Origin of the sequence: Pseudomonas sp. YY-1 (genome assembly GCF_002843095.1) — a bacterium.
GTDB lineage: Bacteria > Pseudomonadota > Gammaproteobacteria > Pseudomonadales > Pseudomonadaceae > Aquipseudomonas > Aquipseudomonas sediminis_A.
In genome coordinates this window covers 169,709-225,728 of sequence record NZ_PJLX01000001.1, presented here as the reverse complement: position 1 = coordinate 225,728, position 56,020 = coordinate 169,709, and the positions used below count along the sequence as shown (strand labels likewise).

Genomic DNA, 56,020 nt, shown 5'->3' with positions numbered 1-56,020 from the left:
AGTAGTCCTGCAGGTCCTGCGCCAGTTGACCGAGCTGGCGGGTCGACAGCCCCAGGCGGCTGATGGCCGGGCGCGAACTGGCCGCTTCGCCAGTGCCACGCACCTCATGCACCAGGGTGGCGTATTCGTTGATCCGCCAGATCAGCCCGTCGCGCACGGTGATGGCTTCACCGGTGCGGAACGACACCAGCCCTTCCCCGCCCTGCAAGCTGGCGCAGTACTGGATGAAGGCGGTATGACCGTCGATGCGGATGCGGTCGACGTGCTCCAGCAGTTCGCCCGGGCGGCGCGGCAGGTTGTTCTCGACGTACTCGCGCAGCTCACCCAGGCGCATGCAGCGCTGCTGGTAGAAGTCGTTGTACTCGATCTCCGGGTGATACAGCGCCATTACCGCATCAAGGTCGCGGTGCTTCCAACTCAGGTGGTAGCGCAGGATGGTCTCGCGGGTGCGCTCGGTCTGTGCGGCGTCGTCAGGAAAGAGATCGTCAGGCATGGTCAAGGTCGGTGGTCAGCGCTTGGGCAGATTGCCTGATTCGCCGCGGCCAGCCTAGCCCCTCATGCCGGCGCGTCGATTGCGGACTATGCTTGCAGGATCGACGGAGAGGTTGACCATGAGCGATCAGGACAAAGACCCCCAGCAGGCCCCGCTGACCCTGCGCGAAATGCTGCAGAGCGTGCTGGCCGCCGCCCTTGGCGTGCAGAGCGCGAAGAACCGTAGCCGCGACTTCAGTCGCGGCAAGCCCAGCCATTTCATTCTGCTCGGGGTGCTGTTCACCACCCTGTTCGTGATCGTATTGCTGGTGACGGTGAAACTGATCCTGCACCTGGCGACTGGTTGATCAGTCCAGCAGGGATGCTATCGAGCAGTCGTAGCGCTGCTGTTGGGGCTGAGTCAACGCGCTGAACTGGCCAAAGTCCATGTCGATGTCCGCCTGGCCAAGGCGTGCCAGCAGTTTCTGCGATTGCGCCCTGTCGAGCAGGCGCAGCAGCGATGCCACCTGGTCCTGGCCGCCGCGCTCGATAAAATCCAGATCACCGGCATGGTCACTGAGCATCACCAGGGCACAGGCACCCAGAATGAAGTGGCCGCTCGCCAGAACATCAATTCGTCCATCGATATGCGCCTGCAGCACCCGAGCCGAATTGTTCAGGGCTGCATAGCGCAGGTCTCTGCCCTGCTCATCAGCCGCACGCATCACGCCGAATGCCATTGCATCGTTCGCGGACCAGACCAGGCTCACATCCGGATGGCGCGGCAACAGACTCATCGCCTGCTCATAGGCGCGCTGTTCCTGCCACTCGCCGTGCACTGCCTGCACCAGACGCACATGCGGCGCCTCGTTCAGCGCACGTTGCAAACCGGCCAGACGCAAGATCGATGACGGCGTTTGCTTGACCCCGGAAAACGCCAGCAGCTCGGCCGGCTGCCCCTTAGCCAGCGCTATCAGTTCGCGCCCCATCAGGTAACCAGCCTCTTCATCATTGGGCACCAGGCTACCCAGCCAGTTGCGGTGACGCTCGCGGCTGCCACCGATCAGCGCCTGCTGCTCGTCGGTGAGCGTGCTGTGCAAAGCGAAAAGGCGAACCTGGCTGGCCTCGAACAGGCGCAGCAGCACAGGCCCCTGGAACTGCTCGTTGGTGAAAATCAGATAATCAGGGTGCTCACCATCGAGAACCTGGCGGGCATTGCTCAGCATGCGCGCTGGATCACGCTCGCCGTAAAGCACTTTCAGGTCGATGCCGAGGTCGCCTGCGGCGTCCTGCATATAGCGGGTGTAATCGGTCCAGAACGGCTCGTCGGAATAGCCGGGATTGAGGAAGATCACAGACGGCGCACGGGGTTGTGCTGACGCCAATGCGCAGCACAGTAATAGCCACAGGCCCAACACCCACCTGATCACTGCACCCCTCCCCAATTAACCGGGGCGCAGTATAGGGCGCAAATGACAAAAGGCCGACCGCTAATGCGTATCGGCCTTCGCCCTCACTGTCCGCTGACCCAGAAGACCGCCGTACCTACCGCAATCAGGATCAGGCAAAAGATCGCCCAGGCATCGATAACGCTGTCGGAATTTTCCACTTCAGTGTGCTCGGTCATGGTTCCCCCTCTTCTTGTGCTTTTGGGTGATGCACACTGCATTTAAGACCAGCCTTGGCCATCGCTCAAACCATATGGTTATGCTCTGGGGCAGTCTTATTCCTTAAACCAAGGTTTATATATTCAAACATCACTTTTACGCATAAACCTGAGCTGGTATCGTGCCCCGGCTCCTCGGGGAGTGCGCGGCCGTGCGCGCTGATTGGCAGTAAGTAGCCTGAAAACAGGACCCTTCATGTACGTATATGACCAGTACGATCAAAAGATCGTCGAGGATCGCGTCAAGCAGTTCCGCGATCAAACCCGCCGCTACCTCGCCGGAGAGCTGAGCGGCGAGGAATTCCGTCCGCTGCGCCTGCAGAACGGTCTGTATATCCAGCGCTACGCGCCCATGCTGCGCGTGGCCGTGCCTTATGGCCTGCTGTCGTCCACCCAGGTGCGCATGCTGGCCAAGATCGCCCGCGACTACGACAAGGGCTATGCCCATATCAGCACCCGGCAGAACGTACAGTTCAACTGGCCGGACCTGGAAGACGTGCCGGAGATTCTCGCCGAGCTGGCCACCGTGCAGATGCACGCCATCCAGACCAGCGGCAACTGCATCCGCAACACCACCACCGACCAGTTCGCTGGTGTGGCCAAGGACGAGATCGTCGATCCGCGCCCCTGGTGCGAGATCATTCGTCAGTGGTCGACCTTCCATCCCGAATTCAGCCACTTGCCGCGCAAGTTCAAGATCGCCGTCAACGGCGCCGTGAGCGACCGCGCCGCCATCGAAGTGCATGACATCGGCCTGGAAGCAGTGAAGAACGAGGCCGGCGAGCTGGGCTTCCGCGTTTCCGTCGGCGGCGGCCTGGGTCGTACCCCGATCGTCGGCAGCTTCATCAACGAATTCCTGCCCTGGCAGCACCTGATCAGTTATCTCGACGCCATCCTGCGCGTGTACAACCGCTATGGCCGTCGCGATAACAAGTACAAGGCGCGTATCAAGATTCTGGTCAAGGCGCTGACCCCCGAGGTGTTCGCCGAGCGCGTGAACGCCGAGTGGGCGCACCTCAAGGACGGCCCGACCACCCTGACCGAAGCCGAAGTCGCCCGCGTTGCCGCACACTTCGTTGATCCGGCCTATCTGACCCTGCAGGACGAAGACGCCCTGCTCGCCCAGCAGAACGCCGAACATCCGGGCTTCGCCCGTTGGCGCGAGCGCAACACTTTCGCCCACAAGAAGCCTGGCTACGTTGCCGTGACCCTGTCGCTCAAGCCCACCGGCGTGGCGCCGGGCGACGTCACCGACAAGCAGCTCGACGCCATCGCCGACCTGGCCGACCGTTACTCCTTCAGCGAAGTGCGCAACAGCCACAACCAGAACATCATCCTCGCCGACGTCGAGCAGCGTCAGTTGCTGGCTCTGTGGGGTGAACTGCGCGAACAAGGTTTCGCCACGCCGAACGTAGGCCTGCTGACCGACATCATCTGCTGCCCGGGCGGCGACTTCTGCTCGCTGGCCAACGCCAAGTCGATCCCGATCGCCGAAGCCATTCAGCGTCGTTTCGACGATCTCGACTATCTGTTCGACATCGGCAATATCGACCTGAACATCTCCGGCTGCATGAACGCCTGCGGTCACCACCACGTCGGCCATATCGGCATTCTCGGCGTCGACAAGAAAGGCCAGGAGTTCTATCAGGTATCACTCGGCGGCAGCGCCGGCCGTGACGCCAGCCTGGCGCAGATCCTCGGCCCATCCTTCGCCGAAGCGGACATGGCCGATGTGATCGACAAGATCATCAAGGTCTACGTCGAGCAACGCACCGAAGAAGAAAGCTTCCTCGATACCTACCGCCGCGTCGGTATCGATCCGTTCAAGGAGCGCGTCTATGCAGCGAATCATTAAGAACGGTCAGGTGGTCGACGAGACCTGGCACCTGCTGGCCAAGGACGTGACCCTGGACGTCATCCCCAACTGCGACGACATCATCGTCCCACTGGCCCTGTGGCGCGAGCATGCGCACGCCCTCAAGGCCCGCGACGGCGGTCTTGGCGTATGGCTGGAAGCCGGCGACGAGATCGAGGAAATCGTCGATGACCTGGCGCATTTTCAGGTCATCGCCCTGGAGTTCCCTGCCTTCACCGATGGCCGCCACTCCTCTACCGCCTACCTGCTGCGTACCCGCTACGGCTACAAGGGCGAAGTTCGCGCCATTGGCGACGTGCTGCGCGACCAGCTGTTTGCCCTCAAGCGTGTCGGTTTCGATGCCTTCGCCGTGCGCGCGGACAAGGATCCGTACGATGCGCTGAAAGCCTTCGAGGACTACAGCGAGGTTTACCAGGCTTCGGCCGATCAGCCGCAACCGCTGTTCCGTCGCCGCGCCTGATCACGGCAGCCGAAACACCCAGAACGCCCCGACTGGTTCGGGGCGTTTTGCTTTGTGTACTCCGCTCGCAGAATTCAGGTCGAACCGTAGTGCGTTGCTGAAGTCGGACTCTATAAGCCCATCGCATAGGGAGAGACCGCCATGAAGCACGACTGGGACCTGATCGAACGCCTGCTGCACGAGGCACAGAACTCCGCCGGCAAACCCTTCGCCCCGCGTCGCTACGCCGAAGACCTGGCCGAAGAGCATGAGAATGCCGGCGACCCCGTGGACAATCTCAACCATCTGCGCGCCGAGGCTGCACGCTACGAAGCGCGCCTGCTGCAAAACGGCTTTATCGAACCACGCCCGGAAGACGAAGGTGGCAACGGCGAAAATTTCATTCTCACCGCGCGCGGCGCGCAGCTGCTGAGCATGCTCGACAGTAGCATCCCCGGCAGTGAGCGACCACGCGAAGTGCTCGACGAAGCGGGTGAAGCGGCGTTGACGCCGGAGGTGTTCGATCGCCTGGCGCCCAAGGCCAATCTCAGCGAAACCGGCTGACAGGCTGCTGAAAAACTACCTGCGTTGCCATTGCTGCGTTAAAAACAGGCTCACAGTCGCAGACTGAACGCGCTTTAGCGCGGCCCCGAAGGGGTGAGCGAAGCGAATCAAGTGCTCATTTACAACTCGTAAACCCGAGTGCGGGCCCAGTGCTTTTTTCGCCTGTTTTTGCGGGGCCGCCATCGGTATTGCACTGGCTGCCTCGGCTCGGGCTTCCTGCTTCGCTCTACCTCCTGCATCCATGCAGTCGTCGCCTACGTTTTTCAACGGCCTGTTCATCTGCCCTTACACAAACAAAAACGCCGCGACCCGATAAGGGTTGCGGCGTTCGTTGATCCTGCCATGAGCCATCAGGCCCGCGGGATCAATCCTCGCGGTAGCGACGCAGCTTCAGAGCCTTGCCGGCCACGCGGGTATCTTTCAGCTTGCCCAGCAGGCGGTCCAGACCGTCTTCCGGCAGCTCGACCAGGCTGAAGGTTTCGCGGATCTGGATACGACCGATCGCTTCGCGAGCCAGGCCACCCTCATTGAGGATGGCACCGAGCAGGTTCTTCGCGGCGATACCGTCACGAGTACCCAGTGCAGTGCGGCAACGCACGCGACCTTCGGTCAGCGGCACCGGCGCGCGGCGCTCGCGGAATTCACCACGATCACCGCCACGCTCAGAACGCTCGCCGTCACGTTCACGACGCTCACGCGGAGCGCCGCCAGCGCCCGGCACCAGTGGCTGCTCGCGCTCGACAGTGGCCAGATCCAGGGCCTGGCCGTTGGTAGCCTTTTTCAGCAGCGCAGCGGCCAGGGCACGTGGGCTGCAGCCGATATCGGCAGTCAGACGGTCGAGCAGATCGCCGTGGCTGGCTTCGGCATCGGCCACCAGCGGCGCCAGGCTGTTGGTCAGTTTCTTGATGCGAGCATCGAGCACCTGCTGGGCGTTCGGCAGTTTGACTTCACCGACCTTCTGCCCGGTGACACGCTCGATCACCTGCAGCATGCGACGCTCACGCGGCGTCACCAGCAGCAGCGCACGGCCATCACGACCGGCACGGCCGGTACGACCGATGCGGTGCACGTAGGACTCCGGGTCGTACGGCATGTCGACGTTGAATACGTGGGTGATGCGCGGCACGTCGATGCCACGGGCAGCCACGTCGGTCGCCACGACGATGTCCAGGCGGCCATCCTTGAGCGATTCGATCACGCGCTCGCGCTGGTTCTGGGCGATGTCGCCGTTCAGCGCAGCCGCCTTGTAGCCTTTGGCTTCCAGGGCGCTGGCCAGGTCCAGGGTGGCTTGTTTGGTACGCACGAAGGCGATCAGCGCGTCGAAATCCTCGACTTCCAGCAGACGCAGCACGGCGTTGGTCTTCTGGTCGGCGTGGATCATCAGATGCGCCTGCTCGATACGCGAGACAGTCTGGGTCTTGGCAGCGATCTTGATGTGCTGCGGTTCGCGCAGGTGCTTCTCGGCAATGGCACGAATCGAGTGCGGCAGTGTCGCGGAGAACAGCACGCTCTGGCGGCTTTCCGGCATGGCTTCGAAGATCACTTCGAGGTCGTCCATGAAGCCCAGCTTGAGCATTTCGTCGGCTTCGTCGAGCACCAGGTGCTGGATGGTGGACAGCACTTTCTCGTCGCGACGCAGGTGGTCGACCAGGCGACCCGGCGTGGCGACGATGACCTGAGCGCCCTGGCGGATGGCCTTGAGCTGCGGGCCCATCGGCGCGCCGCCATATACGGCAACGACATTCAGGCCAGGCATCTGCTTGGAATAGGTTTCGAAGGCGGTAGCAACCTGCAGGGCCAGCTCGCGAGTCGGCGCCAGGATCAGTACCTGCGGCTCGCGCTTGGCCGGGTCGATCTTCGACAGCAGTGGCAGTGCGAAGGCGGCAGTTTTACCGGTGCCGGTCTGCGCCTGGCCGATCATGTCGTGGCCGGCGAGGATCACCGGAATGGCCTGCGACTGGATCGGAGACGGCTCTTCGTAACCAACGGCGGTCAGAGCGGCGAGAATATTGGAGTGAAGTCCGAGCGCGGCGAAGCCGCCGATTTCCTGGGTCATGGGTCTGCCTCAAGTGCATCCGCAAAGACCCATGTTCCAAAGCTGCGCATGCCGTGTAAGACCTTTTGGGTCACCCTGGCAGCCTGGTCGGCGGGGATTTGCGAAAACGTGATGAAAGTGAATCGTCAAGGATAGTCCGCTGGGGACTGGCTGCCGGGTGTTAATTTCCCGGGCGAGTTGCACTACCTGAACGTGGCCAGAAAATTGGCCGGCGCGCATCATACCGGAAAATTCCTGACCAAGGTGCTGTTTTTTATCCTTACATGTCCCCCGCAGGGGCTTTTCTAGAGCTTTGCGCAGTTTTTACGCCGGGCGGCGGGTAGCCGGGCGCAAGGCCGCGATCAGCCTTGTAGGGTGGGCTTTAGCCCACGCTGACCGTCGGTGGTGGGCTGAAGCCCACCCTACGGGCCTTTGCCCCCCAACACTTAACTCAGACATAGCCTTTAAATATCCGGAAGGCTGTTCGCCGCTGGTTTACGCCGGGCGGCGCATCAGGTCGCCGGGCGCAAGGCCGCGATTAGCGGCTGCAGCGAATAACCCAGACGGGGCGCCAGCTCGCCGGCACGCATCTGCAGGCGTCCCAGGTCCAGCCTCTGCTCGAGGTCGGCGGGGATCAGCAGCACCACGTTGCCCTCCTTCACCGGGCACTCCCAATAGTGTCGGTGATAGAGGCCACGCAGCAATGCCGCGCCAAGCGGCTTGCCGTCGTTGCCTGCCCATTGGTTGATGATCAGCCAGCCGCCCGGGTTGAGTTTTTCGCGGCAGCGCTCGAGAAAGCGCCAGGCCAGATGCCCGACACCAGGCCCCTGGTCGGTGTACAGATCGAGAAAGATCAGGTCAGCGGTTTCCGCGCTGTCGAGCAGCTCGGTGGCATCACCGATGCGAATGGTCAGCCGTGGATCGTCGTCGAGCCCGAGAAACTCCATGGCCAGGCGCGGCACGTCCGGTCGTAGCTCGATGGCCTCGACGTCCTCCAGCGGCAGGAATTTCAGGCAAGCCTGGGTCAGGTTGCCGGCACCCAGCCCCAGGAACAGCGCGGTTTCCGGCTCATCGTGGCACAGCGCGCCCAGCAGCATGGCGCGGGTGTAATCGTACTCCAGCCAGCTCGGATCGCCCTGGAACACGCAGCTCTGCTCGATGGCATCGCCGAACTCGAGAAAGCGGTAGGCGCCGATCTGCACCACACGGATAACCCCGAAGGCATCGCGCACTTCGGCCAGCAGAACCTCGTCCTGCAGCTGCAACTCGTCGTCCGGCGGCAACCCTGGCATCGAAACCTCCCCACAGTGACATCCCGTACCACAACAACCGGGCTAAAGGCGCCGATTGTCATTGAAGCAGCCGCCCCCGGTCACGCAATAATTCCAACACTTGCGCTGCACTCATAACAATAACGAGGTTCGCCATGTACGCCATCATAGGTGCCGGCCCCATGGGCCTGTGCACGGCACGGCAATTGAAGAAGTACGGCATCGATTTCGTCGGCTTCGAGCTGCACAGCGACGTTGGCGGCCTGTGGGATATCGATAACCCGCACAGCAGCATGTACCAATCGGCGCACCTGATCTCCTCCAAGGGCACCACCGAATTTCGTGAATTCCCCATGCGCGCCGAGGTGGCGCCCTACCCGCACCACAGCGAAATGCGCCGCTACTTTCGCGACTACGCCAGGCAGTTTCGTCTCTACGAGCATTACCAGTTCGACACCCGTGTGCTGCAGGTGCAGCGCCAGCAGCATGGCTGGAAGCTGATCAGCGAGCGCAACGGCGAGCAGCGCGAATGGCACTTCAAGGGCGTACTGATCGCCAATGGCACCCTGCATACGCCCAACCTGCCGCGCCTGCCCGGTGATTTCTCCGGTGAGTTACTGCACTCCAATGCCTACAAGAGCGCGGATATATTCGCTGGCAAACGGGTACTGGTGGTCGGCTGCGGCAACTCAGCCTGCGATATCGCCGTCGATGCCGTACACCGCGCCGCCTCGGTCGACCTCTCGGTACGCCGTGGCTATCACTTCCTGCCCAAATTCATCCTCGGCAAGCCCACCGACACCTTCGGCAGCGCGATCAAGCTACCGCGCCGCCTCAAACAGCTGGTCGACGGCCTGCTGGTGCGTGCCCTGGTCGGCAAACCCTCGCAGTACGGCCTGCCCGACCCGGACTACCGCCTGTACGAATCCCACCCGGTGATGAACTCGCTGGTGCTGCACCATATCGGCCACGGCGATATCCACCCTCGGGGCGACATCCAGTCGGTGAGCGGGCAAGGCGTGACCTTCGCCAATGGCGAACAGGCCGAGTACGACCTGATCCTCATGGCCACCGGCTACAAGCTCGACTACCCCTTCATCGACCGCAACGAGTTGAACTGGCCACAAGAGGCCGGTGCACCGCAGCTGTACCTCAATGTCTTCCACCCCGAGCACGACGACCTGTTCATGCTCGGCATGGTCGAAGCTTCCGGCCTGGGCTGGCAGGGGCGTGACGAGCAGGCGGAGTTGGTCGCGCTGTATATCCGTCAACTGCAGGCTGGCAGCGTCGCCGCTCAGGCCCTGCGCCAGACCATTCGTGCTCGAGCCAGCCAGCGCCTGGATGGCGGCTATCGCTACCTGCAGCTGGAGCGCATGGCCTATTACGTGCACAAGGACAGCTATCGTAGACGCATAGCCGAACACAGCGCGGCCCTGCGCCGTGAGCTGGCCAACGATGGCGCACTCGCCGCGCAGGGAGCATGAGCATGGAACAGGTGAATATCGCCTTCGACCCCAGCAGCCTGGTGCTGATCAATCTGATCGTCGCGTTGATGATGTTCGGCGTTTCCCTGGATCTGCGTGCCGAAGACTTCCGGCGCATCGCCCGCGCCCCCAAAGCCCCGGTGATTGGCATGCTGGCGCAATTTCTGCTGCTGCCGGCGCTGACCTGCCTGGCCTGCTGGGCCCTGGCCATCGAGCCACAACTGGCGCTGGGCATGACCCTGATCGCCGCCTGCCCAGGCGGCAGCTTCTCCAACATCATGACCTGGATGGCGCGCGGCAACGTCGCGCTGTCGGTGAGCATGACCGCCGTTTCCAGCGTTGTCGCCAGCGTGCTGACACCACTCAACTTCGCCCTTTATGCCTGGCTCAATCCGCATACGCGGCCGTTGCTGACGCAGATCGAACTGGACCCGCTGAGCTTGCTGCTGCTCGTACTGCTGGTACTCGGCCTACCTCTGCTGGCAGGCATGTGGATCGGCCGGCGCTTCCCGCAACTGACGCTGAAAGTGGAAAAGCCCCTGCGCCCGTTCGCCTTGCTGGTAATGCTCGGTTTCGTCGCGCTAGCGTTCAGCCGCAACCTTGAGCAGTTCACTCGGCATTTCCATCTGTTCTTCTGGCTTGTGGTGGCGCACAACGCCCTGGCGCTGAGCATTGGCTACCTCAGCGCACGCCTGAGCGGGCTACCGGTGGCAGACCGCCGCGCACTGACGCTGGAAGTGGGCATCCAGAACTCGGCGCTGGGCCTGGTAATCATCTTCACCTTCTTCCCGCAGGCTAGCGGCATGTTGCTGATCGCTGCGTTCTGGGGTTGCTGGCATCTGGTGTCCGGCCTGAGCCTGGCCTGGCTCTGGTCACGCAGACCGCCTAAAACCAGCGCAGTGCTGACGCCTTTGTCCAGCGCGGGAGAGCGATGATGCGCGTGGTCCTGATCACTGGCGCCGCCAGCGGCCTCGGCTGGCAACTGGCGCGAGCGTGTTACGCACGTGGCGATGCCCTGCTGCTCACCGATATCGACGCCAGCGGTCTCGCGACTCGCGCCGATGAACTGGGCAGCGAGCGCGTGCAGGCCCTTGCTGGCGACATCACCGACCCCGAGTTGCATGCACGCCTGCTCGACGGCTGCCGGCAGCGCTTCGGCCGGCTGGACGTGCTGATCAACAACGCCGGCATCACCCACCGCTCGCCCACGCTGCGCACCGATCCCGCGGTATTTCGCAAGGTCATGGCGGTGGATTATCACGCACCGCTGGAACTGACCCTGGCCGCCCTGCCGCTGCTGCGTGAAAGCCGCGGCCAGGTGATCGCCATCGGCTCCATGGCCGGCTGGATGCCGGTACTCGGCCGCGCCGGTTACTGCGCCGCAAAAAGCGCCCTGGGCCAGGCCTTCGAGGTGCTGCGCGCAGAGATAGCCCGTGACGGCATCGGCCTGCTGATGGTCTATCCGAGCTTTCTCGATACGCCCATCGACCGCAACGCCCTGGGCGGCGACGGCAAACCGGCCGGCCATGCCCGCTCGACCATCGGCAGAATTTGCGGCGCCGACTGGATGGCAAGCCTGATTCTCGATGCACTGCAGCAGCGCCGCGAACGCCTGTTCCCTGATCGTGGCAGCTGGCTGGCGAGCCTGCTCTGGCGTCTGGCGCCGGCGCTGTACCACCGCAAGATGAGCCAGCGTTTCGCCGGGGAGCTCAACTGATGGCCATGGCGCCCTACGCCCTCGGCGGCTTCATTCTGCTGGCCTACACCCTGGAGGCCATCACCGGCTTTGGCAGCGTGGTCATCGCGCTGTCGCTAGGTGCATTGCTGCTGCCCATCGATCAATTGCTGCCGATCCTGGTGCCGTTGAACATCTGCATGACCGGCTACCTGGTGCATCGCCACTGGCAGCAGATCGACCGCCGCCTGCTGCTTGGTACCCTGTTGCCCGGCATGCTCATCGGCACGTTACTCGGCTATTGGCTGCTGCCTTATCTGGACACCCAGGCGCTGAAGGTCGGCTTCGGTGCGCTGATCATCTGGTTCGCCGGCCGCGAACTGTGGCGCCTGCGCCGGGCGAGCGCACTACCGCAACGCCCGGCCTGGCTGACTCGCGTCATTACCATCGCCGCCGGCCTCAGTCATGGCCTGTTCGCCTCGGGCGGCCCGCTGCTGGTCTACGGCCTGGCCGGCACCCAACTGGACAAGACGCGGCTGCGCGCCACCTTGGTCACTGTCTGGTTCACCCTCAACAGCCTGCTTACCCTCGCCTTTATGCTCGACGGCCGCCTGCTGCCGGCGCTGCCTCAGGTGCTCACCTACGCCCCGCTTCTGCTGCTCGGTGTATGGCTGGGCGAACGCCTGCACCGGCGCTTCGACGAGCGTCATTTCCGCCTCGCCATCTACATCCTGCTGTTGGTCACCGGCATCCTGCTGCTGGCGCCCTGGAGACTGCCATGAGCTACGACATCATCATCAACAACAGCCTGTACTTCGACGGCACGGGCGCGCCGGGGGCGATCCGCCATATCGGCATCCGTGACGGCAAGGTCGAGGTGCTCAGCCTCAGCCCACTGGATGAGGCCGGTTGCCCCGAGGTGATCGACGCCAAAGGCCAGTGGCTTACCCCCGGATTCCTGGAGATCCACTCGCACTACGATGCCGAGGTAATCGCCGCACCCGCACTGAAGGAGTCGGTGCGTCATGGCGTCACCAGTGTGACCATCGGCTCCTGCTCCATCAGCATGGTGCTGGCTGACGCCGAGGACTGCTCCGACCTGTTCACCCGCGTCGAAGCGGTGCCGCGCGAGTACGTGCTGCCGATCCTCAAGGAAAAGAAAACCTGGCGCGATGCCGCTGGTTATCGCGCCTTCTACGATCAGTTACCGCTAGGGCCGAACGTCAATTCCTTCCTCGGCCATTCCGAACTGCGCGTGGCGGTGATGGGACTGGAGCGCGCCACCAGCCGGGTGACGCCGAGCGACGCCGAACTCGCGCGCATGGAGCAACTGCTCGAAGAGGCGCTGGACGCTGGCTGTATCGGCCTGTCGGTGATGACCACGCGACTGGACAAGATGGACGGCGACCGCGCCTGGTCCAGCCCGCTGCCGTCGACCTTCGCCAGCTGGAAGGAATTCTCTCGCCTGTTCGCTGTGCTGCGGCGGCGCGGTGCGGTGCTACAGGGCGCGCCGAACGCGGTGACCAAGGTCAACGTGTTCGCCTTCCTCTGGCAGGCCCATGGCTGGTTCAGGAAACCGCTGAAATGCACCATGCTCACGGCGCTGGATCTCAAGTCGCAGCCGCTGCTGCACCGCTTCACCCGCCTTTCCGGCTGGTTGGCGAACAAGGTGCTGCGCGGCCATTTCCGCTGGCAGACCCTACCGGCGCCCTTCACCCTGCGCCTGGAAGGGCTCAACGTGAATGCCTTCGAGGAATTCGGTGCCGGCGAGATCCTGCGCAACATCAAGGACCCGGATGAGCTCTACGCCAAGGTCAAGGAGCCGGCGTTCCGCGCCCTGTTCAAGAAGCAGGTAAAGGCCGTACTGACCAAGGGCCTGTGGCACCGCGACTTCTCCGATTGCTGGGTGACCGAATGCCCGGATGCCAGCCTGGTCGGCAAGAACTTCAAGCAACTGGGCCAGACTCGCGGCCTGGATGCGGTGGACGCCTACTTCGAACTGGCCTGCCAGTACCGCGAGGCGCTGAAGTGGACGACCTGCTACGGCAACCAACGCGAGGCGATCATGCGCAAGCTGCTGGCCAGCCCCTGGACACACCCCGGCTTCGCCGACTCCGGCGCGCACCTGCGTTCCATCGCCCAGTACAACTTCCCGCTGCGTTTTCTCAAGTACGTGCGGGACGCCGAATTGGCCGGCGAGCCATTCATGGAACTGGGCAAGGCGGTGCGCCGCTGCAGCGGTGAGCTGGCCGACTTCATCGGCGTCGATGCCGGCTACCTGCGCGTCGGTGATCGTGCCGACCTGGTGCTGATCGATCCCGCCGGGCTCAACGATACGCTGGATGAACTGCACGAAGCGCCGATGGAAGTGCTCGGCCTGGTGCGGGTGGTCAAACGCAACGATGCAGCGGTCGCGCTAACGCTGATCAACGGCCGCATTGCCTACCGACGCGGCCAGGAATACCCGGATGACCTGGGCAAGGCGCAGCGCTACGGACGCTTCCTGCCAGCGCGTGATTTGTCGCCGCGCACGCTACCCAAGCGGGCATTCGAGCCTGCCCCGGCGTCATGAGCCAATACACGTAGGGGCCGCGGGGCTTATCGGTTACCATGCGCCTCCGCCTGATCAACCGCTAGAGACGCAGCATGTCCAACGCCTGGAGCCCCGAAAGCTGGAGGGCCAAGCCCATCCAGCAGCAACCTGAATACCCTGATGCCGCGCACCTGACTCGCGTCGAGCAAACCCTGGCCGGCTACCCGCCGCTGGTATTCGCTGGCGAGGCGCGCGAGCTGCGCCGCCAGTTCGCCGAGGTCACCCAGGGCCGCGCATTCCTGCTGCAGGGCGGCGACTGCGCCGAGAGCTTCGCCGAATTTTCCGCCGCGAAGATCCGCGACACCTTCAAGGTGCTGCTGCAGATGGCCATCGTCATGACTTTCGCCGCGGGCTGTCCGGTGGTCAAGGTCGGGCGCATGGCCGGCCAGTTCGCCAAGCCGCGCTCGTCTGGCAGCGAAACCATCGAGGGCGTCACCCTGCCCGCTTACCGTGGCGACATCGTCAACGGCATCGGTTTCGACGTCGCCAGTCGCGTACCCGATCCGGAACGCCTGATGCAGGCCTACCATCAGGCCACCGCCAGCCTCAACCTGCTGCGCGCCTTCGCCCAGGGCGGCTTCGCCGATCTGCACCAGGTGCACCAGTGGAACCTCGACTTCATCGCCAACTCGGCGCTGGCCGAGAAATACCACCAGCTCGCCGGTCGCATCGACGAAACCCTGGCCTTCATGCGCGCTGTGGGCATGGACAGCGCGCCGCAACTGCGCGAAACCAGCTTCTTCACCGCCCACGAAGCGTTGCTGCTGAACTACGAAGAAGCCTTCGTCCGTCGCGACAGCCTCACCGGCCGCTGGTACGACTGCTCTGCGCACATGCTGTGGATCGGCGACCGCACCCGCCAGCTGAACGGTGCACACATCGAATTCATGCGCGGCATCGAGAACCCCATCGGGGTCAAGGTCGGCCCGAGCATGGACCCGGACGAGCTGATCCGCCTGATCGACGCCCTCAACCCGGACAACGATCCGGGTCGCCTCAACCTGATCGTGCGCATGGGCGCGGACAAGGTCGAAGCCCACTTCCCGCGTCTCCTGCGCAAGGTCAAGGAAGAGGGTCGCCAGGTGCTGTGGAGCTCCGATCCCATGCACGGCAACACCATCAAGGCCAGCAGCGGCTACAAGACCCGCGATTTCGCGCAGATTCTCAGCGAAGTCCGGCAGTTCTTCGCTGTGCACCAGGCCGAAGGCACCTACGCCGGCGGCATCCATATCGAGATGACCGGGCAGAACGTCACCGAGTGCATCGGCGGTTCACGCCCGATCACCGAGGACGGCCTGTCCGACCGCTACCACACCCACTGCGACCCGCGCATGAATGCCGACCAGTCCCTGGAACTGGCCTTCATGATCGCCGAAACGCTGAAGCAGGTACGCCGCTGACCCTCAGCGCCCTGGCCACTGGCCAGGGCGCGAACCGGCTCGCACTTCTTCTATGCGCTATCCGGCATAATGCCGCCCCAACGCGAGCACCGTGCAGGTGCCAGAGATGCTACCCAGCCGGAAAGGACTCGCGGCCAACCCCCCTCAACAAGGACGATGACCATGCAACTGCGCACCACCCTCTCCGCTTTCGCCCTGTCCAGCGCTGCATTGCTGACTGGCTGCCAGAACATGTCCCCCGACGCCATGCTGCAATCGGGCCTGATGGCCGTACAGGCCGCGACTCTCAGCGACGCCGAAGTACGCAGCATGTCCGACCAGGCGTGCGCCGAAATGGATGCCGAAGCCACTATCGCTGGCCCGAACAGCCCATACAGCAAGCGTCTGGACAAGATCGCCAACAACCTCGGTCATCAGATCAACGGCACGCCGATCACCTACAAGGTGTACCAGGCCGACGAGGTCAACGCCTGGGCCATGGCCAACGGTTGCGTACGTGTCTACAGCGGCCTGATGGACCTGATGACCGACAACGAAGTGGAAGGCGTGCTCGGCCACGAGATTGGCCACGTCGCCCTTGGCCACAGCAAAAAAGCCATGCAGACCGCCTACGCCACCACCGCCGCACGCAATGCTGCAGCCGCTTCGGGCAATGCCTCCGTCGCCGCCCTGTCCGCCTCGCAGCTCGGCGCCCTGGGTGAGCAATTGGTCAACGCGCAGTTCTCGCAAAGCCAGGAAAACGCCGCCGACAACTTCTCCTTCGACCTGCTGACCCAGCGCAACATCCCGCGCGACGGCCTGGTCACCGCGTTCGAGAAGCTGGCCAAGCTGGGCGGCGGCGAAAGCAGCATGTTCTCCTCGCACCCGGGCTCCAGCGACCGCGCCGCCAACATGCGCACCCGCCTGGCGGCCAAGTAAGCATCAGGTTCAGGGGCTGCAGTGCAGCCCCTGTCTCATTGGGAGATTGCCATGTCGATACTGCGTAACGGCTTGCTGCCGCTCACTCTGCTGCTGCCGCTCGGCGCCTGGGGTGATTACGACAAGCAGTACCAGGCCTGCCTGGACGCCAGCGGGATGATCAACAACGCCAGCGTCGCCGGCTGCGCCGAAGGCGTATCGGAAACGGTGAAAAAGGAGATGAACCGCGTCTACCAGCAGCTGTTCCTCAAGCTGCAGGAAAGCCAGCCAGTGGACGCCGAACAGCTGGAAACGGCGCAGAAGGCCTGGTTGATCTACCGCAACGGCCAGTGCGACCTGCAGGGCAAGCACGTCGGCTCGCCGATGTACTACACCTGCCCGATGGAGTTGAATATCCAGCGCGTCGAGGAACTGAAGTTCCTGCTGGAAAACGGCGGCTAATCGAGCAAACCTCGCAGATTGACGCTCGGCGCCAGCCACACCTCTTCCAGGCCCAGCCAATGCGCCAGCGCGCGCAGCGAATCGGCCAGCGCCAGACGCGCCTCCTCACTCAGCACTGCCTCCTCCAGATGCACAGCATGCACTGCCAGGCGCCCGGAAGCGCGCTCGCTGCGCAGATCCACCCGCGCCAGCAGGCGTTCGTGGTGCAGAAACGGCAGCACGTAGTAGCCATACACTCGCTTGGCTTGCGGAGTGTAGATCTCCAGCCGATAGCGGAAGCCGAACAGCCGCTCGGTGCGCTCGCGTTCCCAGATCAGAGAATCGAACGGCGACAGCAACGCACTATGGCGAATACGCCGGGGAATGCGCGGGTCGCCCCGGCAATAGGCCGCCTGCCGCCACCCCAGCACCGTGACGGGCAACAGCTCGCCCGCCTCCACCAGTTCAGCGATACGCCGCTTGCTGTCACTGACGTCCGACCGGTAGTAGTCGCGCAAATCGCGCTCGGTCGCCACGCCCAGTGCATCGGCCGAACGCAACAACAGGCGGCGCTGCGCTTCGGCCTCATCCAGGTCCGGGTGGTTCAACACCTCCACGGGGATGACCCGCTCCGGCAGATCGTACAGCCGCTCGAAGCCACGCCGCCCAGCCACAGTGACCTCGCCTGCGGCGAACAGCCACTCCAGCGCCGCCTTTTCCGCGCTCCAGTCCCACCAAGGGCCGGCCTTCTCGGTACGCGAGGACAGACTGCCGGCGCCCAGCGCACCGCGCTCGCGCACAGCCTGCAGCACGCTATCTATGACATCGCGCCGCTCGACACCAAACTTCGCCAACTCGCGATAGATGCCCTGCCCATCCGCGGCTCGGCGCATTCGCCAGCGCAGCAGCGGAAATAGCTCCAGCGGCAACAAGGAGGCTTCATGCCCCAGTACTCGAACAAACGCCGGCGCCGCGCGCGGCCCCAGGCCAGTTCATCGAGGTGCTCGGCCTGGTAATGACCCAGGCGGGAAAAAGCCGGTAAGTAGTGCGAGCGCACCAGGGCATTGACCGAATCGATCTGCAACACGCCCAAACGCTCGACCTGCGCCTGCAGGTGCTTGTGGCCAACGGCGCCGCGTGGCGTACGGCCGAAACCCTGGGCAGCCAGGACCAGACGGCGCGCTTCAGCGAGAGAAAGAGAAAAAGTCATGGCGACTCAGCCTATCAGGCTGGCGTCGCGAACGCATGGCGGAAGGTAAAGGCCTGCGCCGTCGCGCCATGCTCGCGCAGATGAGCCAGGCGTTCGGCAGCCTCGGTCACGCTTGGCCGATGCCCCGCCGGCACCCACCACAGCACCTGATGCGCCTGCTCGACGCGCTCGAACCATTCGCGACGGCGGTTGAGCATCTCGGTATGCGCGGATTTGTAGACGTAATCGCTGAGCGACGCAGGGCACCTCTAAAAACGTAGGCGAGGCAGCCAGCGCAAGGCAAAAACAGGTGACAAAGCACAGTTTACGCAGTGTAAATGAGCATTTTGGGCCTGTTTTTAACGCTGCGATGGCAAAGCAGGTAGTTTTTAGAGGTGCCCTTTACATCCTGCCAAACCGACATGTTCACCAACACCTCGTCACCGAACGGACGAATCGCCGTGGCATCGCCCGCCTCGTCCTGCAAACGCCAGACATAGCCGGGCGAACCCTCTGCCAGCGCATTGATACGCTCCAGATTGGCGACGAAGTCAGCCATATCCGGAGATTCCAGCGGCGCCTTCGTCCAGGCGATGTTCAGTTGAGCCAAGTGATAAGCGGGCAATTTCAGCCTCCTTGCGTCAGGGTTGTTGCGGCAGGCCACGCCAACCGGCCAGGCGACGGCGCAACCAGGCCTCGCTACTGACCAGGGTGATGCCCGACAGCACCAGCGCCGCGCCGATGATGAAGTTCAGAGTCAGCGGTTCGTCCAGCACCAGCACGCCGAAGGTGACGCCAAACAGCGGGGTCATGAAGGAGAACACTGCCATGTTCGAAGCCAGGTAGCGGCGCAGCAGCCAGAACCAGGTCAGGTAGGTGAAGAACGACACCACCACGCCCTGCAGCAGAATGCTGGCGATGGCCACAGGCGTCCAACGCAGGTGGGACAGGTCCACCACCATCAGTGCATAGGCCAGCAGCAGCACGAACGCCACCGCCAACTGATAGAACAGGGTCAACCCGGCCGGCGCTTCGGACAGGCGCGAACCCCGCACGACGACCGTGGTCGCGCCCCAGGCCATGCCGGCGCACAGCCCCAACGCATCGCCCAGTAACATACCGGCATCGACCTCGGCCCAATTGCCACCGACACCAAATGCCATCACCACCCCGCCGAAACACAAGGTGATACCTAGCCACTGCAGGCGGCGCAAGCGCTCGCTGGGCAACAGAAAGTGCAGCCCAAGCGCCGAGAAGATCGGCGCGGTATAAAGAAATACTGCCATATGCGAAGCCGTGGTGTAGCGCAGGCCAAGGGCGATGAAGAAGAACTCCAGTGCGAACAACACGCCCGCCAGCAGTCCAGCCAGCCACGTCGAGCTGACCCATTCGCGCCATCCGCGCTGCCACAGCAAAAGCAAGCCGACCAGCACGGCGGCGATGCCAGAGCGCAAGGCCACCTGCAGCATGGGCGCGATATCGTCCGCGGCCAGCTTGATCGCCACCTGCTGACTGCCCCAGATGGCGCATAACAACATCATCAGCTGGAACAGGAAAAAATCGGAGCCCTTGCGCACCGCGGTCATTCAACAACTCCTGTCATGTACTACTCACTTTTTCAGCGGGTCATCCCAGAACGGCCGTTCGGCCTCCTGCAACACATCGGCTCGGGACAGTCCCAGGTCCTTCAATGCAGCATCATTCAGTTGCGCCAGTTGTGCCCGCTCGCGAGCCAGTTGATGCCAGCGCCGCAGCATACGCCATACACCGCCCAGCGACGGCAACCGTTCGAAGTGGATGGCCTGAGCCAACGCATAACCTTTCTGACCTTTCATCTTTTCGCCCTCCCTGTGGGGTTGGCGTCAGTGTCGGGTCCAGCTTAAGATCAATCCAACGAATGTTTCTTATGGCATCCATCTCGAGGATTGATGAATGGCCTTCCACCCCAGTATTGATACCGAATTGCTGCGCAGCTTCGTTGCCATCGCCGACACCGGCGGTTTCACCCGCGCCGCAGAAACGGTCAATCGCACCCAGTCAGCCGTGAGCATGCAGATGAAGCGGCTGGAGGAAGACGTGGTGCAACGCCCGTTATTCGAACGCGATGGCCGCCAGGTGCGGCTGACGCCTGAGGGCCAGGTGCTGCTGGGTTATGCGCGACGCATCCTCAAGCTGCATGGCGAGGTACTCAACACCCTGCGCGAACCGCATATGGTCGGTGCCGTGCGCATCGGTACGCCGGACGACTACGTGATGCGCTTTCTGCCGGAGATTCTCTCGCGCTTCGCCCAGGCCTATCCGCTGGTGCAAGTAGAGGTGCATTGCGAGCCGTCGGGACAACTGCTGCTGCGCCAGGATCTGGACCTCACCATCGTCACCCGCCAACCCGGCAAGGAGATCGGCCAACTGCTGCGCCAGGAGCGCTTCGCCTGGGCCGTGGCCCAGGGATTCTGCCCGCACGAGCAGAATCCCATGCCGCTGGCCATGTTCAATGCCGACTGCTTCTGTCGCGAATGGGCCTGCAACGCGCTGGACACGATGGGTCGCCCCTACCGCATCGCCTACACCAGCCCCAGCCTGTCGGCGATCTTTGCCGTGGTACGCGCCGGCCTGGCCGTTACCGCGCAGCTGCAAAGCCTGATCACCTCCGACCTGCGCATGCTCGGCGAAGCCGAAGGCCTGCCGCTGCTGCCACTGACCAGCATCGTGCTGCTACGCAACGAAAGTAGCCAGTCACCCGTGACCGAGTGCCTGGCCGATCACATCGTCGAAGGTTTTCGCTTATAGGCTGCCGCTCGACTCCAGTGCCAACATCAGCGCACAGAGCAGCAGGAAGCCGCAGAACAGGGTGCGCAGCAGGCGCTCCGGCAGCGAATGCGCCAGGCGCACGCCCCAACTGATGCTGAGCAGGCCGCCAACCGCCAGCGGCACGCCCATCCACCAGTTGACCTGACCGTGCACAGCGTAGGTAAACAGCGTCACCCCGGTGCTGGGCAGCGCCAGCGACAGCGAAAGACCCTGTGCCACCACCTGCGTGGTGCCGAACACACTGGTCAGTACCGGCGTTGCCACCACGGCGCCGCCCACGCCAAACAGCCCACCCATTGCGCCGGACACCCCGCCCAGCACACCAAACCAACCCCAGTGATGACGCAGCTCGCCGCCGACCGGCGCCTGAGCCATCAGCATGCGCAGCAGGTTGTAGGCCGCCAAAGCCAGTAGAAAACCGACGAAGGCCCAGCGCATGGTGCGCGAATCCACCTCAACCGCATACAGGGAGGCCAGCCAGGCGCAAAAGAAGCTGGTAACCCCGAGTAGCAGGGCATAGCGCAGATCTATGCGATTGCGTTGATGGTAACGCCAGATCGCCATCATCACGTTCGGCACTACCATGACCAGTGCAGTCCCCTGAGCAAGCTGCTGATCCAGCCCAAAGACAATGCCCAGCACCGGAATGGCGATCAACCCACCGCCGATGCCGAACAAACCGCCCAATGTTCCCAGGCCCAGCCCCAGCAACAGATTCAGCAACAGGTCGAACAGATTCATGACACCTCCAGATAGAGGACGCATGTTAGCCAGTCACGGCTAGCGCGGAAACGCACAGCAACGCAAAATGGCTTTGCTTAATACGCACAAGCAGACTGCCATGAACCCCGATACCCTGACCGACCAACTGGAACTCTTTCTCGACGTGCTGGAGACCGGTAGCTTCTCCGCAGCCGCCAGACGTCACCCGCTCACACCCTCGGCGGTGGCACGGCGCATCGACGCCCTGGAGCGCGCCATGGGTAGCAGTCTGTTCAGTCGCACGACCCATGCAGTGCGCGTCACCCCGGCGGGTCTGGCGTTCGCTGAGCGCGCTAGGCGCATCCTCGCCGAGTTGCACCTGGCGCGCGCCGAAGCAGTCTCCTTGAGCAGCGCACCCGAAGGCATGATCCGTATCGATGCCCCTTCGCCTTTCGGCAGGCGTCACCTGGCCCCGGCGATTGCCGAGTTTCTGCGCGCCAACCCTGGCCTGGACGTACAGCTGCGGCTGATAGACAGCTTCATCGACCTGCAGGGCGAACACCTTGGCGAGGTGGATATCGTCGTGCGCATCGGCCCGCTACCGGACAGCCGACTGGTCGCCACGCCCCTGGCATCGATGACCCGCATCGTCTGCGCCAGCCCGGACTACCTGCGTCGACGCGGCATCCCACGCAGCCCGCTGGAGCTGGAGCAACACGACGGCCTCGACTGGGACAGCCTCGCCCCACCCTATGCGTGGCGCTTCGAAGTCGACGGCAAATTGCAGCTGTGCAAACCCAAGCGTTTGCGTCAGACCAGCAACAATGCCGAGACCTTGCTGTTCAGCGCCCTCGCTGGCCTTGGCGTGGCACACCTGCCCACCTGGATGAGCAGCGATCACCTGCAGCGCGGCGAGCTGATCCCGCTGTTCTGCGAACAAGGTTTGCCGCCCGTCGAGCCGGTGAGCATCTACGCCCTGCGCCTGGAGCGCGAAGCCAGCCCACGGACACGGCTGCTGCTGAGTTTCCTGAAGCAGCGCTTCGGCTTTCCGCCACCCTGGGACCAGGCGCTACAGGCCAGCCTGGCCATGCCGCAGCAGTAAGGCTTGTGTGGGAGCGGCTTCAGCCGCGATAGCGCCCTGAAAATCGGGCACAAAAAACCCGGCACCTAGGCCGGGTTTCTCGTGCAGCTTACGCTCAGGCCGGAGCCTGGGTGCGGCCCTTGTAGGAGCCGTCACGGGTATCGATCTCGATCCAGTCGTCGATGTCGACGAACTCGGCAACCTTGATCTCGGTACCGTTGCGCAGCTTGGCAGGCTTCATCACCTTACCGGAGGTGTCGCCACGAGCAGCGTTCTCGGTGTAGACAACCTGACGCACGATGGTGGTCGGCAGGTCAACGGAGATCACTTTGCCTTCGAAGAACACGGCTTCGCAGACGTCGCTCATGCCTTCTTCGATGAACGGCAGAACGCTTTCCAGATCTTCGGAGCGCAGCTCGTAAGAGTTGTATTCCGGGTCCATGAACACGTAGTCCTCACCGCTGATGTAGGACAGGTTCACTTCCTTGCGCTCGAGAATCACCGGCTCCATCTTGTCGTCGGCTTTGTAGACGGTCTCGGTCTTGGAACCGTTGAGCAGGTTCTTCAGCTTCATCTTGACGATGGCGCTGTTACGACCGGACTTGGTGAACTCGGCCTTCTGGATCAGCCACGGCTGGCCATCGATCAGGGCCACGCTGTTGACTCTCATTTCTTGTGCAGTTTTCATGCGGATATCCGAAATATGCGGGAGGTACAGAAATCTAGGCCGCGTATGATAGCCAATTTAAGTAAAACTGTTCCAGCGCCGTGGCAAGATCCGACCGAGCGGCCTGCTGATCGCACCACTGCTCGGCGCGTCGCTGCAGTGCCGGCCATGCCGCGAGAAGCGCTGGCCAGGCCGCTTCCATCCTCTCGCCGGTGTTCCACGCACGCCAGAACTCAGCCTGAGCGGCGGCAGCTTCCGGCATCAGATCGGCGCTGTAGATCGCCAGAAACGCCTCAAGTTTGTCCCAGTGCGCCCCCTCCTCTTGCGGGTAAATGTGCCAGAGCAACGGTCGACCGGCCCATTGCGCGCGGATGAAGGAGTCCTCACCGCGCACCGCATTCAAATCGCAGCACCACAACAGGCGGTCGTAGTCGCCCTGGGCCACGAAAGGCAGCACATGGATCAGCAGATTACCGCGCCTGCTGTGATCACCCGGAGCCAACGCCCCCTCACCCAGCCAGGTCTGCAAATCGGCAAGAATCTTGCCCTGCGGCACCAGCAACTGCGTCGGCTGCGGATCGGCTGCCAGTGCATCCAGCCATCCTGCCAGGCCTGCGTTCTCATAGGCGAATAGAGAAATCAGCCGCGCCCCGGGCTTACGCACCACCCCGAGTGACTGCAGGAACGCCTGCTGCGCCTGTGCGTCAGCCTGAAAGGCACGCCGCCGCGTCAGCAAATCGGCTTCGCGCAGCAAACCGCCCGTGCCCTCCACGAATCCAGGGAAGAAAAAGAACTTCTGCAAGCCTCCAGGCTGCGGCGATGGCAGGCCATGACAGCCTGCGACCCAGTCCTCGGCACTGAGATACTCAAGGTTCAGCCACAAACGGCGCGTACCGCTGACAGACATCGCCTCGATATAAGACGCAGGCAACTGACAGGCGAAGGCCTCGATCACCACTTGCGCGGGCTCAACCGCAGGGAACGGCTCCGCCCACTGGCGCACCTCGACACCACTCCAATGCTGGCATTGAGCATCAAGGCTGGCCTCGGGGCACAAGCGTACGAACGCCCCCAGCTCGTCGACCCACAGACGCACCGCATGCCCCTGCTTGGCCGCCAGTTGCCGAGCCAGCCGCCAGGTCACGCCGATATCACCGTAGTTGTCCACCACGCTGCAGAAGATGTCCCACCTGGCCACACTGCGCCCCTTCGGAAAATGATCGCAATTCTAACCGGCGAGCAAGAAAAAGCCCGCCAGAGGCGGGCCAAGGGGAGCGCTGGAGCGAGCGCGGGGTGAAACAGTGAATCAGGCCAGCATCGAATCGCCGTCACGACGAATAGCGCTGCTGAGCATCCAGACCGCCTGGCAAGCCAGCGCAGCCTCGCGGGAAGCGAAGGGGCCAGCTTTCGGTTGACCGTCCACCATCACCAGCCAGCACGCCATATGACCGTCGGAGCGGAGCTCAGCCGGCACCGCACTACCAACCAGGGAAACCACATCGATACGGGACATCATGACCTCCAATCCAACTCAAGCTCTGTTGGGCTCAACATTAGGCCGATGCCGCGCTAGACAGAAATCAGTGCTCTCGATAGTGACCATGGATATTGCCAATGGCAGCAGCACAGGCGCCGACACAAGCTGCGCCATGCACCTGACAGGCAAGAGTAGCTACGCAAAGACGCAAAGAAAGAAGCCCTCAAGGCCGAAACCTTGAGGGCTCAGATGCGCGTCCAGATACTCGTCATTCCTGCGAAGGTGGGAGTCCAGAAAACAGCGCGTGTCGAACACGTCACCATTACCGCTCTCAGAACAACTCGGGTATCGCCTCCGATTCACTGCAACCGAATTGTCAGCATGCTAGCCAAAGGTCTGCATGAGAGGCTCGGCACAACGCCTGATTGCCGCGACTACATGCGGCGCTTGCTCGGCCAGTTCATCTGAGCGTGTCAGCACCCGCTCCAGCGCACTCAACTGCCTGCGGATTATTTCTTCTGACTAAGCGCGGCCTTCGCCTCGGCATCCTCATGATAGCGAAAGAGATAGTCTCAGCCGCCAGTAAGAATCCACCCACTGTCGCCTTCTGACATTGCAACCTGCAGCACGGCCGTCATCAGTCGAACACTCCATGGATTTCGTCCAATGTGGGCATGGCTGCCGGCACCACGCTCAGCCCACAGTCGAGGGCTGCCAACACCCGCGCGTAGGCAACCATTCCCACCGAGAGATCACCCTTCTTGATGGCAATGATCTTTTGCCGGGTGAGCCTGGCCAGGGAAGCGAGCGCCGCCTGAGTCAACCCACGATTCAAGCGGCGCTGCCGAAGTTGCTCGCCAAGTCGCACCGTGATGAGGGAATAGTCCATGTTCTGTATACGCAACAATTTACATTGGATGTAACGTATACCGAACCAGCGGGGAAATTCGAAGCATGGACGCTCACGCCGCCCGCTAATGCACCAGGTGCGATTGCGACGGCATTGCCCGGGCGTGTGGAATGGCCTGGACCAGGCCCTCTCATACGAAAACGACCAAGAGAGAGCTTGCGCATGGACGAACTCGGGCCGCCACAGGGCAGGGTCAGACTCGAAAGACAGGCCAGAAAGGCTGTAGACGCGGGGCTTCAACCAGGCGATCTACGGGGCCAAAGCAGGCACCGACCTGCTCGAGCAGTACATCAGAAAGCGAAGGGGTAAGAAAATTACGCTGACCAGATGAATTGCGGAAAAGCTTCAGGATTGCGGAAAAGCATTGCACCCAATCCCAATCCTGAAACCCGCGTGAATCATGGTGCCCGAAGCCGGACTCGAACCGGCACGCCATTACTGGCGAGAGATTTTAAGTCTCCTGCGTCTACCGATTTCGCCATTCGGGCGGTAGCGCTGTGCGAAGGACCGGACTATATACAGCCCTCCCTGTCCTCGCAAGGTATGCCAAAGCACATCAGGGATAATGAAAAAGGCCTCGTAAATCATGGATCTACGAGGCTTTTTAAATTGGAGGCTGAGGTCGGAATCGAACCGGCGTTCACGGATTTGCAATCCGGTGCATAACCACTCTGCAACTCAGCCATGAAGCAAACGAGCCGCCTTGGCGACTCGTGTAAAACTGGAGCGGGAAACGAGACTCGAACTCGCGACCCCGACCTTGGCAAGGTCGTGCTCTACCAACTGAGCTATTCCCGCTTGTCTTGTCGACGGGCGCCATTCTATAGAATCGAATCGCGCCGTCAACCCTTTGATTCAAAAATACTTATTTCTTATCCGAGGTGGTGCTGAGGTGCGGCCAGGCGGCCAACAGGTACTGCAGCATCGACCACAATGTCAGCACGGCTGCGACCACCAGAAGGATGTATCCGAGCACAACCCAGAAGGTGAAGACCGGCGGATTGCCCAGCAGAATGACCAACGCCAGCATCTGCGCTGCGGTTTTCCATTTAGCGAGATTGGATACCGCAACGTGTGCACGCGCACCGAGTTCGGCCATCCACTCACGCAGTGCAGACACGACGATCTCGCGGCCGATGATGGTTGCCGCGGCCAGTGTCAGCCAGAGATTGGCGTGCTCGGCAACCAGCAGCACCAGTGCCACCGCCACCATCAATTTGTCCGCTACCGGATCGAGGAAAGCACCGAAGGGCGTGCCCTGCTCCCAACGACGGGCCAGATAACCATCGAGCCAGTCGGTCACGGCAGCAATCGCAAAGACGCCGCTGGCAGCCCAATAGCTCCAGGAGAACGGTAGATAGAACAACAGGATGAAGACCGGGATCAGCGCGACCCGGAGCACGGTAAGCAAGTTGGGGATGTTCATCGGCACAACTAGGCTGCGAGGTGAGCGGGCATTCTACTCGCTGTGCAGAGTGTCATAAATCAACTCGGCGAGCTTTTTACTGATTCCTGGCGCTTTGGCGATTTCTTCGGCGCTGGCACGTGACAATTCCTGCAGCCCGCCAAAGTGATTGAGCAGCTCGCGCCGCCGCTTGGGCCCGATCCCTGCCACTTCTTCCAGCGTCGAGGTGCGTCGTGTTTTGCCGCGGCGCGCACGGTGTCCGGTAATTGCGAAGCGGTGCGACTCGTCACGGATCTGCTGGATCAGGTGCAGCGCCGGCGAATTGCCAGGCAAGGTGAACTCATGCTCGGAGTCGTTCAGGTAGAGCACTTCCAAGCCAGGTTTGCGCGTCGTGCCCTTGGCCACGCCAAGCAGGATCAGATCCGGTACGGCCAGTTCCTGTAGCACCTCGCGCGCCATGGCCAACTGCCCCTTGCCACCGTCCACCAACAGCACATCGGGCAACTTGCCTTCGCCATCCTTGATCTTGCTGAAGCGCCGAGTCAGCGCCTGGTGCATCGCGGCGTAGTCGTCGCCTGCAGTGACGCCCTCGATATTGAAACGGCGATAGTCAGATTTCAGCGGGCCTTCAGGGCCGAATACCACGCAGGAGGCGACCGTCGCCTCACCACTGGAATGGCTGATATCGAAGCATTCCATGCGCTGCGGCGGTTCGTCCATTTCCAGCACGGTAGCCAGCGCCTCGAAACGCTCGGCCAAATGCTGCCGGTTGGCCAGGCGGGCGGCCAGCGCCTGCTCGGCATTGGTCACAGCCAGTTGCTGCCAGCGGGCTCGCGTGCCGCGCACGCGCAAACTGATGCTGAGACTGCGACCGCGCAGAGACTCGATGGCTTCGATCAGTGTGGCGAAATCCTCGTGCTGCACGTTGACGATCAGCTCGCTGGGCAGGTCGCGCTCGGCATTGCCCAGGTAGTACTGGGCGAGGAAGGCCATCAGCACGTCGCCGCCCTCCTCTTCGATCGCCACCTGCGGGAAGAAATTCTTGCTGCCCAGAACGCGACCGCCACGCACGCTGATCAGGTGCACGCAGGCGCCACCGGGAGTGAGCATCACTGCGACCACGTCGACGTCGCCAGTACCGCCTTCCATGCTTTGCTGGTCCTGCACGCGGCGCAGCATGGAAATCTGGTCACGCAGCTCGGCGGCGCGCTCGAACTCCAGGGCCATCGAAGCCTTTTCCATGCTGGCAGAGAGTTCTTCGCTCAGCGCATTGCTACGGCCATCGAGAAACATCACCGAGTGGCGCACATCCTCGGCGTACTCCTCCGGGCTGACCAAGCCGACACAGGGGCCTTTGCAACGCTTGATCTGGTACTGCAGACAGGGGCGCGTGCGGTTTCTGTAGTAACTGTCCTCGCACTGGCGAACCAGGAAGGTCTTCTGCAGCAGGCTCAGGCTTTCGCGAATGGCCAATGCACTGGGATAAGGGCCGAAATAGCGCCCCTTGGCCTTCTTCGCCCCGCGGTGGATGCCAAGGCGCGGAAAGTCGCCGTCGGAGAGAAATACGTAGGGATAGGATTTATCGTCGCGCAGCAGAATGTTGTACGGCGGCCGCCATTCCTTGATCAGGGTCTGCTCCAGCAGCAGCGCCTCGGTCTCGTTGGCGGTGATGGTGGTTTCGATCTGCGCGATACGCGCCACCAGGGCAGCGGTCTTGGGCGCCTGGCCAGTCTTGCGGAAATAACTGGAGAGACGCTTCTTGAGGTTCTTCGCCTTGCCGACATAAAGCAGGCGGGCCTCGCTATCGAACATGCGATAGACGCCGGGGCGCCCACTGCAGGTCGCCAGGAAGGCACTCGAATCGAACGGAACGGACATTATCAGCTGACGGCGTCGACCATGCCGTGGCGAACCGCGAGCAGAGCCAGCTCGACATCGCTGGTGATGGAGAGCTTTTCGAAGATGCGGTAACGGTAGGTGTTGACCGTCTTCGGCGACAGGCACAGCTTGTCCGAGATGTTCTGCACCTTGTGGCAGTTGGCGATCATCAGGGCGATCTGGATCTCGCGCTCGGACAGCAGATCGAATGGCGAGCCACTGTTTTGCGGCTGGAAGGACTTCAGCGCCAGTTGCTGAGCGATTTGCGGATCGATATAGCGCTGGCCGGCGAATACCAGGCGAATGGCCTGCACCATCTCATCCAGCGCGGCACCCTTGGTCAGGTATCCGGCAGCGCCGGCCTGCAGCAAACGCGTCGGGAACGGATCTTCCTCGCACACGGTAACGGCGACCACCTTGATATCAGGATGGCTGCGCATCAGCTTGCGAGTGGCTTCCAGGCCGCCGATGCCAGGCATCTTGACATCCATCAGGACAACATCTGGCTTGAGTTCGCGAACCTTGAGCAGGGCTTCTTCGCCAGTGCAGGCTTGCCCAACCACTTGCAGACCGTCGATATCGGCCAGCATGCGGGTGATGCCCGTGCGAACCAGATCGTGATCATCGACAACCAGGACCCTAATCAATCGCCACCTCGTTGCACCTTGTCAGCCACCGTGCAACGACGGTGAGATTGAACTTGCAGGTCACCTTAACAAAAAGCCAGGGCCTGACCTAGCTTGGCGCACGGGAGTCAAAAAGCAAGCGCCAAATTAGGATCAGCAATCGCGTCGTAGCAATCTGGAGATTTGGCGGAAGCGGTGAGATTCGAACTCACGGATAGTTGCCCATCGACGGTTTTCAAGACCGTTGCCTTAAACCGCTCGGCCACGCTTCCGGATACTGAGTGCAGAGGCCAAGACTTTCACCTCCGCAGTAGTGCGGGCGGCAATCTTACCGGAACGCAACACACTGTCAAACTCTAAGTCTTGGCAGGCAACCCTGCTCTGTTATGATCCAGAGCATTCGTATTTGAAAGCCTCGTACAACAGGAGCGTCGCCATGCAAGAGCGAGATTATGCACTCAACCATTCTCAGGTTGAGCAACAGGAAGTCAGCAGCGTTCTGCGCAACACCTATGGTCTGTTGGCTATCACCCTGGCCTTCAGCGGTCTGGTTGCCTTCATCTCGCAGCGCGCCAACGTTCCTTATCCGAACATTTTCGTCGTGCTGATTGGCTTCTACGGCCTGTTCTTCCTCACCGCTAAACTGCGCAACTCTTCGTGGGGCCTGCTTTCCACCCTCGCGCTGACCGGCTTCATGGGTTACACCCTGGGCCCTATCCTGAACCGCTACCTCGGTACGGCGAACGGCGCTGAGATCATCAGCTCTGCCTTTACCATGACTGCGTTGGTGTTCTTCGGTCTGTCTGCCTACGTGCTGACCACTCGCAAGGACATGAGCTTCCTCAGCGGCTTCATCACCGCCGGCTTCTTCGTTCTGCTGGGTGCCATTGTTGCCAGCTTCTTCTTCCAGATCAGCGGCCTGCAACTGGCGATCAGCGCTGGCTTCGTGCTGTTCTCCTCGGTGTGCATCCTGTTCCAGACCAGCGCCATCATCCATGGCGGTGAGCGTAACTACATCATGGCCACCATCAGCCTGTACGTCTCGATCTACAACCTGTTCATCAGCTTGCTGCAGATCTTCGGCATCATGGGCGGCGACGACTGATAGTGTTGCGTCTCCCCCCGGAAGCCCGCTTCGGCGGGCTTTTTCTTGCGCGTCTGTTTCGTGATTCTTTGTTTGCCAGGCACCCTGGCCTTATCATTGGCCCAGTTTTGCCTCGTCGGACGCCCCATGAAGTTTGCCATCGCCCTGTTCGCCGCCCCCCACCAGCCCGCGTCGCGTCGCGCATTGCGCTTCGCCCAGGCGACATTGGCCGGCGGCCACGAAATCGTTCGCCTGTTCTTCTATCAGGACGGCGTGCACAGTGCCGCCAGCAATGTGGTCAGCCCACAGGACGAGCTGGATCTGCCCAGGGAATGGCGCGAATTCGTTACCGCCAACGGGCTCGACGCGGTGGTCTGCATCGCCGCTGCCCTGCGCCGTGGTGTACTCAATGCCGAAGAAGCGCAGCGCTACGCCAGGTCGGCTGCCAACCTGGAGGCCCCCTGGGAGCTGTCCGGCCTGGGCCAGCTGCATGAGGCCGCGCAACAGGCCGACCGCCTGGTCTGCTTCGGAGGTCAGTGAATGAGCAAGTCACTGTTGATCATCAGCCGCCAGGCCCCCTGGAGCGGCCCTGGTGCGCGTGAGGCACTGGATATCGCCCTGGCCGGCGGCGCCTTCGATCTGCCCATCGGCATGCTGTTTCTCGATGACGGCGTTTTTCAGCTCAGCGCTGGACAGCAACCCGGCCAGCTGCAACAGAAAGACCTCGGCGCCAACCTGCAGGCGCTGCCGATGTTCGGTGTCGAGGCGCTGTACGCCAGCCAGCGCAGCCTGAGCGAGCGCGGCCTTGGCGACCGCGAACTGAATCTGGCAGTACAGCGACTCGACGACAGCGCGCTGACCGCCCTTCTCGACCGCTACGATCAGGTGATCACCCTCTGATGGCCACCCTGCACATTCTCTCCCATTCGCCGTTCACCGATAGCCGCCTGGCCAGTTGCCTGCGCTTGCTGGGCGCAGGCGACGCCCTGCTGCTCACTGGCGATGCGGTCTATGCACTGCAGCCCGGCACGACCAATCTGCAAGCGCTCCAGCTGATGCCTGCCAGTGTCGCACTTTATGCCCTGGACGAAGACCTCTCCGCCCGTGCGCTACAGGCGCCCGAACGCGCTCAGGCCGTCGACTACCCAGAATTCGTCGAGCTGTGCACCCGCTACGCCAAGGTCAACAGCTGGTTATGAGTACGCTCAACGTCGGCGGACGCGACATCGCCCTGGACAAGGACGGCTACCTGATCGACCTGCAGGATTGGTCACGCCCCGTAGCCGAGGCGCTAGCCGCAGCGGAAGAGTTGCAACTGAGTGACGATCACTGGGAAATTCTCGACCTGCTGCGCGCCTTCTACGCCGAATTTCAGCTGTCGCCGGCCAACCGTCCGCTGATCAAGTACGCCGCCATGAAGCTTGGTACGGACAAAGGCAACAGCCTGCACCTCAATCGCCTATTCAAGGGCACCCCCGCCAAACTCGCCGCCAAGCTCGCTGGCCTACCGAAACCGACCAATTGCCTATGAACCTGATCACCCCCGCCGAACATCCCTTCGCCCAGTTCGTGCGTATTCTCGGCAAGGGCAAACGCGGCGCCCGCGGCCTGACGCGCGAGGAGGCCCGCGAAGCCATGGGCCTGCTGCTCGATGGCAAGGTCGAGGACACCCAGCTCGGCGCCTTCCTGATGCTGCTGCGGCACAAGGAAGAAAGCGCCGAAGAGCTCGCCGGTTTCACCGAAGCCATCCGTCCACGGCTCGCCGCCCCGAACATTCAGGTCGACCTGGACTGGCCCAGCTATGCCGGCAAGAAACGTCACCTGCCGTGGTACCTGCTGGCGGCCAAGGCCCTCGCTGCCAGTGGCGTACGCATCTTCATGCATGGCGGTGGTGCGCATACCGCAGGGCGAATGTATACCGAACAACTGCTGGAACAACTGGACATCCCCTGCTGCCAGGACTGGCAAGCAGTGGAGGCGGCGTTCGACCAACACAACCTGGCCTACAGCTACCTGGGCGACTGGATGCCGGCGCTCCAGCGCATGATCGATCTGCGCAACACCCTGGGCCTGCGCTCGCCTATCCATTCCCTGGCGCGAGTGATCAACCCGCTCGGTGCCCGCTGTGGACTGCAAAGCATCTTCCATCCCGGTTACCAGGCCGTGCATCGCGAGGCCAGTCGACTGCTGGGTGATCACGCCATCGTGATCAAGGGCGAAGGCGGCGAGATCGAGGTCAATCCAGACGGTGCCTGCCACCTGCATGGCACCCTCGATGGTGAAGACTGGGACGAAGAATGGCCGGCGCTGTCAGCGCAGCGCCATGTCAAACCCGAGCGACTGGACCCGGCCGTGCTGGGCGCCTTCTGGCGCGGCGAGCACGATGACGCTTACGGTCGCCTGGCGGTCATCGCCACCATGGCCGTCGCACTGCGCGGGTTGGGCCTGGATCGTGAAGCGGCATTCCTGCAGGCCCAGCAGCGCTGGGACGCACGGTTTCAATCTAATCAGTCGATTGCTTAAGCCAGCTTTTTCCACCTTTCAATCGAGTTCATCACGTTAGACTCCAGATTCATTCAAAACGGAGGCACACGTTATGGGCTTGTTGATTGACGGCCGCTGGCATGACCAATGGTACGACACCGGCGACAGTGGCCGCTTCCAGCGCGAAAGTGCACAACGCCGTAACTGGGTAACCGCCGACGGTAGCGCAGGGCCGAGCGGCAGCGACGGTTTCAAGGCCGAGGCCGGGCGTTATCACCTCTATGTATCGCTGGCCTGCCCCTGGGCTCATCGCACCCTGATCCTGCGCAAACTCAAAGACCTCGAATCGCTGATCGATGTCTCCGTGGTGAGCTGGCTGATGCGCGAACAGGGCTGGACCTTCGACCGCGAGTTCGGCTCCAGCGGCGACCACCTCGACAACCTAGACTACATGCATCAGCGCTACACCGCCGACGACAGTCATTACACCGGCCGCGTTACCGTACCCGTGCTGTGGGACAAGCAGACCGGCGGCATCGTCAGTAACGAGTCGGCTGAAATCATCCGCATGTTCAACAGCGCGTTCGACGGCCTGACCGGCAACAGCCTGGACTTCTACCCCGAACCGCTACGTGAGCGCATCGACCAGCTCAACGAGCGCATCTACCCGGCCGTGAACAACGGCGTTTACCGGGCAGGCTTCGCCACCACGCAGGAAGCCTACGAAGAGGCCTTCGACGAACTGTTCGCCATGCTCGACGAGCTGGAAGCACTGCTGGGCGAAAACCGCTACCTGGCCGGCGAATACCTGACCGAGGCGGACATTCGTCTGTTCACCACGCTGATTCGCTTCGATGCTGTCTATCACGGGCATTTCAAGTGCAACCTGCGACGCATCGAGGACTACCCGAACCTGTCCAACTGGCTACGCGAGCTGTACCAATGGCCAGGCATCGCCGAGACGGTGGACTTCACCCACATCAAGTCGCACTACTACGCCAGCCACGCCACCATCAATCCGACCGGAGTGATACCCAAAGGGCCGCAGCAAGATTTCACTCGCACACATGATCGCCAGCGCCTGCCGGGCAAAGGTGTGTTCCAGCGCTAGAAACGCGATGGCTGCTGACTGAAGCCTCGACAACGAGGCTTCAGTCGCTGGGCGTCAGATGCTGTTCTGAGCGCCTTCGAACCAGGCCAGCTTGTCACGCAGGGTGACCACTTCCCCGACGATCACCAGCGTGGGGGCGTGCACTTCGTGTTCGGCGACAAGCTCCGGCAGGGTTTCCAATGTTCCAGTGAAGACTCGCTGATTCTGCGTGGTGCCCTGCTGCACCAATGCCGCAGGCGTGGCGCCTGAACGACCGTGTGCGATCAGTTGCTCGCAGATACCCGGCAGGCCGACCAAGCCCATGTAGAACACCAGGGTTTGCCCCGGCGCGACCAGGTCCTGCCACGGCAAATTGCTGCTGCCATCCTTGAGATGCCCGGTGACGAAACGCACCGACTGCGCATGGTCGCGATGGGTCAGCGGGATGCCGGCATAGGCCGCGCAGCCCGAAGCCGCGGTGATGCCCGGGACGACCTGGAAGGGAATGTCCTCGGCAGCCAGTTGCTCGATCTCCTCACCACCACGACCGAAGATGAACGGATCGCCGCCTTTCAGGCGCAGCACGCGCTTACCCTGACGAGCCAGGTCGATCAGCAACTGGTTGATCTGCTCCTGCGGCACCGCGTGATCGGCGCGACGCTTGCCGACATAGATGCGCTCGGCATCACGCCGGCACAGCTCGATGATGGCGGGCGCCACCAGGCGGTCGTACAGCACGACGTCGGCTTGCTGCATCAGGCGCAGGGCGCGGAAGGTCAGGAGATCGGGATCGCCCGGCCCGGCGCCGACCAGATACACCTCGCCCAGGGCGCGCGGCGCAGCACCGGCCACGCGTGCCTCGAGCAGACGCTCGGCCTCCTCCGGCTTGCCGGCAAACACGCTCTCGGCGATCTGCCCTTGAAACACGTCCTCCCAGAACACGCGGCGCTGCTGCACGTCGGGGAACAGCTGCTTGACCCGCTCACGGAAACGCTTGCCCAGGTTGGCCAACTGGCCGTAGGTGGCCGGAATCCAGGTCTCGATCTTGGCGCGGATCAGCCGCGCCAGCACCGGCGCATCGCCGCCACTGCTGACCGCGACGATCAGCGGCGAGCGATCGACGATGGCGGGAAAGATCACGCTGCACAGCGCCGGCGCATCCACCACGTTGACGGGAATACCCAACGCCTGGGCGTCGGCTGAAATCTGCGCATTGAGCGGCACGTCATCGGTGGCGGCGATGACCAGGGCAACGCCCTGCAGATCACTGCTCGCATAGCCGCGCAGGAAGATACCGTCAGCGCCGGCGAGCGCCTGCAACTCACTGCGGATCTCCGGGGCGACCACGCGCAGCCGAGCACCGGCGTCGCTCAACAGGCGCGCCTTGCGCAGCGCAACCTCACCACCGCCGATCACCAGTACGGGGCGATCCTGCAGCTTGTGGAACAGCGGAAGGAATTGCATCAGATCAGCCTCATCAGAGGTCGGTCGTAGGGTGCGCTGCGCGCACCAATCTACGGTGTAAGGCCCTGGTGCGCATGGCGCACCCTACCTCCGTTGAAACGGGGCAGCTGCTAACGCCCCGTTTTTTGCGTCGTGATGGCCTATCAGCCGATCACTTCGATGCCGCCCATATAGGGTTTCAGCACCTCGGGAACACGAATACTGCCATCGGCCTGCTGATAATTCTCCAGCACTGCCACCAAGGTGCGACCGACCGCCAGGCCAGAGCCATTGAGCGTGTGTAGCAGCTCCGGCTTATTGGTTTCCGGGTTGCGGTAGCGCGCCTGCATGCGGCGCGCCTGGAAGTCGCCGCAGTTGGAGCAGGAAGAAATCTCGCGGTACTTGTCCTGGCTCGGCACCCAGACTTCCAGGTCGTAGGTTTTCACCGCGGAGAAGCCCATGTCCCCCGTGCACAGGGCCAGCTTGCGATACGGCAGTTCCAGCAGCTGCAGCACGCGCTCGGCATTGGCGGTCATGCCCTCCAGGGCCTCGAAGGATTTCGACGGTTCGACGATCTGTACCATCTCGACCTTGTCGAACTGGTGCTGGCGGATCATCCCACGCGTATCGCGGCCCGAGGCGCCCGCTTCGCTGCGGAAGCACGGCGTGTGGGCGACGAACTTCAGCGGCAGCTGTTTGGCATCGAGAATTTCGCCCGCGACGATATTGGTCAGCGACACTTCGGCAGTCGGGATCAGGTACAGGTCGGCCTGGTCTACACGGGCGATCTTGAACAGGTCTTCCTCGAACTTCGGCAGCTGACCAGTGCCCTGCAGCGCCGGGGCTTGCACCAGGTACGGGGTGTAGGCCTCTTCGTAACCGTGCTCGCCGGTGTGCAGGTTGATCATGAACTGCGCCAGGGCGCGATGCAGGCGCGCGATGGGACCGCGCAGCAAGGCGAAACGCGCGCCGGAGAGCTTGGCAGCGGTCTCGAAGTCCAGCCAGCCGTGCTGCTCGCCGAGGGCGACGTGATCCTTGATCTCGAAATCGAAGCTACGCGGCGTACCCCAGCGTGCCACCTCGACGTTGCCGTCTTCATCGGCGCCCACCGGCACGGACTCGTGCGGCAGGTTGGGGATGTTCAGCAGCAGGTTGTCCAGCTCGTTCTGGATAGCGTCCAGCTCACGCTTGCCGGCTTCCAGGTCGTTGCCCATCTGATCGACTTCCGCCAGCAACGGCGCGATATCTTCGCCGCGGGCCTTGGCCTGGCCGATGGACTTGGAACGGCTGTTGCGTTCGGCCTGCAGTTGCTCGGTGCGCACCTGCACCGACTTGCGCTGACTCTCCAGGGCCTCGAAACGGGCGACGTCGAGGGCGAAGCCACGAGTGGCGAGGCGCTCGGCGATTTCGGTGAGTTGCGTGCGGACAAGTTTGGAATCGAGCATGTTTAGGTCTCAATACATCGACGAAAAAAGGTTGCGGCCACCAGCGTGACGCGGGTTGCCGAGTGTAAAGCTTTAGCGGGTCAGGATGCCAATCGAGCCAGGCTCAGACCGGCCCAGGCGGCCAGCAGACCACCAATGATACTGAATGCCAGGTAACCGAAGGCCTCGGGCGCGCGACCGCCCTCCATCAGTTTCATGATTTCCAGGCTGAATGACGAAAAAGTGGTGAAGCCACCCAGAACGCCAGTAATCAGTCCGGTACGCAGCTCCAGCGGCAGATCGGTACGGGTCAGGAACAAGCCTGAAAGCAGACCAATCAGCAGACAGCCGACGACGTTTACCGCAAAGGTGCCCAGGTAGAAATGCCGGGGCCAGTTGCCCGCTACCCAACTGGCAACCAGAAAGCGCATGACCGAACCAGCCGCGCCCCCTACAGCGACGGCAAGTGCTACACGAATCATCATTTTCTCCTCTGCCTCGGACTATTGGCGTCCTGACTGCGCAGATGTTGCAGCTTGTCGCGAATCTTCAACTCCAGGCCGCGTGGCACCGGATCGTAATACTGGCGTGGCTGCAGATTTTCAGGGAAGTAATCCTCGCCCGCCGCATAGGCATCGGGCTCTTCATGGGCATAGCGGTACTCATCGCCGTAACCGAGTTGCTTCATCAGCTTGGTGGGCGCATTGCGCAGGTGCAGCGGCACCTCCTGCGAGCCCTGCTCGGCAGCGTCGCGCATGGCTGTCTTGAAGGCCGTATAGACCGCATTGCTTTTCGGCGCACAGGCCAGATAGACGATGGCCTGGGCCACGGCCAGCTCGCCTTCCGGGCTGCCCAGGCGCTCCTGCACATCCCAGGCATTGAGGCACAGGGTCAGCGCGCGCGGGTCGGCGTTGCCGATATCCTCACTGGCCATGCGCACCACGCGACGGGCGATGTACAGCGGGTCGCAGCCGCCGTCGAGCATACGCGCGTACCAGTACAGCGCACCGTCCGGGCTGGAGCCACGTACCGACTTGTGCAGCGCTGAAATCTGGTCGTAGAAGGCCTCGCCGCCTTTGTCGAAGCGGCGTCGACTATCGCCCAGCAGGTTCTGCAGCAGTTCGACGCCTATTTCGCCGTCGTCTTCCGCCAGATCGGCAGCATTCTCGAGAAAGTTGAGCAGGCGGCGGCCATCGCCATCGGCAGCGGCCAGAAGAATCTGAAAGGCCTCGTCCGGCAGGCTGAGATGGCGATCACCCAAGCCTTTGGGGTCGCTCAGCGCACGATTGACCAGCTTGCGCATCGCCGCCTCGTCGAGGCTCTTGAGCACATAGACGCGTGCACGCGACAGCAGCGCATTGTTCAGCTCGAACGAGGGGTTCTCGGTGGTGGCACCGATGAAGATCAGCGTGCCATCTTCCACATAGGGCAGGAACGCATCCTGCTGACTCTTGTTGAAGCGGTGCACTTCATCGACGAAGAGGATGGTGCGGCGACCGTATTGCGCAGCGTGCTGTTGAGCCACCTCGACGGCCTGGCGGATCTCCTTGACCCCGGACAGCACCGCGGAGATGGTCTCGAAATGGGCGTCGGTGACCTTGGCCAGCAGTCGCGCCAGGGTGGTTTTGCCCACCCCTGGCGGCCCCCAGAAGATCATCGAGTGCAAAGCGCCCTGCTCCAGCGCCTCACGCAGCGGCCTGCCCGGCGCCAGCACATGTTCCTGCCCGACGTATTCGTCTAGGCTGGTTGCACGCAAACGCGCAGCCAAGGGCTGCGCGACGGGTTGGCGGCCGAACAGATCCACGCCTTACTCCTGGATGACGTCCACGCCTTGCGGAATGTCGAAGGTGAACTGGGCGTTATCGACCGGCTCGTTCATCTTCACATTGAGGAACAGGATGTTGGTGCGCTGGCCGATGCTGTCGATCAACTGCATGTCGTTGAGCACACGATTGCGGAACGACAGGCGCAGGCTGTCGAACAGGCTGTCTTTGGCCTTGGGTTTGAGAATGAAGTCGACCACGCTACCGCCTTCCTTGTAGTCGATCTCGAAGTTCTCGCGAATCTGCGACACATCGCCGGACAGCAGCAATGCCGGGGTGTGAGTCAGGCGCTGATCGAGGGTCTGAATGGTGACCTGTTCCAGATCCGGATCATACAGCCAGACTTTTTCACCGTTGGACACCAGCAGTTGCTCCATCGGCTGGTCGGTGTGCCAGCGGAACATACCCGGACGTTTGAGCAGCATTTCCCCGGCGGTTTCCTGCAACTGGGTGCCGCTGGCGTCGAGGGTCAGCTGAGAAAAGCGTGCACTGATGGTCTGCGCCTGGCTGAGCAGGTCGCTCAGGCGCTTGGTGGCCGCTTCTTCATCAGCCTGGGCAGTCAGCAGGGTAAAGCTCAGAGCAGCCAGCATCAGCAGGCGAATAACACGCATATAAACCCCTTGAGTCCGTATGAGAATGGCGAGGCGACTCCGCGCCTCGCATTGCTCGGCAGCGCTTGGCTACCGTGAAGTCTTGTAGACCGCTAATTCAGTGGTTTGTCCGCGAGACGCAACACTCAGTCACGAGATGAACCGGGCGCGAGCACCTCGCGTGATCCGTTGGTATTCATCGAGCTGACCACGCCGGCCATTTCCATCGCCTCGATCATTCGCGCGGCGCGGTTGTAGCCGATCTTCAGCTTGCGCTGCACCGCGGAAATCGACGCGCGGCGGCTTTCCAGAACGAAGTTGACGGCTTCGTCGTACAGCGGATCTTCCTCGCTGCCTTCGCCACCTTCACCGCCGCTGCTGCCCTCGAAGCCGCTGCCACCTTCTTCGGCGCCGGCGAGGATGTCTTCGTTGTAATCCGGCGCTCCACGCAGCTTCCAGGCCTCGACCACGCGATGCACTTCATCGTCGGAGACGAAGGCACCGTGAACACGAATGGGCAAGCTGGTGCCAGGTGGCATGTAGAGCATGTCACCGTGACCCAACAGCTGCTCGGCGCCACCCTGGTCGATGATGGTGCGCGAATCGATCTTGCTGGAGACCTGGAACGCCATACGGGTCGGGATGTTGGCTTTGATCAAGCCGGTGATCACGTCCACCGAGGGGCGCTGGGTGGCGAGAATCAGGTGAATACCGGCCGCACGTGCCTTCTGCGCGATACGCGCGATAAGCTCTTCGACCTTCTTGCCGACGATCATCATCATGTCGGCGAATTCGTCGACCACCACCACGATGGTCGGCAGGGGTTTGAGCAGCGGTGCCTCGTCGTCCATGCTTTCGCGACGGAATAGCGGGTCAGCCAATGGTTCGCCCGCCTCGATGGCATCCTTGACCTTGCGGTTGAAGCCCGCCAGGTTGCGCACGCCCATCTTCGACATCAGCTTATAGCGGCGTTCCATCTCGGCCACGCTCCAACGCAGGGCGTTGGCCGCCTCCTTCATGTCGGTAACCACCGGGCAAAGCAGGTGCGGAATACCCTCGTAGATCGACAACTCGAGCATTTTCGGGTCGATCATGATCAGCTTGGCGTCTTCCGGGCTCGACTTGAACAGAATCGACAGGATCATCGCGTTCACGCCCACCGACTTACCGGAGCCGGTGGTACCCGCCACCAGCAGGTGCGGCATCTTGGCCAGATCAGTGATCACCGGCTTGCCACCGATGTCATGCCCCAGCGCCAGAGTGACCGGCGACTTGGCATCATCGTATTCGGGCGTCGACAGTACTTCGGAGAACCGCACGATCTGACGATTCTCGTTGGGGATTTCGATACCAACGGTGGTCTTGCCAGGAATGACTTCCACCACCCGCACGCTGGTCACGGCCAGCGAACGCGCCAGGTCCTTGGCCAGGTTGGCGATGCGACTTACCTTGACCCCGGCAGCCGGCTGGATTTCGTAGCGGGTGATCACCGGGCCTGGATGGATCGAATCCACCGCGACCTCGACACCGAACTCCTTGAGCTTGATTTCCAGCAGATGGCCGACGCCCTTGAGCGATTCCGGCGAGTACTCGACCTTCTTGGCTTCCGCCGGATCGAGTAGGGAAATCGGCGGCAAGGTGCCTTCCACCGCGCTGTCGACGAACAGCGGAGCCTGCTTTTCCTTCTGCACACGCTTGCTCGGCTCTGGCGCCTTAGCCACGGGTGGCGGCGCGATCACCGGCGCGGGGCGCTTCTCGCGCTCGCTCATGTGCTTGCTCAGCGACTCCTCGCGCTCGAGCAGGCGCTCCTTGACCTTGGCTTGCTCACGACGGTCCGACACCACCGGCGCTGCCACCTCGGTGACCCGCTCGTCCAGCTCACGCAGTTGAATCTTCATCTGCTTGCGCTCGCTACGGGCGTTCCACCAGCCGGTGATCGCGCCGTGAATCAGCTCAATCAGGTCGAGGGTGATCTTGCCGGTCAGGTCCATTACGCGGAACCAGGACAGATCGGTGAAAACGGTCAAACCGAACAGGAACAACGCCAGGAATATCAACGTGCTGCCCTGCACGTTCAGCGCATGCACGGCCAGATCACCCAGGCTGGCACCGAGCATGCCGCCACCGGAGCCCTGCATGCCTGCGGCCGCTGCGAAATGAATATCGCCCAGCGCAGCGCCGGAAAGAATCAGGAAGACCAGACCGATGCTGTGCCAGGAAAACAGCCAGCCGTTCCAGTGCCAGGGCTGATTACGCGTGCGGAACACCTGCCAGGTCTTGGCTGCCAGCAGGAGTGGGAAGATATAGGCAAAGTAGCCCAGTGCGCCGAACAGTGCACTGGAGAGCCAGGCGCCAATGCTGCCGCCGGCGTTGATGACGCGCTCGACCTGCACACTGTTGTCCCACGCCGGATCGGCGGCGTTATAGGTCAACAGTGCCATCAGTAGGTACAGGCACATTGCGCCCAGGGCGATCAATGCGCCTTCCTTCAGTCGATACTGAAGCTTCTGACGCCAGTCGATAATCTGGGTGGTGGAATTCTTCAAAACAGCCATTTCCTGCGCCCTTGGCGCGTCCATCTGATGGTTAACCGCAGAAGCGGCCTATTGTAGGGCCAGCCTGACGCCGAGGCCAATTGCCAAGCTCCCGCACCCACCCCGCTTCGGTGTAGCATAGCCGCCAGCAGCTTCCATGCGGCTCAATTGGAGCACGCATTCTCTTTTGTGACAAAGGCTTATGGGGTTTTTTTATGAGCGAAGTCAAGCATTCCCGCCTGATCATCCTGGGTTCCGGCCCTGCCGGTTACAGCGCCGCCGTTTATGCCGCGCGCGCCAACCTCAAGCCCGTGGTCATCACCGGCATCCAGCCTGGCGGTCAGCTCACCACCACCACCGAAGTGGACAACTGGCCGGGTGACGTCGAAGGCCTCACCGGCCCGGCACTGATGGAACGCATGCAAAAGCACGCCGAGCGCTTCGACACCGAGATCGTTTACGACCACATCCACACAGCCGAGTTGCAGAGCCGCCCCTTCGTCCTCAAGGGTGACAGCGGCACCTATAGCTGCGATGCCCTGATCATCGCCACCGGCGCCAGCGCCCAGTACCTTGGCCTGCCATCCGAAGAAGCGTTCGCCGGCAAGGGCGTTTCTGCCTGCGCCACCTGCGACGGTTTCTTCTACCGCAATCAGGTGGTCGCTGTGATCGGCGGCGGCAACACCGCCGTGGAAGAAGCGCTGTACCTGTCCAACATCGCCAAGGAAGTGCACCTGGTGCACCGCCGCGACAAACTGCGCTCGGAGAAGATCCTGCAGGACAAGCTGTTCGACAAGGTCGAGAACGGCAATATGCGCCTGCACTGGAACCACACCCTGGACGAAGTACTGGGCGACCAGACCGGCGTGACCGGCGTACGCCTGAAAAGCACCGCCGATGGCAGCAGCAAAGAGCTGGCACTGGCCGGCGTGTTCATCGCCATCGGCCACAAGCCCAATACCGAGCTGTTTGTCGGCCAGCTGGACATGCATGACGGCTACCTGAAGATCAAAGGCGGCAGCGAAGGCAATGCCACCGCCACCAGCATCGAGGGTGTATTCGCCGCTGGCGACGTGGCCGATCACGTCTACCGCCAGGCCATCACCTCGGCCGGCGCAGGCTGCATGGCAGCACTGGATGTCGAGAAATTCCTCGACGGCAACTGATGGCACAAGGGCGAGCACCATCGCTCGCCCTCCCCTCCTCCGCTGGACAAGCGCACATGCTGACCTGGCTGCAACGTGACTCACTGCAGTTCCCGCCATTGGCAAAAGCCATGCGCGAACCCAATGGCCTGCTCGCCGCTGGCGGCGACCTGAGTGCCGACCGACTGATCAGCGCCTACCGCCACGGCTGCTTCCCCTGGTTCGATGATGGCCAGCCGATCCTCTGGTGGTCACCCGATCCACGCACGGTACTGTTCCCCGAAGAGCTGCACGTTTCTCGCAGCCTGGCCAAGCTACTGAGACAAAATCGCTACAGCGTCACCTTCGACCGGGATTTTGCGGCCGTGATAAAAGCTTGCGCCGAGCCACGCGCCTACGCCGATGGCACCTGGATCACTCGCGGCATGCAGGACGCCTACCTGCAACTGCACCAGCGCGGCATCGCCCATTCCGTGGAAGTCTGGAACGAGGGCGAGCTGGTCGGCGGGCTCTACGGCCTGGCCATGGGCCAACTGTTCTTCGGCGAATCCATGTTCAGCCGTGCCGACAACGCCTCCAAGGTCGGATTCGCCACCCTCGTCGGCAAGCTGCGTGCATGGGGCTTCGTGCTCATCGATTGCCAGATGCCCACGCAGCACCTGCACAGCTTCGGCGCAAGAGCCATACCTCGCGCGACATTCGCCGAGCACTTGCAGCACCACCTCGATCAGCCAACCACAGCGGACTGGCTCGCCTAGTCGAGCGGCCAAGCCTGGCATACACTCTTAATCAGGCTTTTGCGAGACGACGCCATGACCGAGCTGGCCCGCCTGAAGTTCTATGCCACTCAACCTCATCCATGCAGCTATCTGCCGGAAGAACAGGCCACCACCCTGTTTCTCGACCCCAGCCAGCCCATGGACGTGCAGGTCTATGCCGAGCTGTCGGAACTGGGTTTTCGTCGCAGCGGTGACCACCTCTATCGGCCCCACTGCCAGCAGTGCACAGCCTGCATCCCGGCACGCATCCCGGCCGCGCGCTTTACGGCAAATCGCCAGCAGCGGCGCATCATCAAGCGCAACCAGGACATCGCCGTTCGCTGCGTGCACCCGGTATTCACCGAAGAGTATTACGCGCTCTATGTACGCTACATCGAGCAGCGCCACGCCGACGGTGATATGTATCCCCCGAGCCGAGAGCAATTCTCGACCTTTCTGATTCGCGATCTGCCATTTTCACGCTTCTATGAGTTCCGCCTGCAAGACAAGCTGGTCGCCATCGCTGTCACCGACGTTCTGCCGAATGGCCTGTCGGCCGTCTACACCTTCTACGATCCGGCTGAAGAGCGCCGCAGCCTTGGCCGATTCGCCATCCTCTGGCAAATCGGCGAAACCTCGCGCTTGGGGCTGGAGGCCGTCTATCTCGGCTACTGGATCAAGAACTGCCGCAAGATGAACTACAAGACCCAGTACCGCCCCATCGAACTTTTCGTCAATCAGCGCTGGACGCTGCTTACCTAGCCGCTCTACCAGCCACCCAGACGCTCGACAATCCAAGCCACTTGGCGCAGCCCCCTGTTTTCGGGCACAATGCACGCCGCTTTTGCCTGGCGCCAGTTGCACCGGGCCATTTCCTGGATACCGAGGGCTTTACTGCATGTCGAAAGAAGACAGCTTCGAAATGGAAGGCACTGTCGTCGACACCCTGCCCAACACCATGTTCCGCGTGGAGTTGGAAAACGGGCACGTCGTTACCGCGCACATCTCCGGCAAGATGCGCAAGAACTACATCCGCATTCTCACTGGTGACAAGGTGCGTGTTGAGCTGACACCTTATGACTTGAGCAAAGGCCGCATCACCTACCGCGCCCGTTAAGCCAAGCACCAAACGAAAACGCCCGGCTTATGCCGGGCGTTTTCGTTGGCTCAGCAAAAGCCGCCAGGGCTTTCGCTGAGCGTGAGGCCATTCGATCAGGCGACCTCCGCCGCCGTCTCGAACTCGAAGCTGGGCTCGCCATCCTTGATGTCGACGTGTACCACGCCGCCATGCTCGGCCAGCTCGCCGAAGAGGATTTCCTCTGCCAGCGGACGCTTGATCTTGTCCTGGATCAAACGCGCCATCGGCCGCGCGCCCATCATCACATCGTAACCGCGCTCGGCCAGCCAGCTGCGCGCCGCATCGCTGACTTCCAGCGTGACACGCTTGTCTTCCAGCTGCGCCTGCAGTTCGGTGAGGAACTTGTCGACGATGCTCTTGATGGTCTCGTGGCTCAGGCGACCGAACTGGATGATGGTATCCAGGCGGTTGCGGAACTCCGGCGTGAAGCTCTTCTTGATGACTTCCATGGCATCGGTGGAATGATCCTGCTGGGTGAAACCGATCGAGGCACGCGAGGCGGTTTCCGCACCGGCGTTGGTGGTCATGATCAGGATCACGTTGCGGAAATCCGCCTTGCGCCCGTTGTTGTCGGTCAGCGTGCCGTGGTCCATCACCTGCAGCAGCAGGTTGAAGACTTCCGGATGCGCCTTCTCGATCTCATCGAGCAACAGCACGCAGTGCGGCTGCTTGGTGATCGCCTCGGTCAGCAGGCCACCCTGGTCGAAACCGACATAACCGGGCGGCGCACCGATCAAACGCGACACGGTATGGCGCTCCATGTACTCGGACATGTCGAAACGCACCAGCTCGATGCCCATGGCCTTAGCCAGCTGCCGTGCTGCTTCGGTCTTGCCCACGCCGGTGGGGCCGGCGAACAGGAAGGAGCCGACCGGCTTGTCCGGCGCCTTGAGGCCGGCACGCGACAGCTTGATGGCGGTCGAGAGCGAATCGATGGCGGCGTCCTGACCGAAAACGGTCAGCTTCAGATCGCGCTCCAGATTACGCAGCAGCTCCTTGTCGGAGCTCGATACGTGTTTTGGCGGAATCCGCGCGATCTTGGCGACGATGTCTTCGACCTGGGCGACTTCGATGCGCGACACCCGCTTGTCTTCCGGCTGCAGACGCTGGTAGGCACCCGCCTCGTCGATCACGTCGATGGCCTTGTCCGGCATGTGCCGGTCATTGATGTAGCGCGCGGCCAGCTCAGCCGCTGCACGCAGGGCCTCGTCGCTGTACTCGATGTGGTGATGCTGCTCGAAGCGCGCCTTGAGCCCCTTGAGAATGCCGACGGTATCCTCTACCGAAGGCTCGACTACGTCGACCTTCTGGAAGCGTCGCGCCAGCGCGCGGTCCTTCTCGAAGATGCCGCGAAATTCCTGGAAGGTGGTGGAGCCGATGCAGCGAATCTCACCCGACGACAGCACTGGTTTGAGCAGGTTGGACGCATCCATGACCCCACCCGACGCCGCGCCCGCACCGATGATGGTGTGGATCTCGTCGATGAAAAGGATGGCATGTGGACGCTTGCGCAGCTCATTGAGTAGCGCCTTGAAGCGCTTCTCGAAGTCGCCGCGATACTTGGTGCCGGCCAGCAGCGCACCGAGATCCAGCGAATACACCACGCTGTCGGCCAGCAGATCAGGTACCTGCTCGTCGACGATACGCTTGGCCAGACCTTCGGCGATGGCGGTCTTGCCGACACCGGCCTCACCTACCAGCAGCGGGTTGTTCTTGCGCCGACGCGCAAGGATCTGCGCAACGCGCTCGACTTCATGCTCACGCCCCACCAACGGGTCGATACGCCCCTGGCGGGCCAGCTCATTGAGATTGCTGGCGTAGGCATCCAGTGGATTGCTGGAGGTAGAGGACTCGCCGCCCTCCTCATCCTGCATCTCCTGATCGTTCTCGTGGTGGTCGCCGTGCCCCGGCACCTTGGAGATGCCATGGGCGATGTAGTTGACCACATCGATGCGGGCCACACTCTGCTGCTTGAGCAGGAACACGGCCTGGCTTTCCTGCTCGCTGAAGATCGCGACCAGCACGTTGGCGCCGGTCACTTCACGCTTGCCGGAACTCTGCACGTGGAAGACCGCGCGCTGCAGAACACGCTGGAAACCCAGGGTTGGCTGGGTTTCGCGGTCTTCATCGTGCTGAGGAATCAATGGCGTAGTGGAGTCAATGAACTCCTGCAAATCGTGGCGTAGCTTGTCGAGGTTGGCCCCACAGGCCCGCAACACACTGGCGGCTGCCTCGTTGTCCAGCAAGGCGAGCAGCAGATGCTCGACCGTCATGAACTCATGACGCTTGGCACGGGCCTCCTTGAAAGCCAGATTGAGGGTGACTTCGAGCTCTCGATTCAACATAGCTTCACCTCATACCCAAGTGGCCGGCGTTAACCGTCCTTCTCTATTTCACAGAGTAGCGGATGCTGGCTCTCTCGCGCGTACTGATTGACCTGCATTGCTTTTGTCTCCGCAATATCGCGGGTGTACACACCACATACCGCACGCCCCTCTGTATGGACGGCGAGCATGATCTTGGTTGCCAGCTCCCGGTTCATGCCGAAAAACGTTTCGAGCACTTCGACGACAAAATCCATCGGGGTGTAGTCGTCATTGAATAAGACCACCTTGTACATCGGTGGTGCCTGCAATGCTGGCTTGGATTCCTGAACAGCAATACCAGAGGAGTCATCCTCATGCTCTGCCGGGTGATCCTGATTGAATGTTAGTCGAATCTGGCTACTTGCATGCATGCTGAAATCAGAGGTTCAGGGCTGGGCGAACGGGGATGCTAGAGGGAGTTTGACTGAGTTCTCAGCCATCCGCCGTATAGCCTTGACTAACGGCAAAAGGGTGTTACAACAAATGAATACCCACTGGTGGGTATCAGGGATTCCACGCCTTCGCCCAGCCTGGTCGGTTATCGCGCGGAATGAAGTGGATGATACTCCAGAGATGGAGTCCTTTGCAGAGGGATATCAGCATGCTCAGCGGTAAGGTCAAGTGGTTCAACAACGCCAAAGGCTATGGATTCATCCTGGCCGACGGCCGAGATGAGGACCTGTTCGCCCACTACTCGGCCATCCAGATGGACGGTTATAAAACGCTCAAGGCCGGTCAGCCGGTCCGCTTCGAGATCGTGCAAGGCCCCAAAGGACTGCATGCGGTCAATATCAGCGCAGCCAGCGCCACTCAGGATGCCCCCGTGGCAGCCACCCAGACGCAGAGTATCGCGAGCACTGTCGAAGTCTGAGCATCCTGACCCACAGCTTCATCGAATACGAAGCACATGGATGTGCTGAACACGAAAAGGCCGGTCATTGACCGGCCTTTTTTTCACACCTTAATTAGCCTACATATGGCTGATCATCGCATCTCCGAACTCGGAGCACGACATCAGCTTCGCACCTTCCATCAGACGTTCGAAGTCATAGGTCACAGTCTTCGCAGCGATGGCGCCGTTGGTGCCTTTGATAATCAGATCGGCCGCCTCGGCCCAGCCCATGTGACGCAGCATCATCTCGGCAGAGAGGATGACCGAGCCGGGATTGACCTTGTCCTGACCGGCGTATTTCGGCGCCGTGCCGTGAGTCGCCTCGAACATCGCCACGGAGTCGGAAAGGTTGGCACCCGGCGCGATACCGATGCCACCGACTTCGGCCGCCAGGGCGTCGGACAGATAGTCGCCATTGAGGTTGAGCGTGGCGATCACGTCATATTCGGCCGGACGCAGCAGGATCTGTTGCAGCATGGCGTCGGCAATCACATCCTTGACCACGATATTCTTGCCGGTACGCGGGTTCTTGAACTGCATCCAAGGGCCGCCATCGAGCAACTCGGCACCGAATTCGTCACGTGCGATTTCGTAACCCCACTCTTTGAAGGCACCTTCGGTGAACTTCATGATGTTGCCTTTGTGCACCAGGGTTACCGAACTGCGATCGTTGTCCACGGCGTACTGCAGCGCCTTGCGCACAAGGCGCTTGGTGCCAGCTTCGGAAACCGGCTTGATGCCGATGCCACACATATCGGTGAAGCGGATCTTCTTGACGCCCATTTCCTCGGTGAGGAACTTGATGACCTTCTCGGCTTCGGGGCTGCCAGCTTTCCATTCGACGCCGGCGTAGATGTCCTCGGAGTTCTCGCGGAAGATCACCATGTCGACGTCACCCGGCTTCTTCACTGGGCTGGGCACGCCTTCGAACCAGCGCACCGGGCGCAGGCAGACATACAGATCGAGCTCCTGACGCAATGCCACGTTCAGTGAGCGGATGCCGCCACCAACTGGCGTGGTCAGCGGGCCTTTGATCGAAACCACGTAATCACGCACAGCCTCGAGGGTTTCTTTCGGCAGCCAGGTGTCCTGATCGTACACCTGAGTGGCCTTTTCGCCGGCATAAACTTCCATCCAGGAGATCTTGCGAGCGCCGCCGTAGGCTTTTTCGACGGCGGCGTCGACGACTTTGATCATCACCGGGGAAATATCGACGCCGATACCATCACCCTCGATGAAAGGGATGATCGGGTTGTTCGGAACAGTCAGCGACATATCGGCATTAACGGTGATTTTGTCACCGGTGGCTGGCACCTGGATCTTTTGGTATCCCATGCTGGACTCCATCTTGTGGTTAGGAGCCTGCCGAACTTGACACTGTTCTACTGCGGAAAAGCCGGATTGGTCATTTTCTCCGCTTTTTCTCGTCAAATAGCTGGCTATTCTTCTCGAAAATTCGAAAAAACTGCCTCAACCCGGGCTTTCCCTCGCAACGAACGGCCAAGCCCGCAAGGCTCCGACAGTGTGCACTCCCGAGAGTAGCGCAAAGCGTCCGGTGAAACATATGTGCAAAGGTCTTATTCAACTGGGCATTCTGCGGCGAGGTGCCGCAGTGGTATACTGCTTAGGTGACTAACGAGTCATAAGGGGTGACCTGTCTGGAACCAGACAGCAACCTCTTGAAACCGGTAAACGGCAACCACTGTCTGCCGGCTCGAACTGCTCGACACTCTACGGGTGCATCCAACATCACCGCGGCGAGTCCTCGACCCGGCCCCGCCACCATGGGGCTCAAGTGCCTACCGGCGCAGGTCGAGTTTCTATGCGCGCTCAGCAAAGAAGAGAGTTAACCCTAAATGTCCACCCCTTCGAAGATCATCTACACCTTCACCGACGAAGCTCCGGCCCTTGCTACCTATTCGCTTCTGCCCATTGTAGAAGCCTTTGCCGCATCGGCTGACATCTCCGTTGAAACCCGCGACATCTCTCTTGCTGGACGGATCCTGGCAAGCTTTGCCGACCGCCTGGACGCCGACAAGCGCATCGATGACGACCTGGCCAAACTGGCCGAGCTGACTCTGCAGGCCGATGCCAACATCATCAAGCTGCCGAACATCAGCGCCTCCGTACCTCAGCTCAAGGCCGCCATCGCCGAGCTGCAGGCTCAGGGCTACGGCATTCCCGATTTCCCGGAAGACCCGCAAAGCGAAGAAGACAAGGAAGTTCGCGCACGCTACGCCAAGATCCTGGGTAGCGCCGTGAACCCGGTTCTGCGCGAAGGCAACTCCGACCGCCGCGCTCCGGCCGCGGTAAAAGCCTACGCACGCAAACACCCGCACAGCATGGGCAAGTGGAGCATGGCTTCGCAGTCCCACGCCGACTACATGCGCGGCGGCGACTTCTTCTCCAGCGAACAGTCGATCACCATGGCCAAGGCCGGTGACGTGCGCATCGAGTTCGTCGGCAAGGACGGCAAGGTCGAAGTCAAGAAGCAACTCGCCCTGCAGGAAGGCGAAGTGCTCGACAGCATGTTCATGAGCTGCCGCAAGCTGCGTGACTTCTTCGAGAAGACCCTGCAGGACTGCAAGGAAACCGGCGTGATGTGGTCCCTGCACGTGAAGGCGACCATGATGAAGGTCTCCCACCCGATCGTCTTCGGCCACGCCGTCAGCGTTTACTACAAGGACGTGTTCGACAAGTACGGCGAGCTGTTCAAGGAACTGGGCGTCAACCCGAACAACGGCATCAGCAGCGTCTACGACAAGATCAAGGCCCTGCCCGCCTCGCAACAGGAAGAGATCCTGCACGACATCCACGAGGTCTACAGCCATCGCCCGGAAATGGCCATGGTCGACTCGGTCAAGGGCATTACCAACCTGCACATCCCGAGCGACGTGATCGTCGACGCCTCGATGCCGGCGATGATCCGCAACTCCGGTCAGATGTGGGGCAAGGACGGCAAGCAGAAAGACACCAAGGCCGTCATGCCTGAGAGCACCTACGCGCGCATCTATCAGGAAATGATCAACTTCTGCAAAACCAACGGTGCCTTCGACCCGACCACCATGGGCAGCGTGCCGAACGTCGGCCTGATGGCGCAGAAGGCCGAAGAGTACGGCTCTCACGACAAGACCTTCGAAATGACCGCCGACGGCACCATGCGCGTCGTGGCTGCCGACGGCACCGTGCTGATGCAGCACGAAGTCGAAGCTGGCGACATCTGGCGTGCCTGCCAGACCAAGGACGCGCCGATCCGCGACTGGGTCAAGCTGGCCGTTACCCGCGCTCGTCAGTCCAACACCCCGGCCATCTTCTGGCTGGACCCGGAGCGCGCCCACGACCGCGAACTGCAGAAGAAGGTCGAGCTGTACCTCAAGGACCACGACCTGACCGGTCTGGACATCCGCATGATGGGCTACAACGAAGCCATCCGCGTCTCCATGGAGCGCATGATCCGCGGCCAGGACACCATCTCGGTAACCGGCAACGTACTGCGTGACTACCTCACCGACCTGTTCCCGATCATGGAACTGGGCACTTCGGCCAAGATGCTGTCCATCGTTCCGCTGATGGCCGGTGGCGGCATGTACGAAACCGGCGCCGGCGGCTCGGCTCCGAAACACGTACAACAGCTGGTCGAAGAGAACTACCTGCGCTGGGATTCCCTGGGCGAGTTCCTGGCCCTGGCCGTGTCGCTGGAAGAAACCGGCATCAAGACCAACAACGCCAAGGCCAAGGTACTGGGCAAGACCCTGGATCAGGCCACCGGCAAGCTGCTGGATAACAACAAGTCCCCGGCGCGCAAGGTCGGCGAGATCGACAACCGTGGCAGCCACTTCTACCTGGCGCTGTACTGGGCGCAAGCCCTGGCCGAGCAGAATGACAATGCCGAGCTTAAAGCCCGCTTCGCCCCGCTGGCCAAGCAACTGACCGAGCAGGAAGCGACCATCGTTGGCGAACTGGCGGCCGTACAAGGCAAGCCGGCCGAAATCGGTGGCTACTACCGCTCCAACCCCGAGCTGACCAGCAAGGTGATGCGCCCTAGCAGCACCTTCAACGCCGCTCTGGCCGCACTGAATGCCTGATAAGCCTTGAGTGCAAAAAGAACCCCGGCCTGGTGCCGGGGTTCTTTATTTATGGATACGGACATCTCTGTAGGAGCGAGCTCTGCTCGCGAAAAATGGCTTCGCGAGCAGAGCTCGCTCCTACAAGAACTTCATCCAGCAAATAATTCCTGAGAGAGCGAAAATGGACTGGCAACCCCATATCACCGTGGCAACGGTGATCGAAAAAGATGGCCGCTTCCTCTTCGTCGAAGAATTCAAGGCCGGCCGCATGGTGCTCAACCAACCGGCCGGGCACCTGGAGGCCGACGAATCACTATGCGAAGCCGCACTGCGCGAGACGCTCGAAGAAACCGGCTGGGAGGTGGAGCTCACCGCCTTGCTCGGCATCTATCTCTATACCGCGCCGAGCAATGGCGTGACCTATCAGCGCGTCTGCTTCATTGCCCGTCCCGTGCGCCATGACCCGGAGCGCGAGCTGGACGCCGACATCAGCGGCATTACCTGGTTGACGCGCAACGAGTTGGCCGACCAGCCCGAGCGCTGGCGCAGCGAGCTGGTGTTGCAATGCGTGGATGACTACCTGGCTGGCATCAGCGGACCGTTGGAGTTGCTGCGCTAACGCCAGAGGCACCGCTGAACCCGAGGTTGCCCCCTACCTCAACAACGCCAGCATGGCCGGTACGCTCAACACCGCCGTGTAGTACCCCATGAACTGCACGCCGATGTTGAACCCCAGGAAGCGCCCGAGGAAGCCACCGAGCAAGCCGATGGTGACGACCACCAGCACCCCGAGCAGGCCGCCCTCCCAGATCCCCACGACCAGTGCCAGGCCGATGAAGGTGGAAATGACCGCTTCGTGGCTGATCTTGCGAAACACGAAGGAAGCAGCCCGATGGGCGAAGCTCATGGAAAAGGGATAGGCGATCAGGATGGCGACAACCACCGCCAACATGCCGTAACCGAAGAACTCCCAGTAGTTCAACAGGTTGTGCAGGTTATTGACCTCGCCCGTCGCGCTGTCGACGGTAAACCGCGGCGACGCATTGAACAGCGGCGCAGCCGGCCCGGCAGCGACGGGGCTGAGCGGCAGGCCGAACGCGATCAGGGGGATCAGCGCCTCTGCAATGTAGGTCGACTCGGTGACACCATTACGCGCGGTGATCACCGTGGTCAGCCGCTCGTATGCCTGCTTGATACGGGCCCCGATCACCTCACCCATGATCACCGTCATGGCCACGGGGCTGAAGACGAAGGTGGCACTGGTGACACTGGCAGCCATCGCGGTCATCCGCCGCTGGCGCTTGTTGATCACCCGAAACGGATTAGGAAAGTAGCCTTTCCAGCCCTTCATGTCCGGAGCCAGGGAAAAGACGCGAAAGCCATCGCGACGCATCCTCTCGCGCTCGACTGGCGCCAGCAGCGAGAACAGCGAGGCGATCAGCGGCGCGACTGCGATACCGAGGAAATAGCTGACGGCGAGCTTGACGTCGTACTGAGCTGTCAGCGTCTGCAAGGCCACGATGACCAGCACGAACGGCAACAGCGCCAGCACCGACGCCCAACGACCCGCCGAGAAGTAAGCAATGGCAAAGGCAGCGCAGAGAAAAACCCAGGGCGCGAACTGCTTGATCACATCGCCGAACGGCGCCAGCAACACCGCGAACAGCACCGATAACGGCACTGCGATCAGCGCGGCCATTGCGCCACCGGTGATCATCTTGCGCAACGCCACGTGGGGCACGCCGAGTCGGCGCAAGTAGTTGGCGTCGCCGATGAGCGCCGTCGCCATGGTGTCACCGGGAATTCCCAGCAGCGCGGTGGGAACGGCGTGGGTCATATGCTTGGCCACCGCGCCAGCCAGAAAGAAGGTGAGAATGCCGGCTGGCGGCGCACCCAGCATCACCACCAACATGGTCAAAGGCGCCAGGGTCGTGGTTTCATCGGTTCCTGAAACCAGGCCAATCGCAGAGAACAGCACCGCACCGAACAAGCCAAGCGCCAACGCCATGAGAATTTCGTAGAGCAACCCTTCCATTACGAACGCCCTCCGCTTGGCTGCAGGGACGCATCTACCCCAGCGTCAGCCGCTGACGGCGCAGTCTGTTCACGGAGCTCGGCATCACGAAATAGCTCGTAGAGCCCCAGATCGCGCAGCTCGGCAATTACCTCGGGCGAGGTTTCCTCAAGGCGACCGAGGCTGCCGTACTCCTTGAGCAGATCGTTGACCACCTGCTCGCGAAACGCCGGGTCCGCGGCATGCTCGATCACATCGCGCTTGGGCTTGAACAAAAGAGCACTGATCGTACCGCCAGCCAGGCAACCCAGAATTCCAAATAGCATGGCGTAGGCCTTGGCCATCTGCGCCGAATCCAGGATGCCGGCAAGAATCCATAAAGCCAGCGCATAGGTACCGAGACTGACGACAGAGCTGACCAGGATGGCCAGCACCAGATGCCTGGAATCCACGGTATCGCCCCACACTTCATAGAGGTTGTCCGTGTCGCGCGTGACCTCGGCCGGCGTTGTGGCCGGCCTGGCAAGTTCTTGATTCATGATGTCCCTCGCCCTTGCGGGCTCTTGTTGTTATTGAGGAAGCTGTTGCTTGGGCGGCCGTGAGACCGTCATTCATGGGTTATCGGAAGGCCGGCATCGACACCAATGCCATCTGCCAGCCCTTGCTGCTGTTATTGCTGGCTACGTGCTTTGCTGCGCAGAGCGGTAGCCACTCTGGATGCCGATGCCTTGCCTAGCTCGGCATCGATAAAGGCGCCCGCCTCGAGCAACGCAGGAAGATCAACACCGGTGGCCAGCCCCTGCTCATGAAACAGATAGACCAGCTCCTCGGTTGCCACGTTGCCGGTGGCACCTGGCGAATACGGGCAGCCGCCCAATCCGGAGATCGAGCTGTCGAACACTCGCACGCCGGCCTCCAAAGCGGCCTGAACATTGGCCACTGCCATGCCATAGGTATCGTGGAAGTGCCCAGCCAAAGCAGCGATCGGCACCTCGCTGGCGCACGCCTCAATGAGCTGCCTGGCCCGCCCCGGCGTACCTCTGCCGATGGTGTCACCCAGGCTGATCTCGTAGCAGCCCATGGCATACAGTTCACGGGCGACTCGAACCACGTCAGCCACCGGCACTTCACCACTGAACGGACAACCCAGCACGCAGGACACGTAGCCGCGTACGGCCACGCCCTGCTCCGCTGCCTTGCCAAGCACGGGCTGGAAGCGCTGCAGACTTTCATCGATGGAGCAGTTGATGTTGCGCTGCGAGAACAGCTCGGATGCAGACGCGAAAACCGCGACCTCTCTGCAGCCAACCGCCAGCGCAGCATCAAGCCCCTGGAGATTGGGCACCAGCGCCGTATAGGTCACTCCTGGGTGCTGCCGAAGCCGTCGCAGCACCTCGTCAGAGTCGGCCATCTGCGGAACCCAGCGCGGCGAGACGAACGCCCCGGCCTCCAGGGTTTGCAAACCGGCCGCAACCAGGCGCTCGATCAGCTCCACGCGTACCGCCACCGGCAGCGTCATGGCCTCGTTCTGCAGGCCGTCGCGTGCACCGACCTCTACCAGCCTTACCGCTTCCATGGTCATTGCCCACGCTTCTCGCGCAGCAGAACCTCCG

55 protein-coding genes, 4 tRNA genes and 4 pseudogenes (2 of these 63 cut by a window edge) are annotated in these 56,020 nt (G+C 61.9%); 28 read left to right on the top strand and 35 right to left on the bottom strand.

Features of this window, described 5'->3' with window-relative positions:
* Positions 1–493, bottom strand: partial view of an AraC family transcriptional regulator gene (locus CXP40_RS01100; protein WP_106732251.1) — the 5' portion only. Its footprint begins 329 nt before the window's first position; the window shows 493 of its 822 coding nt (coding positions 1–493); it begins with the start codon at positions 491–493; its stop codon lies beyond the left edge, outside the window.
* A 118-nt stretch (positions 494–611) separates the two neighbouring features.
* Between CXP40_RS01100 and CXP40_RS01095 the strand changes: the two genes are divergently transcribed.
* Complete coding sequence (locus CXP40_RS01095) at positions 612–839, top strand: DUF2970 domain-containing protein (RefSeq protein ID WP_075747618.1); 228 nt, start codon at positions 612–614, stop codon at positions 837–839.
* Here CXP40_RS01095 and CXP40_RS01090 read toward each other — a convergent pair whose 3' ends face one another.
* Positions 840–1,868, bottom strand: coding sequence for an ABC transporter substrate-binding protein (locus CXP40_RS01090; RefSeq protein WP_106732481.1), 1,029 nt, complete (start codon positions 1,866–1,868; stop codon positions 840–842).
* 465 nt (positions 1,869–2,333) lie between these two features.
* On the opposite strand from CXP40_RS01090, the gene CXP40_RS01085 reads away from it, so the two are divergent.
* The 3 genes from CXP40_RS01085 to CXP40_RS01075 all read left to right on the top strand — a co-directional run bounded on the left by CXP40_RS01085 (position 2,334) and on the right by CXP40_RS01075 (position 5,016).
* The gene (locus tag CXP40_RS01085) at positions 2,334–3,992 is read left to right on the top strand and encodes a nitrite/sulfite reductase (protein ID WP_092375266.1); all 1,659 of its coding nucleotides are present in this window, start codon (positions 2,334–2,336) and stop codon (positions 3,990–3,992) included.
* Complete coding sequence (locus CXP40_RS01080) at positions 3,976–4,473, top strand: DUF934 domain-containing protein (RefSeq protein ID WP_017676940.1); 498 nt, start codon at positions 3,976–3,978, stop codon at positions 4,471–4,473. The genes CXP40_RS01085 and CXP40_RS01080 overlap by 17 nt, the downstream gene beginning before the upstream one ends.
* A gap of 141 nt (positions 4,474–4,614) precedes the next feature.
* A complete protein-coding gene (locus tag CXP40_RS01075) occupies positions 4,615–5,016 on the top strand; it encodes a transcriptional regulator (protein ID WP_106732250.1) in 402 nt (133 codons plus the stop codon).
* 364 nt (positions 5,017–5,380) lie between these two features.
* Here the strand turns inward: CXP40_RS01075 and CXP40_RS01070 are convergent, their stop codons facing one another.
* Entirely contained in the window at positions 5,381–7,072 is a 1,692-nt protein-coding gene (locus CXP40_RS01070; RefSeq protein WP_106732249.1) for a DEAD/DEAH box helicase, read from the bottom strand.
* Between the two features lie 491 nt (positions 7,073–7,563).
* Complete coding sequence (locus tag CXP40_RS01065) at positions 7,564–8,343, bottom strand: spermidine synthase (protein ID WP_106732248.1); 780 nt, start codon at positions 8,341–8,343, stop codon at positions 7,564–7,566.
* A 134-nt stretch (positions 8,344–8,477) separates the two neighbouring features.
* On the opposite strand from CXP40_RS01065, the gene CXP40_RS01060 reads away from it, so the two are divergent.
* The 8 genes from CXP40_RS01060 (at position 8,478) to CXP40_RS01025 (ending at position 16,833) form a co-directional block, all read left to right on the top strand.
* Positions 8,478–9,806, top strand: coding sequence for an NAD(P)/FAD-dependent oxidoreductase (locus CXP40_RS01060; protein ID WP_106732247.1), 1,329 nt, complete (start codon positions 8,478–8,480; stop codon positions 9,804–9,806).
* Entirely contained in the window at positions 9,803–10,741 is a 939-nt protein-coding gene (locus CXP40_RS01055) for a bile acid:sodium symporter family protein (protein WP_106732246.1), read from the top strand. Before CXP40_RS01060 ends, CXP40_RS01055 begins: the two co-directional genes overlap by 4 nt.
* Entirely contained in the window at positions 10,741–11,523 is a 783-nt protein-coding gene (locus CXP40_RS01050; protein ID WP_106732245.1) for an SDR family NAD(P)-dependent oxidoreductase, read from the top strand. The genes CXP40_RS01055 and CXP40_RS01050 overlap by 1 nt, the downstream gene beginning before the upstream one ends.
* Complete coding sequence (locus CXP40_RS01045; protein WP_106732244.1) at positions 11,523–12,263, top strand: sulfite exporter TauE/SafE family protein; 741 nt, start codon at positions 11,523–11,525, stop codon at positions 12,261–12,263. Before CXP40_RS01050 ends, CXP40_RS01045 begins: the two co-directional genes overlap by 1 nt.
* On the top strand, positions 12,260–14,053 hold the full coding sequence (locus CXP40_RS01040) for an amidohydrolase family protein (protein ID WP_106732243.1): 1,794 nt from the start codon (positions 12,260–12,262) through the stop codon (positions 14,051–14,053). The genes CXP40_RS01045 and CXP40_RS01040 overlap by 4 nt, the downstream gene beginning before the upstream one ends.
* Before the next feature lie 74 nt (positions 14,054–14,127).
* A complete protein-coding gene (locus CXP40_RS01035; RefSeq protein ID WP_106732242.1) occupies positions 14,128–15,474 on the top strand; it encodes a class II 3-deoxy-7-phosphoheptulonate synthase in 1,347 nt (448 codons plus the stop codon).
* Between the two features lie 162 nt (positions 15,475–15,636).
* The gene (locus CXP40_RS01030; protein ID WP_106732241.1) at positions 15,637–16,392 is read left to right on the top strand and encodes a M48 family metalloprotease; all 756 of its coding nucleotides are present in this window, start codon (positions 15,637–15,639) and stop codon (positions 16,390–16,392) included.
* A 51-nt stretch (positions 16,393–16,443) separates the two neighbouring features.
* Positions 16,444–16,833, top strand: a complete 390-nt coding sequence (locus tag CXP40_RS01025; RefSeq protein WP_106732240.1) for a lysozyme inhibitor LprI family protein — start codon at positions 16,444–16,446, stop codon at positions 16,831–16,833.
* Here the strand turns inward: CXP40_RS01025 and CXP40_RS01020 are convergent.
* The 5 genes and pseudogenes from CXP40_RS01020 to CXP40_RS01000 form a co-directional block, all read right to left on the bottom strand.
* Positions 16,830–18,022: pseudogene (locus CXP40_RS01020) on the bottom strand (winged helix-turn-helix domain-containing protein). The gene CXP40_RS01025 and the pseudogene CXP40_RS01020 overlap by 4 nt on opposite strands.
* A gap of 14 nt (positions 18,023–18,036) precedes the next feature.
* Positions 18,037–18,258 (bottom strand): annotated as a pseudogene (locus CXP40_RS01015) (DUF3291 domain-containing protein); the annotation flags it as partial.
* Between the two features lie 143 nt (positions 18,259–18,401).
* A pseudogene (locus CXP40_RS01010) lies at positions 18,402–18,626 on the bottom strand (DUF3291 domain-containing protein); the annotation flags it as partial.
* Between the two features lie 16 nt (positions 18,627–18,642).
* Complete coding sequence (locus tag CXP40_RS01005; RefSeq protein WP_106732239.1) at positions 18,643–19,587, bottom strand: DMT family transporter; 945 nt, start codon at positions 19,585–19,587, stop codon at positions 18,643–18,645.
* A 24-nt stretch (positions 19,588–19,611) separates the two neighbouring features.
* A complete protein-coding gene (locus CXP40_RS01000) occupies positions 19,612–19,836 on the bottom strand; it encodes a DUF1127 domain-containing protein (RefSeq protein WP_106732238.1) in 225 nt (74 codons plus the stop codon).
* A 97-nt stretch (positions 19,837–19,933) separates the two neighbouring features.
* Here CXP40_RS01000 and CXP40_RS00995 point away from each other — a divergent pair, with 97 nt between their 5' ends.
* Positions 19,934–20,788 carry a LysR family transcriptional regulator gene (locus tag CXP40_RS00995; RefSeq protein WP_106732237.1) on the top strand — a complete coding sequence of 285 codons (855 nt, stop codon included), beginning with the start codon at positions 19,934–19,936 and terminating at the stop codon, positions 20,786–20,788.
* On the opposite strand, the gene CXP40_RS00990 is transcribed toward CXP40_RS00995, so the two are convergent.
* A complete protein-coding gene (locus CXP40_RS00990) occupies positions 20,783–21,550 on the bottom strand; it encodes a sulfite exporter TauE/SafE family protein (RefSeq protein WP_106732236.1) in 768 nt (255 codons plus the stop codon). The genes CXP40_RS00995 and CXP40_RS00990 overlap by 6 nt on opposite strands.
* Before the next feature lie 100 nt (positions 21,551–21,650).
* On the opposite strand from CXP40_RS00990, the gene CXP40_RS00985 reads away from it, so the two are divergent.
* Complete coding sequence (locus tag CXP40_RS00985) at positions 21,651–22,613, top strand: LysR family transcriptional regulator (protein ID WP_106732235.1); 963 nt, start codon at positions 21,651–21,653, stop codon at positions 22,611–22,613.
* 94 nt (positions 22,614–22,707) lie between these two features.
* On the opposite strand, the gene efp is transcribed toward CXP40_RS00985, so the two are convergent.
* The 12 genes and pseudogenes from efp to CXP40_RS00925 form a co-directional block, all read right to left on the bottom strand.
* Complete coding sequence (gene efp, locus CXP40_RS00980) at positions 22,708–23,280, bottom strand: elongation factor P (protein WP_003460252.1); 573 nt, start codon at positions 23,278–23,280, stop codon at positions 22,708–22,710.
* Between the two features lie 34 nt (positions 23,281–23,314).
* Positions 23,315–24,457 carry an elongation factor P maturation arginine rhamnosyltransferase EarP gene (gene earP, locus CXP40_RS00975; protein ID WP_106732234.1) on the bottom strand — a complete coding sequence of 381 codons (1,143 nt, stop codon included), beginning with the start codon at positions 24,455–24,457 and terminating at the stop codon, positions 23,315–23,317.
* Positions 24,458–24,565: 108 nt separating this feature from the next.
* Positions 24,566–24,772, bottom strand: a complete 207-nt coding sequence (locus CXP40_RS00970; RefSeq protein WP_106732233.1) for a hypothetical protein — start codon at positions 24,770–24,772, stop codon at positions 24,566–24,568.
* Positions 24,773–25,120: 348 nt separating this feature from the next.
* A pseudogene (locus CXP40_RS24160) lies at positions 25,121–25,255 on the bottom strand (type II toxin-antitoxin system HipA family toxin); the annotation flags it as partial.
* Positions 25,256–25,373: 118 nt separating this feature from the next.
* Complete coding sequence (locus CXP40_RS00960) at positions 25,374–25,625, bottom strand: helix-turn-helix transcriptional regulator (RefSeq protein WP_106732232.1); 252 nt, start codon at positions 25,623–25,625, stop codon at positions 25,374–25,376.
* Positions 25,626–26,047: 422 nt separating this feature from the next.
* Positions 26,048–26,134: transfer RNA gene (locus tag CXP40_RS00955), tRNA-Leu, on the bottom strand.
* 122 nt (positions 26,135–26,256) lie between these two features.
* A tRNA-Cys gene (locus tag CXP40_RS00950) sits at positions 26,257–26,330 on the bottom strand.
* A gap of 38 nt (positions 26,331–26,368) precedes the next feature.
* Positions 26,369–26,444: transfer RNA gene (locus CXP40_RS00945), tRNA-Gly, on the bottom strand.
* A 67-nt stretch (positions 26,445–26,511) separates the two neighbouring features.
* On the bottom strand, positions 26,512–27,072 hold the full coding sequence (gene pgsA, locus CXP40_RS00940) for a CDP-diacylglycerol--glycerol-3-phosphate 3-phosphatidyltransferase (RefSeq protein WP_177429606.1): 561 nt from the start codon (positions 27,070–27,072) through the stop codon (positions 26,512–26,514).
* Positions 27,073–27,105: 33 nt separating this feature from the next.
* Positions 27,106–28,929: an excinuclease ABC subunit UvrC gene (uvrC, locus tag CXP40_RS00935; protein ID WP_106732230.1), complete on the bottom strand. Its 1,824-nt coding sequence runs from the start codon at positions 28,927–28,929 to the stop codon at positions 27,106–27,108.
* 2 nt (positions 28,930–28,931) lie between these two features.
* A complete protein-coding gene (gene uvrY, locus CXP40_RS00930) occupies positions 28,932–29,576 on the bottom strand; it encodes a UvrY/SirA/GacA family response regulator transcription factor (protein ID WP_099523985.1) in 645 nt (214 codons plus the stop codon).
* A 163-nt stretch (positions 29,577–29,739) separates the two neighbouring features.
* Positions 29,740–29,827: transfer RNA gene (locus tag CXP40_RS00925), tRNA-Ser, on the bottom strand.
* A gap of 164 nt (positions 29,828–29,991) precedes the next feature.
* Here CXP40_RS00925 and CXP40_RS00920 point away from each other — a divergent pair.
* From CXP40_RS00920 to CXP40_RS00890, 7 genes are all read left to right on the top strand, one after another.
* Positions 29,992–30,660 carry a Bax inhibitor-1/YccA family protein gene (locus CXP40_RS00920; RefSeq protein WP_106732229.1) on the top strand — a complete coding sequence of 223 codons (669 nt, stop codon included), beginning with the start codon at positions 29,992–29,994 and terminating at the stop codon, positions 30,658–30,660.
* A gap of 126 nt (positions 30,661–30,786) precedes the next feature.
* Positions 30,787–31,179 (top strand): sulfurtransferase complex subunit TusD, encoded by a 393-nt coding sequence (tusD, locus tag CXP40_RS00915; protein ID WP_106732228.1) that lies wholly within the window; start codon positions 30,787–30,789, stop codon positions 31,177–31,179.
* Positions 31,180–31,539: a sulfurtransferase complex subunit TusC gene (tusC, locus tag CXP40_RS00910; protein ID WP_106732227.1), complete on the top strand. Its 360-nt coding sequence runs from the start codon at positions 31,180–31,182 to the stop codon at positions 31,537–31,539.
* The gene (tusB, locus tag CXP40_RS00905; protein ID WP_106732226.1) at positions 31,539–31,838 is read left to right on the top strand and encodes a sulfurtransferase complex subunit TusB; all 300 of its coding nucleotides are present in this window, start codon (positions 31,539–31,541) and stop codon (positions 31,836–31,838) included. The genes tusC and tusB overlap by 1 nt, the downstream gene beginning before the upstream one ends.
* Entirely contained in the window at positions 31,835–32,170 is a 336-nt protein-coding gene (locus tag CXP40_RS00900; protein ID WP_106732225.1) for a TusE/DsrC/DsvC family sulfur relay protein, read from the top strand. The genes tusB and CXP40_RS00900 overlap by 4 nt, the downstream gene beginning before the upstream one ends.
* Positions 32,167–33,162, top strand: a complete 996-nt coding sequence (locus tag CXP40_RS00895; RefSeq protein ID WP_106732224.1) for a glycosyl transferase family protein — start codon at positions 32,167–32,169, stop codon at positions 33,160–33,162. The genes CXP40_RS00900 and CXP40_RS00895 overlap by 4 nt, the downstream gene beginning before the upstream one ends.
* A 73-nt stretch (positions 33,163–33,235) precedes the next feature.
* Positions 33,236–34,234, top strand: coding sequence for a glutathione S-transferase family protein (locus tag CXP40_RS00890; RefSeq protein ID WP_106732223.1), 999 nt, complete (start codon positions 33,236–33,238; stop codon positions 34,232–34,234).
* 54 nt (positions 34,235–34,288) lie between these two features.
* Here CXP40_RS00890 and cysG read toward each other — a convergent pair whose 3' ends face one another.
* From cysG to ftsK, 6 genes are all read right to left on the bottom strand, one after another.
* Complete coding sequence (cysG, locus tag CXP40_RS00885) at positions 34,289–35,677, bottom strand: siroheme synthase CysG (RefSeq protein ID WP_106732222.1); 1,389 nt, start codon at positions 35,675–35,677, stop codon at positions 34,289–34,291.
* Positions 35,678–35,820: 143 nt separating this feature from the next.
* The gene (gene serS / locus CXP40_RS00880; RefSeq protein ID WP_106732221.1) at positions 35,821–37,101 is read right to left on the bottom strand and encodes a serine--tRNA ligase; all 1,281 of its coding nucleotides are present in this window, start codon (positions 37,099–37,101) and stop codon (positions 35,821–35,823) included.
* Positions 37,102–37,181: 80 nt separating this feature from the next.
* Positions 37,182–37,562, bottom strand: coding sequence for a fluoride efflux transporter CrcB (crcB, locus tag CXP40_RS00875; RefSeq protein WP_099523962.1), 381 nt, complete (start codon positions 37,560–37,562; stop codon positions 37,182–37,184).
* Positions 37,562–38,884, bottom strand: a complete 1,323-nt coding sequence (locus CXP40_RS00870; RefSeq protein WP_106732220.1) for a replication-associated recombination protein A — start codon at positions 38,882–38,884, stop codon at positions 37,562–37,564. The genes crcB and CXP40_RS00870 overlap by 1 nt, the downstream gene beginning before the upstream one ends.
* 3 nt (positions 38,885–38,887) lie before the next feature.
* Positions 38,888–39,514 carry an outer membrane lipoprotein chaperone LolA gene (lolA, locus tag CXP40_RS00865; protein WP_106732219.1) on the bottom strand — a complete coding sequence of 209 codons (627 nt, stop codon included), beginning with the start codon at positions 39,512–39,514 and terminating at the stop codon, positions 38,888–38,890.
* 125 nt (positions 39,515–39,639) lie between these two features.
* Positions 39,640–42,048, bottom strand: a complete 2,409-nt coding sequence (ftsK, locus tag CXP40_RS00860; protein ID WP_371916912.1) for a DNA translocase FtsK — start codon at positions 42,046–42,048, stop codon at positions 39,640–39,642.
* 194 nt (positions 42,049–42,242) lie between these two features.
* On the opposite strand from ftsK, the gene trxB reads away from it, so the two are divergent.
* The 4 genes from trxB to infA all read left to right on the top strand — a co-directional run bounded on the left by trxB (position 42,243) and on the right by infA (position 45,047).
* Positions 42,243–43,193: a thioredoxin-disulfide reductase gene (gene trxB, locus CXP40_RS00855; RefSeq protein ID WP_106732217.1), complete on the top strand. Its 951-nt coding sequence runs from the start codon at positions 42,243–42,245 to the stop codon at positions 43,191–43,193.
* Positions 43,194–43,249: 56 nt separating this feature from the next.
* Positions 43,250–43,930: a leucyl/phenylalanyl-tRNA--protein transferase gene (aat, locus tag CXP40_RS00850; protein ID WP_106732216.1), complete on the top strand. Its 681-nt coding sequence runs from the start codon at positions 43,250–43,252 to the stop codon at positions 43,928–43,930.
* Positions 43,931–43,984: 54 nt separating this feature from the next.
* Positions 43,985–44,692, top strand: coding sequence for an arginyltransferase (locus tag CXP40_RS00845; protein WP_106732215.1), 708 nt, complete (start codon positions 43,985–43,987; stop codon positions 44,690–44,692).
* Positions 44,693–44,828: 136 nt separating this feature from the next.
* Positions 44,829–45,047, top strand: coding sequence for a translation initiation factor IF-1 (gene infA, locus CXP40_RS00840; RefSeq protein ID WP_002553999.1), 219 nt, complete (start codon positions 44,829–44,831; stop codon positions 45,045–45,047).
* A 95-nt stretch (positions 45,048–45,142) separates the two neighbouring features.
* Here the strand turns inward: infA and clpA are convergent, their stop codons facing one another.
* Complete coding sequence (gene clpA / locus CXP40_RS00835) at positions 45,143–47,413, bottom strand: ATP-dependent Clp protease ATP-binding subunit ClpA (RefSeq protein WP_099523948.1); 2,271 nt, start codon at positions 47,411–47,413, stop codon at positions 45,143–45,145.
* A gap of 29 nt (positions 47,414–47,442) precedes the next feature.
* A complete protein-coding gene (clpS, locus tag CXP40_RS00830) occupies positions 47,443–47,805 on the bottom strand; it encodes an ATP-dependent Clp protease adapter ClpS (protein ID WP_003460431.1) in 363 nt (120 codons plus the stop codon).
* Between the two features lie 230 nt (positions 47,806–48,035).
* On the opposite strand from clpS, the gene cspD reads away from it, so the two are divergent.
* Positions 48,036–48,305, top strand: a complete 270-nt coding sequence (cspD, locus tag CXP40_RS00825) for a cold shock domain-containing protein CspD (protein WP_106732214.1) — start codon at positions 48,036–48,038, stop codon at positions 48,303–48,305.
* Positions 48,306–48,404: 99 nt separating this feature from the next.
* Here the strand turns inward: cspD and icd are convergent, their stop codons facing one another.
* Entirely contained in the window at positions 48,405–49,661 is a 1,257-nt protein-coding gene (gene icd / locus CXP40_RS00820; RefSeq protein WP_106732213.1) for an NADP-dependent isocitrate dehydrogenase, read from the bottom strand.
* 521 nt (positions 49,662–50,182) lie between these two features.
* Between icd and CXP40_RS00815 the strand changes: the two genes are divergently transcribed.
* A complete protein-coding gene (locus CXP40_RS00815) occupies positions 50,183–52,411 on the top strand; it encodes an NADP-dependent isocitrate dehydrogenase (protein WP_106732212.1) in 2,229 nt (742 codons plus the stop codon).
* Between the two features lie 163 nt (positions 52,412–52,574).
* Positions 52,575–53,012, top strand: coding sequence for an NUDIX hydrolase (locus CXP40_RS00810; protein ID WP_106732211.1), 438 nt, complete (start codon positions 52,575–52,577; stop codon positions 53,010–53,012).
* 33 nt (positions 53,013–53,045) lie between these two features.
* Here the strand turns inward: CXP40_RS00810 and CXP40_RS00805 are convergent, their stop codons facing one another.
* The 4 genes from CXP40_RS00805 to CXP40_RS00790 form a co-directional block, all read right to left on the bottom strand.
* Entirely contained in the window at positions 53,046–54,428 is a 1,383-nt protein-coding gene (locus CXP40_RS00805) for a tripartite tricarboxylate transporter permease (protein WP_106732210.1), read from the bottom strand.
* Positions 54,428–54,946 carry a hypothetical protein gene (locus CXP40_RS00800; protein ID WP_106732209.1) on the bottom strand — a complete coding sequence of 173 codons (519 nt, stop codon included), beginning with the start codon at positions 54,944–54,946 and terminating at the stop codon, positions 54,428–54,430. The genes CXP40_RS00805 and CXP40_RS00800 overlap by 1 nt, the downstream gene beginning before the upstream one ends.
* Before the next feature lie 131 nt (positions 54,947–55,077).
* Positions 55,078–55,989: a hydroxymethylglutaryl-CoA lyase gene (locus tag CXP40_RS00795; protein WP_106732208.1), complete on the bottom strand. Its 912-nt coding sequence runs from the start codon at positions 55,987–55,989 to the stop codon at positions 55,078–55,080.
* Positions 55,986–56,020, bottom strand: partial view of a hydroxymethylglutaryl-CoA reductase, degradative gene (locus CXP40_RS00790; RefSeq protein ID WP_106732207.1) — the 3' end only. The gene runs 1,252 nt beyond the window's last position; 35 of the gene's 1,287 nt are visible here — the last part of the coding sequence; its start codon lies beyond the right edge, outside the window; it ends in the stop codon at positions 55,986–55,988. Before CXP40_RS00790 ends, CXP40_RS00795 begins: the two co-directional genes overlap by 4 nt.

Coding starts and splice junctions, on each gene's coding strand:
- CXP40_RS01095 (WP_075747618.1), top strand. CDS start 612: ATGAGCGATCAGGACAAAGACCCCCAGCAGGCCCCGCTGACCCTGCGC.
- CXP40_RS01085 (WP_092375266.1), top strand. CDS start 2,334: ATGTACGTATATGACCAGTACGATCAAAAGATCGTCGAGGATCGCGTC.
- CXP40_RS01080 (WP_017676940.1), top strand. CDS start 3,976: ATGCAGCGAATCATTAAGAACGGTCAGGTGGTCGACGAGACCTGGCAC.
- CXP40_RS01075 (WP_106732250.1), top strand. CDS start 4,615: ATGAAGCACGACTGGGACCTGATCGAACGCCTGCTGCACGAGGCACAG.
- CXP40_RS01070 (WP_106732249.1), bottom strand. CDS start 7,072: ATGACCCAGGAAATCGGCGGCTTCGCCGCGCTCGGACTTCACTCCAAT.
- CXP40_RS01065 (WP_106732248.1), bottom strand. CDS start 8,343: ATGCCAGGGTTGCCGCCGGACGACGAGTTGCAGCTGCAGGACGAGGTT.
- CXP40_RS01060 (WP_106732247.1), top strand. CDS start 8,478: ATGTACGCCATCATAGGTGCCGGCCCCATGGGCCTGTGCACGGCACGG.
- CXP40_RS01055 (WP_106732246.1), top strand. CDS start 9,803: ATGAGCATGGAACAGGTGAATATCGCCTTCGACCCCAGCAGCCTGGTG.
- CXP40_RS01050 (WP_106732245.1), top strand. CDS start 10,741: ATGCGCGTGGTCCTGATCACTGGCGCCGCCAGCGGCCTCGGCTGGCAA.
- CXP40_RS01045 (WP_106732244.1), top strand. CDS start 11,523: ATGGCCATGGCGCCCTACGCCCTCGGCGGCTTCATTCTGCTGGCCTAC.
- CXP40_RS01040 (WP_106732243.1), top strand. CDS start 12,260: ATGAGCTACGACATCATCATCAACAACAGCCTGTACTTCGACGGCACG.
- CXP40_RS01035 (WP_106732242.1), top strand. CDS start 14,128: ATGTCCAACGCCTGGAGCCCCGAAAGCTGGAGGGCCAAGCCCATCCAG.
- CXP40_RS01030 (WP_106732241.1), top strand. CDS start 15,637: ATGCAACTGCGCACCACCCTCTCCGCTTTCGCCCTGTCCAGCGCTGCA.
- CXP40_RS01025 (WP_106732240.1), top strand. CDS start 16,444: ATGTCGATACTGCGTAACGGCTTGCTGCCGCTCACTCTGCTGCTGCCG.
- CXP40_RS01005 (WP_106732239.1), bottom strand. CDS start 19,587: ATGACCGCGGTGCGCAAGGGCTCCGATTTTTTCCTGTTCCAGCTGATG.
- CXP40_RS01000 (WP_106732238.1), bottom strand. CDS start 19,836: ATGAAAGGTCAGAAAGGTTATGCGTTGGCTCAGGCCATCCACTTCGAA.
- CXP40_RS00995 (WP_106732237.1), top strand. CDS start 19,934: ATGGCCTTCCACCCCAGTATTGATACCGAATTGCTGCGCAGCTTCGTT.
- CXP40_RS00990 (WP_106732236.1), bottom strand. CDS start 21,550: ATGAATCTGTTCGACCTGTTGCTGAATCTGTTGCTGGGGCTGGGCCTG.
- CXP40_RS00985 (WP_106732235.1), top strand. CDS start 21,651: ATGAACCCCGATACCCTGACCGACCAACTGGAACTCTTTCTCGACGTG.
- efp (WP_003460252.1), bottom strand. CDS start 23,280: ATGAAAACTGCACAAGAAATGAGAGTCAACAGCGTGGCCCTGATCGAT.
- CXP40_RS00970 (WP_106732233.1), bottom strand. CDS start 24,772: ATGTCCCGTATCGATGTGGTTTCCCTGGTTGGTAGTGCGGTGCCGGCT.
- CXP40_RS00960 (WP_106732232.1), bottom strand. CDS start 25,625: ATGGACTATTCCCTCATCACGGTGCGACTTGGCGAGCAACTTCGGCAG.
- pgsA (WP_177429606.1), bottom strand. CDS start 27,072: ATGAACATCCCCAACTTGCTTACCGTGCTCCGGGTCGCGCTGATCCCG.
- uvrC (WP_106732230.1), bottom strand. CDS start 28,929: ATGTCCGTTCCGTTCGATTCGAGTGCCTTCCTGGCGACCTGCAGTGGG.
- CXP40_RS00920 (WP_106732229.1), top strand. CDS start 29,992: ATGCAAGAGCGAGATTATGCACTCAACCATTCTCAGGTTGAGCAACAG.
- tusD (WP_106732228.1), top strand. CDS start 30,787: ATGAAGTTTGCCATCGCCCTGTTCGCCGCCCCCCACCAGCCCGCGTCG.
- tusC (WP_106732227.1), top strand. CDS start 31,180: ATGAGCAAGTCACTGTTGATCATCAGCCGCCAGGCCCCCTGGAGCGGC.
- tusB (WP_106732226.1), top strand. CDS start 31,539: ATGGCCACCCTGCACATTCTCTCCCATTCGCCGTTCACCGATAGCCGC.
- CXP40_RS00900 (WP_106732225.1), top strand. CDS start 31,835: ATGAGTACGCTCAACGTCGGCGGACGCGACATCGCCCTGGACAAGGAC.
- CXP40_RS00895 (WP_106732224.1), top strand. CDS start 32,167: ATGAACCTGATCACCCCCGCCGAACATCCCTTCGCCCAGTTCGTGCGT.
- CXP40_RS00890 (WP_106732223.1), top strand. CDS start 33,236: ATGGGCTTGTTGATTGACGGCCGCTGGCATGACCAATGGTACGACACC.
- cysG (WP_106732222.1), bottom strand. CDS start 35,677: ATGCAATTCCTTCCGCTGTTCCACAAGCTGCAGGATCGCCCCGTACTG.
- serS (WP_106732221.1), bottom strand. CDS start 37,101: ATGCTCGATTCCAAACTTGTCCGCACGCAACTCACCGAAATCGCCGAG.
- crcB (WP_099523962.1), bottom strand. CDS start 37,562: ATGATTCGTGTAGCACTTGCCGTCGCTGTAGGGGGCGCGGCTGGTTCG.
- lolA (WP_106732219.1), bottom strand. CDS start 39,514: ATGCGTGTTATTCGCCTGCTGATGCTGGCTGCTCTGAGCTTTACCCTG.
- ftsK (WP_371916912.1), bottom strand. CDS start 42,048: ATGGCTGTTTTGAAGAATTCCACCACCCAGATTATCGACTGGCGTCAG.
- trxB (WP_106732217.1), top strand. CDS start 42,243: ATGAGCGAAGTCAAGCATTCCCGCCTGATCATCCTGGGTTCCGGCCCT.
- aat (WP_106732216.1), top strand. CDS start 43,250: ATGCTGACCTGGCTGCAACGTGACTCACTGCAGTTCCCGCCATTGGCA.
- CXP40_RS00845 (WP_106732215.1), top strand. CDS start 43,985: ATGACCGAGCTGGCCCGCCTGAAGTTCTATGCCACTCAACCTCATCCA.
- infA (WP_002553999.1), top strand. CDS start 44,829: ATGTCGAAAGAAGACAGCTTCGAAATGGAAGGCACTGTCGTCGACACC.
- clpA (WP_099523948.1), bottom strand. CDS start 47,413: ATGTTGAATCGAGAGCTCGAAGTCACCCTCAATCTGGCTTTCAAGGAG.
- clpS (WP_003460431.1), bottom strand. CDS start 47,805: ATGCATGCAAGTAGCCAGATTCGACTAACATTCAATCAGGATCACCCG.
- cspD (WP_106732214.1), top strand. CDS start 48,036: ATGCTCAGCGGTAAGGTCAAGTGGTTCAACAACGCCAAAGGCTATGGA.
- icd (WP_106732213.1), bottom strand. CDS start 49,661: ATGGGATACCAAAAGATCCAGGTGCCAGCCACCGGTGACAAAATCACC.
- CXP40_RS00815 (WP_106732212.1), top strand. CDS start 50,183: ATGTCCACCCCTTCGAAGATCATCTACACCTTCACCGACGAAGCTCCG.
- CXP40_RS00810 (WP_106732211.1), top strand. CDS start 52,575: ATGGACTGGCAACCCCATATCACCGTGGCAACGGTGATCGAAAAAGAT.
- CXP40_RS00805 (WP_106732210.1), bottom strand. CDS start 54,428: ATGGAAGGGTTGCTCTACGAAATTCTCATGGCGTTGGCGCTTGGCTTG.
- CXP40_RS00800 (WP_106732209.1), bottom strand. CDS start 54,946: ATGAATCAAGAACTTGCCAGGCCGGCCACAACGCCGGCCGAGGTCACG.
- CXP40_RS00795 (WP_106732208.1), bottom strand. CDS start 55,989: ATGACCATGGAAGCGGTAAGGCTGGTAGAGGTCGGTGCACGCGACGGC.